This window comes from Geodermatophilus sp. URMC 65 (assembly GCF_053502545.1).
On the sequence record NZ_CP199954.1, the window covers coordinates 976,177 to 1,033,342 of the forward strand.

The window sequence follows — 57,166 nt, forward strand, 5'->3', positions numbered from 1 at the left end:
CGACGCTTGGGGATCACTCGCTGGAGGAGCGCGTCGTCGGATCCATGATTCCCACTATTTGGAAACTGTTGGCCATACTGTGGGATGTGATGAGGACCATAGCGGGCGTCAGCGGCTTCGACAAGGGTTGTTCCAGGCGCATGCCGTCGACGGGCGACCGACGGCATCCGCGCGCCGTTGCACGAGCGTGGTCCGGAGGGCCGGGTTCGGACCGTGCCACGGATGCGGGCGACTCGGGGTCCCACCAGGCCCGCGCAGCGCTCGGTGAGGATCTCGCTGTTCCCCGGGGGGACAGTCGACCGGGTCCGGCACTCCCCGGTGTCACAGGCCTGCGGGCCGACCCTTGACCGGGAACGACTGTGTCCGTCGCCGGTCTGCTGCCCCAGGGGTCGCTGGTCGCTCGAGGACCGGGGCAGCGCGGCGTGCGTGGCCGGTGAGCTCGGGATCTCCGCGCCACGTGCCGCCCCCTGGTCGGTGGCGTGCTACACCGACCCGAGGCGCAGCCTGGTACCGCCGACGAGGCGCGAAGCCGGCACGATCGCCGATGGCGATGACATCGTGAGATGCCTGCGCAGGTGGGCATCCACGACGATCCCGTCGTCGACCACCAGCGGCCACGGCCCGCTCGGCAGGAACTGGTCCCGACACCGATCAGCCCGATGTCGGGCGGTCGGTGGCTTCGGGGAGGTGACCGCGAGCCCGCGCGGCCACGGAGAATCCCGCCCCGATGCCCCTGACACCCAGCGCCGCAAACGGACCCGCAGCCGCCGGTTCGCAGGGACTCGTTGCGACCCGGACCCCGGCGTCTGACTCGGGATCGGCGGACCGCGCGGTCAGGGTCGGCTGCGCCCTCGCGCACGCCCAGTCGCGTCCTCCGGGACGCGCATGCTGTCGAGGACCGTCTCCTGTGTGGCCGCACGCGGGTACATGCCGGCGGGCGTCGCCCACCGGATCGACTCCCCGAACGCATCCGCCCGTCGTGAGTCGGCGAGCACCTGGTTCAGCCCGGACGCGCAGCTCGGTCCGCCGTGCCGAGCACCGCCTCCACCTGGTGGGCTTCGACGGCGTCGAGCTGCACAGCTCGACGCCGGTCGACGCGATGCTGCCGATCCCTGGCGCTCGGTCCGCAGCACGGGTGCTGCTCGCAGTGGAGGCCGCTGGGCTCCCACGACCTGAACGGGCGGTGGATCGACAGCCGATCACAGCGCACGGCGGCCTCAGTTGTCGCCGACACGCCACCGCGTGCGGCGCAACGCGTCATGGTCCGGCGACGGCGAGCCGGTCACACGCGGGCCTCGGGTCACCTCTTGGATGCCGCGGCGATGATCTCCTCTTGGTAGGGCGCGACGACCGTCGGGCTGATCCGGCAGTCGACGACGAAGACGCCGTCGCGCTCGGCGCGGACCCAGTCGGACAGGGAGTCCAGGTCCTCCAGCGTCCGCACGACGGCCGCCTCGGCGCCCAGGGCCCGGCCGAGGCCGGCGAAGTCGACCTCCGGGATGAGCATCGGCGCCACCTGCAGGCCCCGCCGCCCGTACAGGCTCACCTCGGCGTTGTATGCGGCGTCGTTCCAGACGACGACCACGCCGCGCCGGACCTCCCGGACGACGCTCTCCAGGTCGGCCAGGGCCATCAGGCCACCGCCGTCCCCGGTGGACAGGACGATGGTCGACTCCGGGCAGGAGCGGGCTGCACCGACAGCGCTCGGCAGCCCCAGACCGATCGTCTGGTACTCCGTACCGACCATCTGCATCCGGTGCGGCGCCGTCACCGGCCAGTAGGAGTTCGCCCAGCCGATGAAGTGCCCGCCGTCGGAGACCACGACCCGGTCCTCGGGCAGGATGTCGGCGAGCCGTGTGGCCACGCTGCGAGGGTCCAGCCGGCCGTCCGGCGCCGTCCCGTCGCCCGGGTGGCGGCGATGCAACCCGCGCCGTGTCAGCTCTGCCACCGCCTCGCGCCAGCCAGGGTCGCTGGCCCCCCCGGTGGGCAGGGCGTCCAGCACCGCCTGCGCGGCTTCTGCGACATCGCCCCGCACGTAGCGCGTCACCGCCGGGTGCGTCGGGTCCTTCTTCTCGTCGATCTGGATCACCCGCGCAGCCGAACCGAAGAGGTCGCCGAAGCGCGTCGTGAACTGGTTGAGGCCCGCTCCGACGACGAGGACCACATCCGCCTGCCCCACCAGCGCCATGGCCTCCTCGTGGCCGAAGCCCCCCGTGACGCCCACGTCGTGGCGAGCGTCCGGGAAGACGCCGCGCGCCGTGGCCGTGGAGCCCGTGACGGCGCCCACGGCCTCGGCGAGCTCACCGAGGACGCGGCCGGCACCGGTGAGGACGGCACCCCGCCCGGCGAGGATGAAGGGCCGCCGGGCGGATGCCAACTCCGCCGCGGCGAGCCCGACTGCGTCGGCGTCGATCGCGGGACGACGATCTGGGAGCTCGAGAGCCGGCCGCTCCCCCGGGTCCCCCACCTCCTGCGCTGCCACGTCGTAGGGGATGGCGACGATCACCGCGGTGCGCTCCGCCAGCGCATGCCGCACCGCCGCCGTGGTCACGGCGACGGCGTCGTGGCGGCCCACGGTGAAGGTGTCGACGCCGACGGCCGCAGCGATCATCCCCTGGTCGACGTCCCACGGACGTGGCCCCGTAGTCGGCTGATCCCCCACCACCAGCACGAGAGGGACCCGCGCCCGAGCCGCCTCGGCCAGCGCCGTGATGGTGTTGGTGAACCCCGCGCCGTAGGTGGTCGTGGCGGCGGCGACGCGACCGCTCGTGCGGAAGTACGCATCAGCTGCGGCGACGGTTCCGGCCTCGTGGCGAACGGCGGTGAATGCCACGCCCTCGGCGACGAGCGCGTCGATGAGGTACGCGTTCCCGTTCCCCATCAGGCCGAAGACGTCGGTGACGTGCGGGGCCAGGGCGTGGGCCACGTGCGCGGACACCGTGGACATAGGAGCTCCTCTTCAGTCGCGTTGTCGATGTGGTGAGAGCGACACGGGGGTCACCAGCCGGGACGGCGGGTGACCAGCAACCGATCAGGCCTTGGCGTGCCGCCGTGCGAGCTCCACGTACGACTCCGCGTTGGCCCGGACGTGTGCGAACTCCTCATCAGTCAGGTCCCGGCGCACCTTGCCCGGCACGCCGGCGACCAGGCTCCCGGGAGGGACGTCCGCGTTCTCCGTGACGAGCGCGCCGGCTGCGATCAGGGAGCCAGCCCCGATCCGAGCGCCGTTCAGCACGGTCGCGTTCATACCGACCAGCACGTCGTCCCCGACGGTGCAGCCGTGCAGCACGGCACCGTGGCCGACCGACACGCCGTCACCGACCGTGACGGGGAAGCCGGGGTCCGTGTGGACGACCGCGTTGTCCTGGATGTTGCTGCGCGCCCCGATGCGGATGGCGTCGCCGTCACCACGGAGGACGGCGCCGTACCAGACGCTGGACTCGGCGCCCAGAGCGACGTCTCCGATCGCGAAGGAGCCGGCTGCCATCCAGGCATCGGGGGCTGCGGTGGGGACGTCGTCGCCCAAGGGGACGTGCATGAGGTTCTCCTCAGCTCAGAGGGGGTGGGTGGACGGCGAGGACCGCGCGATCCACACCGGATGCGCTCGTCGCCCCGGTGGGACGTGCGACGGGGCGTGGTCAGGCGGTGCGCGCAGGCGTCCGGGGAAGCTGCTGTCCACCGGGTGCCTCGTAGACCTGCCACGAGGGTCCGGACCGGGGAAGCGAGCTCTCCAGCGGGTGGTCGACGACCGGAGCGACCAGGTCGCGGGCGATGCCGATCATCGCGTCCAGGTCGACGCCGGTCTCCACACCGAGCAGGGCGAGCATGTGGAGGAGGTCCTCGGTGGCTACGTTGCCGCTGGCGCCCGGCGCGAAGGGGCAGCCGCCGAGTCCGCCGACCGAGGAGTCGAAGTTCGTGATGCCGGCGGCGAGACCGGCCAGCACGTTGGCCAGAGCCAGGCCGCGCGTGTCGTGGAGGTGGAGGGCGAGGGTCACGTCGGGGAACTCCCGGGTCAACCGGGAGCACACCTCGTACACCCAGCCCGGGTCGGCCACGCCGACCGTGTCGCAGATGACGGCGCGGCGGACGCCCATCTCACGCAGGCTGCCCACGACCCAGGCGATCCGGTCGTAGCCGACCCGCCCCTCGAAGGGACACCCCAACGCCGTACCCAGGCCGGCAGCGAGCTCGATGCCGTGCTCGCCGGCCAGGTCGACCACCTCACGCAGCGAGGCCAGCGTCTCCGCCGTCGTCCGGTTGGCGTTGGCCAGGCTGTGCGCGTCGGTCGTGGACAGCATCAGGTCCCAGCAGTCGGCCCCGTGCCGGAGGGCGCGCTGCGCGCCACGGAGGTTGGGGATGAGGACCGTGTACCCGACACCCGGAGCGCGGGTGATCGACTCCATGACCTCGTCGGCGTCCGTCAGCTGCGGCACCGCGTCCGGGCGGACGAACGACGTGACCTGCATGCGGCGGATCCCGGTGCGGGCGAGGGCGTCGATGATGGCGACCTTGTCCGGGGTCGCGATGGTCTTCTTCTCCAGCTGGAAGCCGTCGCGCGGTCCGACCTCGTTGATCTCGACACGCGGCGGGAGGGCGAAGGGCAGCGACCCGGTCTGGCTGAGGTAGGCGGCCTTGTGGTCGGTCGTGAGTGCCATGTCAGATGACTCCTTCGGTGGCCAGGCGGTCGAGGTCGGTGGCGTCGAGTCCGAGTTCCCCGTAGACCTCGGCGTTGTGGTCCCCCATGGACGGACCCGTGGTCCGGACCTCGCCCGGGGTGGCGGAGAGCTTGGGGACGATCCCCGGCAGGCGCAGCGACCCCAGTTTCGGGTGCTGCACCTCGACCAGCATGTCCCGCGCCTGGACGTGCGGATCCGCGAAGACGTCGGCCATGTTGTTCACCCGGGAGACGGGCACGCCCTTGTCGTCGCAGACCCGCAGGATCTCCTCGGCGGTGTGCGTGGCGAACCACTCGGTGACGACCGCGTCGACCTCGGCACGGTTCTCCACGCGGAGCCGGTTGGTGCGGTACCGCGGGTCCGTGCTCATGTCCGTGCGCCCCATGACCTCGGCGAACCGGTCGAAGGTCCGGTCGGTGCTGGTGGACAGCACCAGCCACACCCCGTCGGCGGACTCGAACAGCCCCAGCGGAGCGGTGGCCGGCACCTCGTTGCCAGTCCGCTCGCGGATCTGCCCGAGGCGGTCGTACTCGGTGACCATGCCCTCGAGGAAACGGAGCATCGACTCGTACAGGGCGACGTCGACCTCCTGGCCCGAGCCGCCCTTCGCGTCGCGGTGGTACAGCGCCGCCACAGTGCCGAACGCGGCGAACGTCCCCGCCATGTAATCGACCAGGTTCATCGGCGGCAGCACCGGCGGGCGGTCCGGGAAGCCCGTGCTGTAGAGGTACCCACTGAAGGCCGTCGCGGGCGTCCCGAAACCAGCCATGCCCGCGTAGGGGCCGGTCTGGCCGTACCCACTGATCCGGGCCACGACGAGGTCGGGGTTGGCCTCTCGCAGTCGGTCCGCGGTCAGCCCCCACCGGTCCAGGGTCCCGGGGCGGAAGTTCTCCACCAGCACGTCGGTGGTCGCCAGCAGTCGGAGGAAGATCTGCTGCCCCTCGGGGTGGCGCAGATCGAGGGTGATGGCTCGCTTGTTGCGGGCCAGCGCGGCCCACAGCAGCCCTTCCTCACCGTCGGAGGGCGCCATGCCACGGGCGGGGTCGCCGGATCCCGGGAGTTCGACCTTGACGACGTCGGCGCCCATGTCGCCCAGCAGCGCTGCGGCGAAGGGCGCGGCGAACACGTTGCCGATGTCCAGGACGCGCACGCCGGCGAGCGGACCGAACGCCGTAGCCGGGGGCGCGGGATGAGTGGGGTCGGTCATGAGCCGGCCTTTCGGGGGACGGGCTGACGGACGGATGGAGCGAGAGAGTCGTTCATTATTTGGGAATTGACTCCCAAATGATGAGCACGCTCAGAACCCTAACTGCTGTCGGGCGCCCCAACAAGTGCCCCGTCGAAGTCGTCGTGACGAGGTCGACCCCGGCAACCGCCACGCCTCGCTCGGTAGGCGCCGCCGTCGCACACGGCCGTTCGCTGCCTGCACCCTCCGGCGGTCGTCGCACTGGTGGCAGAGTGTCATCGAGCGGGTGGGCTCGACTCGCACCACGGCGAGGGCGTGCTGTGGTCGGCCCGGCGGGCAGGGCTGACGTTGCGGTGCCGGTAGTCGGTGAAGCGCGCCCGCTCCGCAGCGAAGGTCACCAGCGCCTGCGCCCGATCGGTGAGCCGGACGCCCCTGGGCCACACCATGCGGACACCCACGCCTGGAACGGCTGGATCGATGTCGAGCGCCGCAAGGGGCAGACCCTCGTAGGAGCAATCGACGGCCGGGCGCTGCACGATGACGGAGTAGCCGAGGCCGCGGGCGACGAGGGACCGGGTGAGTTCGAAGTCGGTGGTGCGCTGCACGACGCGCGGCGCCACTCCGGCCTGCTCGAACACCCGGAGCGTGTGCATGGCAGCCGGGGGCAGGTCGAGCAGGATCAGCGGCTCGTCCGCCAACTCCGCGAGGGACACCGACGCCGCGTCGGCCAGCCGGTGGTCGGCAGGGAGCACGATGTAGGGCCGGACCGTGTACAGCAGCACCGACTCCAAGCCGTCCGGCAGGCCCATGTCATAGACGATCGCGAGGTCGAGACCCCCCGCCAGCAGCAACTCCGTGATCTCCGCCTGACTGCGGGCGACGACGTCCAGTTCCACCTTCGGGTGGTGCTCCGCCGTCCAACGCACCAGGAGCGGCAGGATCGTGGGCGAGATGGTCACGTAGCACCCGAGCGTCAGCGGGCCGGACAACTCGGTGCCGGCACTCGCCGTTGCCAGTCGCAGCTCCTCCGCGTCCCGCAGGAGGATGGCTGCCCGCTTCCTCAGGAAGACACCCGTGGGCGTCAGGCTGACGCCGTGGGCCTTGCGTCGCACGAGGAGCTGCGTGCGCAGGGCGCGCTCAAGCTCGGTGAGTGCCGAGGCGACCGCAGTCGGCGTGACCCGCAGCTTCGCGGCCGCGCCCGAGATGGATCCCGCCTCCGCCACGGCCACGAAGTAGTCCAGCTGGCGCAGCGTGTAGTCAGCCATCCCTATCCCACCCTTGGTTCGGTTACAGGCAAGAGTTATGAACTTTACCTGGGCTGGTGATCGCCGCCACAGTGGTCCCGCCGCGCAGGAACCGACGAAGGGGCTCCCGAGGATGACCGTGCAGGCCAGCGAAGTCCGGCCCGTCCCCACCGCTGACTGGGTGACCATCCCGGACCTGTACGACGACCCGTACCCGCTCTTCCAGCGACTACGGGCGGAGGCCCCGGTGCACTGGGTACCAGCGGTCAACCGCTACCTGGTGGTGGGCTACGAGGCCTGCCACGAGATCGAACTGGACGCGGAGCGCTTCACCGCGGACGAGTCCGGCTCGCTGATGAAGCGGGCGATGGGCCACAGCATGCTCCGCAAGGACGACCCGGAGCACGCGGCCGAACGCCAGTCCTACGGCGGCGTCCTGCGTCCTCGAGCGATCAAGGACCACTGGAACGCCGTCTTCGAGAAGAACGCCCGGATCTACCTGGACCAGTTCAAGGCGGCGGGGCCCGGCGCAGACGTGGTCTCCCAGTTCGCGGCTCCGTACGCGGCGGAGAACCTGCGGCTGATCCTCGGGTACTACAACGCCACCCAGGAGGACCTGCAGCGCTGGTCCCAGACCCTCATCGACGGCACGGGGAACTACGCCGACGACCCCGACGTCTGGGCGGCGGCGGAACGCTCCTCCGCCGAGGTCGACGCCGCGACCGACGAGATGCTCGCCCACCTCCGGGACAAGCCGGACCACACGCTGCTGTCCGGCTTGTCCCACATGCCCATGTCACTCGAGGCCCTGCGCGCCAACCTCAAGATGACCATCGGCGGTGGGCTGAACGAGCCACGCGACGCCGTGGCCACCACCCTGTGGGCGCTGCTGTCGCACCGGGACCAGCTCGACCAGGTGCTCGCCGACTCACGGTGGGCTGACGCGTTCGAGGAGTCGATCCGATGGGTGGCGCCCATCGGCATGTACCCGCGCGAGGCCACGCAGGACACGGTCCTCGACGGCATGGCCATCCCGAAGGGGGCGCGGCTGGGCGTGCACGTGGGCGCAGCCAACCGCGACCCGGCGCTGTTCACCGATCCCGAGAGCTACGACATCAACCGGCCGAAGGTGCCGCACCTCGCGTTCGGCGGCGGCAGCCACTTCTGCGCCGGCGCGTGGGTCGCCCGCGCCTCGGTCGTGGGTGTCGCGCTGCCCAAGCTCATCGCGGAACTCCCGGACCTGCGCCTCGACCCGGCCAACCCGGCGTCCATCCAGGGCTGGGTCTTCCGCGGCGTGACCCACCTCCCGGTCCTGTGGACCTGAACCCCCTGAGGAGACAGACATGCCCAAGGTGACCTTCCACCACGACGGCGGGAACGCCGACGTCCTCGACGTCGAGCCGGGCACCAGCCTCATGCGTGCTGCTGTCCGCAACGGCGTCCGCGGCATCGTCGGCGAGTGCGGCGGCCAGGCCATGTGCGCCACCTGCCACGTGTACGTCCGCGACCGCTACCTGGACGCGCTGCCGGACATCAGCGAGGACGAGGAGGAGATGCTGGACTGCACCACCGCCCCGCGGGACGCGGACCGCAGCCGGCTCGGGTGTCAGGTCGTCGTCGGGGCGGATCTCGACGCGATCGAGGTCGACGTCCCGGCCAGCCAGGTCTGAGGCGCCCCCGTGGAGAGCGTCGTCATCATCGGAGCGGGACATGCCGGGGTCCAGGTCGCCGAGTCGCTGCGGACCGGCGGCTTCGAGGGGGCGGTGACCCTCGTGGGGGATGAGGACGCTCTCCCGTACCAGCGCCCGCCGCTGTCCAAGGACTACCTGGCCCCCGGCCGCACCGCGGAGCCGCTGCCGCTACGCGGCGAGAAGTTCTACGCGGAGAACCGGATCGAGCTGCGTACCGGCCTGACGGCAACCGTCCTGGACCGTGCCCGCCGGACCGTCTTCCTCGATGACGGCGAGAGCCTGACCTACACCACGCTGGTGCTGGCCACCGGCGCGACCAACCGGACCCTCCCCGTCCCCGGCAGCGATCTTGCCGGCGTGCACGACCTCCGGACGCTGGCCGACGCCGAGAGGCTGCGCGCCGAAATGGGGAAGGCCCGTTCCGTCGCGGTGGTGGGTGCGGGGTTCATCGGGTTGGAGTTCGCCGCGGCAGCGCGGGCACACGGGCTCGCGGTCACCGTCCTGGAGGCCACCGACCGCCCGATGGGCCGCGCCCTGACCCCTCCGATGTCGGCGCACTTCGCCGACGCGCACCGGGAGATGGGCAGCGATCTCCGACTCGGGGAGGGACTGGCCGAGATCCACGGCCAGGACGGCCGCGTCACCGGCGTGAGCAGCGGTCCCGGAGCGGAGTACCCCGCCGACATCGTGCTGATCGGGGTCGGGGTCCGTCCCCGCGACGAGCTCGCCGTGGCCGCCGGTCTGGCGGTCAACAACGGGATCGTCGTGGACGGGCACCTGCGCACGTCCGATCCCGACGTCTACGCCATCGGCGACTGTGCCAGCTTCCCCGCCACGGAGGCGGGCGCCAGGCTGCGTCTGGAGTCGGTGCAGAACGCCACCGACCAGGGGCGGCACGTGGCACGCCAGATCCTGGGCTCGCCGTCGGCCGCGTACTGCGAGCTGCCGTGGTTCTGGAGCAACCAGGGGCCCCTTCGCCTGCAGATCGCCGGCTTGGCGCAGCCAGGGGACACCACCGTGGTCTCCGGGGACCGACCGGGTGGTCGCTTCTCCGTCCTGGCCTTCCGCGACGGCGCGCTGGTCGCCGTCGAGTCTCTGAACAAGCCCGCTGACCACATCGCCGCCCGGCGCGTGCTGTCCGCGGCTGTGACCCCGACGCCCGATCAGGTGGCCGACCCGTCGTTCACCCTCAAGGACTTCGCCAAGCAGCTGGTCCCGACACCGTGACCCAGTCAGGAGAGACCATGTCCGCAGCAACCGAGTCGCCGGCCGACGCCCCGACCGCCGACTGGGTCGACCCCGCCGTGATGATGCGGGACCCGTACGGCACCTACGCCCGGCTGCGTGAGCTGGGCCCCGTGGTGTGGGTACCGGTGATGGGCAGGTACCTCGTCACCTCGTTCGAGGGGTGCCGCGACGTCGAGGCGGACCAGGAGATCTACTCGGCGTCGGTCACCGGGGGGAGCGCGACCCTGGCCCGAGCGCTGGGCGGGCGACCCATGCTCCGCAAGGACGACCCGGAGCACGCGGTCGAGCGTCAGGCCGTCAACCCGACGATGCGTCCGAAGAACGTCCGCCAGACCTGGGCACCGGTCTTCGAGCGCAACGCCCGGAAGTACCTTGAGGTCCTGCGCGATGTCGGCCCGGACGAGGCCGACCTCAACCGGGACTACGCCGCACCGCTCGCCTCGCAGAACCTCGTCGACCTACTCGGGCTCCGGGGCACCAGCGTCGCCGACATGCAGCGGTGGTCGCACGCCTTCATCGCCGGGACGGGCAACCTGCACGACGACGAGGACATCTGGCGACGCTGCGACGTCGCACGGGAGGAGGTCGACGCGCTGCTCGAGGAGCTCGTCCCCTACTACCGCCAGCACCCGGACGGCTCCATGACCTCGGCGTTCGTCAACAGCGGCCTGCCGCACGAGGCCGTCGCGGCGAACGTGAAGCTGACGATCTCCGGCGGCATGAACGAGCCCCAGCACATGGTCACCGCCATCGTGTGGGCGCTGAGCCGCCACCAGGACCAGCGTGAGCGGGTCCTCGCCGACCCGGCATTGTGGCCGACCGTCTTCGACGAGGCGGTGCGGTGGGTCTCGCCCATCGGGATGTACCCCCGGGAGACCACGCGGGCCACCGTGCTGGCTGGTACCCAGTTGCCCGAGGGGGCGCCCATCGGCGTGGTCGTCGCCGCGGCGAACCGGGATCCGCAGGCCTTCCCGCGCCACGACGCCTTCGACATCGCGCGTCCCAAGCAACCGCACCTGGGCTTCGGCAGCGGCGTCCACCTGTGCGCCGGCCACTGGGCGGCCCGCATCTCCATCGGCGAGATCGCCGTCCCCCTCGCTTACCAGGGCTTCCCCGGTCTCCGGGCTGATCCGCGGCGCGAGGAGCAGTGGGACGGCTGGGTGTTCCGGGGGCTCACCTCCTTGCCGGTCACCTGGGGCCCGGCGTGACACGGCGGTCCTGAGACACCATCGGACGAGAGGGCCGGCGCGGTACGTCACCGGGACACACTCCGCCGGCCCGTCGCACGCCTGCCGCGGCCGCCGTCTCGGCCGTGCGGCTCCTCCGCGCCACCGGGCGTTCTTCGGCACTGCTGTGGGCGGAGCTCCGGTTCGCCACTCCACCCATCTGCTGTCAGGGAGACCGCCGTGTACCTGTCGAAGACCGAGGCCGCCGTCCTGCCCACCGCCCTGGCCGGAGGGGCCGTCCGGCCGCCTCCCGCGGCTGGACGGCGGCGGGTGTGGCCTCTGCTGGGGCCGGCGTTCGTCGCCGCGGTCGCCTACGTCGACCCCGGCAACTTCGCCACCAACTTCTCCGGCGGCGCCTCCTTCGGTTACACGCTGCTATGGGTGATCGTCGCGGCCAACCTCATGGCGATGCTCATCCAGAGCCTGACCGCCAAGCTCGGCCTGGCCACCGGCCGGGACCTGGCCACGCTGTGCCGCGAGAACCTGCCGCGGCCGGTCACCCGCGGGCTGTGGCTGCAGGCCGAGGCCGTCGCCATCGCCACCGACCTGGCCGAGATCGTCGGCGGCGCGGTCGCGCTGAACCTGCTGTTCGGTGTCCCGCTGCCCGTCGGCGGGCTGATCACCGCCGTCGTCGCCTTCGTGCTGCTGGCCGCGCAGTCCCGCGGGCACCGGCCCTTCGAGCGGGTCATCGCCGGGCTGCTGCTGGTCATCGGGCTGGGCTTCGGCTACACGCTGTTCAACTCCGGTGTGGACGCCGGCGGGCTGGCCAGCGGCATGGTCCCCTCCTTCTCCGGCTCGGAGAGCCTGCTCCTGGCCACCGGCATCCTCGGCGCGACCGTCATGCCGCACGTCATCTACGTGCACTCGGCGCTCACGCAAGGCCGTTACGGTGACGTGGTCACCGCCGGGCGCACCGCCGCCGGCCGCGGCCGGCTGCTGCGGGCCCAGCGGCTCGACGTCCTGGTGGCCATGGGCCTGGCCGGACTGGTCAACGCCGCGATGCTGGTGATCGCCGCCCAGCTGTTCACCGCCGACGACGGCATCGAGTCCCTGGAGAGCGTCCACGCCGGGCTCGGCGACCAACTGGGCACCGGGGCGGCGCTGGCCTTCGCCGTCGCCCTGCTCGCGTCGGGGTTCGCGTCGTCGTCGGTCGGTACCCACGCCGGTCAGGTGGTGATGGCCGGCTTCCTGCGCCGGCACATCCCGGTGCTGGCCCGTCGGCTGATCACCCTGGCGCCGGCGCTCGCGGTGCTCGTGCTGGGCGGCGACCCCACGACGGCCCTGGTCTGGTCGCAGGTGGTGCTGTCCTTCGGCATCCCCTTCGCCCTGGTGCCGCTGCTGTGGTTGACCTCCCGCCGGCAGGTCATGGGCGCCTGGGTCAACCGACCGCTCACCACGGCCATCGGCGCGGCGGTCGCGGCCCTGATCATCGTCCTCAACTGCTACCTGGTCGTGACGTCGCTGAGCTCCTGACCGGCGCGGACAGGCAACTGCCGGAGTGCCGCTGAGGCGTGCGCCGAGGCCCCCGAGACCCACATGAAGCAATCCCATGACCATGACTGAAGAGGAGTAGTTCGTGGCCTACGAGGTGAAGGGCGTCATCGCCCGCAGCAAGGGTGCTTCGGTCACCGTCGAGACGATCATCGTTCCCGACCCCGGCCCGGGGGAGGCGGTCGTGGACGTGCAGGCGTGCGGGGTCTGCCACACCGACCTGCACTACCGGGACGGCGGGATCAACGACGAGTTCCCGTTCCTGCTCGGCCACGAGGCCGCCGGGACCGTCTCCGCGGTCGGTGAGGGGGTCACCAACGTCGCGGTCGGCGACTACGTCATCCTGAACTGGCGGGCGGTGTGCGGTCAGTGCCGCGCCTGCGCCAAGGGCAAGCCCTGGTACTGCTTCGCCACGCACAACGCCGCGCAGAAGATGACGCTCGCCGACGGCACGGAGCTGTCCCCGGCGCTGGGCATCGGTGCGTTCACCGAGAAGACGCTGGTGCACTCGGGCCAGTGCACCAAGGTCGACCCGGCCGCTCCGGCCACGGCGGCGGGCCTGCTGGGCTGCGGCGTGATGGCCGGAGTGGGCGCCGCCATCAACACCGGTGGCGTCGGCCGTGGCGACAGCGTCGCCGTCTTCGGCTGCGGAGGCGTGGGGGATGCGGCGATCGCCGGGTCGAAGCTGGCCGGCGCCTCGACGATCATCGCCGTCGACATCGACGACACCAAACTCGAGTGGGCCAAGGGCATGGGCGCCACCCACACGGTGAACTCCAAGGAGACCGACGCCGTCGCCACGATCAAGGAGCTGACCGGCGGGTTCGGCGTGGACGTGGCCATCGACGCGGTGGGCCACCCGGCCGTCTACGAGCAGGCGTTCAACGCCCGGGACCTGGCCGGCACCGTCGTCCTCGTCGGCGTGCCCAACCCGACGATGCAGATCACGCTGCCGATGATCGAGGTCTTCGGCCGAGGCGGGGCCCTCAAGTCCTCCTGGTACGGCGACTGCCTGCCCAGCCGCGATTTCCCCATGCTGATCGCCCTGTACCTGCAGGGCCGGTTCGACCTGGACGCCTTCGTGTCCGAGACGATCGGCATCGGCGACGTCGAGGCCGCGTTCGAGAAGATGCACCACGGCGAGGTGCTGCGCTCGGTGGTCGTCTTCCCCTGATCGGGCACCACTCCTGGGCGTCGCAGCCAGCGCCGACGTCCTGCAGCTCGTGAAGTCCGGGCACGTCACTGATCACGCGCCCGGCGGGCACGTGATCAGTGACGTGCCCGCCGGGCCGCTCGGTGCCGCCGACCTCGAGAACGAGATCCACCGCGAGGCCGGGACGACGTCCCCGACGACGTCCGCACTCACCTACGCGAGGCCGTGCAGAACCCGCACGAACCGGACACCTCGCGGCCCTCGCCCGGGCGAGGGCCGAGTGCTCCCCGCGCCAGGCCGCCGTCCCGGTCACCGCAGCTCAGTGCGTCAGCTGCCACTTCAGCAGGGCCACCGCAGCGCCGACGACCGCCAGGACGAACCCCGCCAGGAACACCCGGGTCGAACTCCGCTCCCCCGACACCCACGCCACCACGGAGCCGAGCAGCGCCAGCCGGAGGTCGACCAGCGCAAGCGCCAGCACGAGCACCACGTCGGCGTCCAGCAGATCCGTCCACGCCAGCAGCAGCAGCGCAGCGGGCGCGCCGGCCGCCGTCGCGATGGGCAGGGCATCCCGGATCTCGTGCCGGACAGCGGCCCTGTCCAGCGATCGGTCCTCGCGGACCCGTAGTCCGACCGCCTCCCCCACCGTGTGCGCGACATAGGTCGAGACACCCACACCCAAGACGTAGAGCACGCCTGTGGGTCCCCGGAGCTCGTCGGGGTGCAGTGCGATCAACGCCGCCATCACCAGGACGTTGCCGTACACGTAGGCGGACACGCGGCTCGCGACGTCCTCGCGGGGCAGTTCCCCAGGGCCGCAACGCCGACGGGCGAGCCGGGGCAACCGGAGCCCGCTCACCGAGCCGGCTCGATGACTGATCGACGAGCCCACATGTCCGACGTCCCCCGTCCCGGCAGCCAGTCCCCCGACCTCCGCCAGGATCGCTGGTCATCGCCCCACCTGCATGCCCGCCCAGGCCAGCCGGGTCGACACACGACGCTCACCGTGCCCGGTCGGGTCAGGTCGCACCCGGCCGGTCCCGCTCCGGCGCACGACCAGCCCCTTGCCGGGGACCGGGGGGCTGACGCCCACCGCGGCTGCGGTGGGCTCTCGTTGATCCCCGGAGACGCGGCCGCCTAGAGCGCGGAGGTGGCGTGCGGGGTGGTCGCGGGGGCCGAACCGGTCAGGCGTCGCGGCGCGTCAGGGCGACGGCGGCCCCGGCCAGGGCCACGACGATCCAGGCGGCGAACACCAGCCCTCCGGTGCCGGCGCTGAGCAGCGACTCTGTCGGAACGGTGGTGGTGAACGCCGAACTGGCGTTGGACGGCAGGTACTTCAGCAGCCCGTCCCAGCCGTCGGGCAGGAGCGCGCCGGCGAACGTCGGCAGGACGAGGACACCGGCGAGCAGGGCGCTGATGGCACCCGCGGTGCTCCGCAGGATCACGCCGAGCGCGACACCGATCAGGCCCATGCCCACCAGGAAGGCAGCCGTGCCGAGGACGACCCGTGCGGTCTCCTCGTCACTCCACGACACGGTGGCGGCGCCGCCCGCGTCGAGCACGGCCGTACCCACCAGGCACGCCACGAAGACGCCCGCGAGGACGACCGGGACGACGGCCAGCAGGAAGGCGGCCACCTTGGCCCAGAGCACGGGCGGTCGCGCGGGCACCGCGGCGAGGTGGCTCCGGATGAGGCCGGAGGAGTACTCCCGGGCGCCGATCAGGACGCCGGCGAGGACGACGTCACGGTGACCTCCGGGGCGGCCAGCAGGCCGGCCAGCGCCGTGGCGGCCGGGGAGACGACTCGCCGTCCGCACCGATGCCAGCTGGCAAAACTGACGGCTACCGCGCCCGGGCACGTCGCCGAGCTGCGCCGGCTGGTGTTCGACCCATTGAGCAGGACTCAGGTGCGCCATCTCAACGAGATCGCCACTCGGGTGGGCGAGGTCGTCCAGCCCGACGGCTGCCTGCCGAGGCTGCCGGGGCTCGACACCCACTGAGTCGAAGCGCTCGACGGGGCGCGACGGACGGATTTCGACAGGGCTGTCGCCGCTTCAGCGCAGGGCAGGGACCGCCACGAGGTGGCGCGTCCCCGTCCGGCGCCTGTCCGCACCGTGGTCAGCGAACACCCACCGCAGAATGGTGAAGCGGACCAGTCCGACCATCCCCGTGACGACCGCGACCACGACGAGCTGCGCCGCCGCACCGCTGTCCGGTGCGAGTGCATCGAACCGAGCCAGGGCTGCTGAAGTTGCAACCATCCCGGCGAGCGCCAGCCCACCGCCCTCCCACTGCGCCCGCAGCCAGGACACCCGTCCGCCGGCGTGGAAGGTGAGCCGGCGGTGTAGCTCGTTGGCCAGCGCGGACGAGGCGATCGAGCCGGCGAGGTTGGCGGGCTGGCTGCCGACGTCGGCCAGCAGGACGAACAGCAGCCCGTAGAGGATGTTGGCCGCCCCGCCGACGCCGACGAAGCGGACGAACTGCGCCCAGCCGTCGTCCCGGCGCAGGCGGTCCCACAGCCGGGCGGTCGCCGCTGTTGCACGTCCGTCTCCCGCTCGTGTGCGGCGGCTGACTGTGTTCACGGCATTACCTCATCTACTTGCTGATGCCCACGAACGTAGGCGGCTTTTACTTGCTCCGTCAAGTGAATGCCGTCTAGGTGAGGGTGGTCACACGGTCCTGGGCCCCTCGGCAGATCTGAACTGCTCGGGTCGGCCATGACAGGCATGTCGAGGGGCCAGGAGGGTGTCGTCTGCACCCGTCGATCCTCGGGCGGATGTCCGGCGCGGCGCGTCGTCCCCACGCACCCATTGCGTCTCCTGCAGATGCAGTAGACCCGCGAGCTACTGCGGGGTGATGCCGGCGCGGACGGCGAACGCGACCAGCTGTGCCCGGTCCCGCGCCCCCACCTTGGCCATCGCGCGGTTGGCGTGGGTCTTGACGGTGAACGGGGAGAGGAAGAACTGCTCGGCGATCGAGGCGTTGTCGAAGCCGGACACGATGGCGGCGACCACCTCCCGCTCACGTGACGTCAGCTCGGCGAAACGGGCCACAAGCCCCGGGTCGGCAGTGACGGCCCGCTGCTGCACGACGTGGTCCACGACGGCGCTCACCGCCCCGGGCGACAGGGCACGCCTCCCGGAGGCGACCTCGAGGATGGCGCCGGTCAGTTCTGCAGGGCCGGCACCCTTGCTCAGGAAGCCGTCTGCGCCCGCGCGCAGCGCCTGCAGGACGTTCTCGTCCTGGTCGAACGTCGTCAGCACCAGGATCCGCAGTTCCTCCGAGGACCGCGTCAGCCGGATCCGGCGCGTGGCCTCCACGCCGTCGACACCCGGCATCCGGATGTCCATGAGGATGACGTCGACCTGCAGGCTTTCCAGGTCCCGCACCACCGCCAGGCCGTCGGCGGCCTCCGCCACCACCTCGAGGTCGGGGTGCGAGCCGACGATCGCGCGTAGCCCGGCCCGGATCATCTCCTGGTCGTCCACGAGCATCACCCGGATCACCGCAGGGCTCCCTCAGTCACGGGCAGCTCGGCACGGAGCCGGAAGTGGCCGTGGTCGCTGCTCACCTCCAGGCGGCCGCCGGCGGCCGCCGCGCGCTCCCGCATCCCGATGAGGCCCTGCCCCGTCCGGTCCAGGTCCGCGGCAGTCGGGTCGGCGTCGTTCGCCGTCTCGACAGTGACGGTCGGGCCGGAGACCTCGACGGTCAACGACACCTGTCCGCGGCTGTACCGCTGGGCGTTGGTGAGCGCCTCCTGCGTGATCCGGTAGGCAGCCGCGCTCACCTGCGGCGGCAGCTCGCGGGACAGGTCACCGACCACGGCGTCCACCTCCAGACCAGTAGCACGGACCTTGTCGACCAGGTCCGGGATGTCGCGGTGGCTCGCGACCGGACCGGTCGTCTCCCCGTCCCGGTCGGTGCGCAGCACCTGCAAGATCTCCTGCGTCTCGGCCAGCATCGACCTCACACTGCCCCGCGCCGCCTCCAGGTGGCCCCGGGCGGCGCCGGCGCCGTCGGGGAGCTGCACCTCCGCAGCACCCAGGTGCATCCCCACGACGGCGATCTCGTGGCCGAGCGTGTCGTGCAGGTCCCGGGCGATGCGCAGCCGCTCCTCGACGACGCTGCGCTGCACGGCCGCGTCCCGTCCGGCGATCGCCTCGTGCGTGCGCTCCTGGAGCGCCGACCAGTACTGCACCTGACCCCGGATGGCGCTCCCCGTCGCTGCGGCGGTGACGGCGGTGGCAGCGGCGACGTAGGCGATCGGGTTGTCGAGCCCAAAGCCCGCGCCGGCGAGCCCCAGGGCCAGGAAGTCCGCCACGCCCACGACCACGCCGGTGAGCAGACCGGACAGTCCGCGCAGGGCCAGCAGGAACGCCCCGAACATCGACACCTGCCACTGCACGATCGGATCCGCGCCGACGGCGTCCGCAGCGAGTGGGGCCGCGGCCAGCAGTGCCAGTCCGGCCAGGGGAACGCGGTAGCCCAGGCCGACACCGGCCGCGCTGACCAGCAGCGCGACGAGGCCACCGCCGGGGTGCTCGGTGAACGGCAGCGTGCCGGCCCCGGCGGCGAGCGCACCGCCGATCACGACGGGCGTGCTGATCTCCAGCAACCGGGGCCGTCGCATCCAGAACGGAGGCCGCGGCATCTCCGGCAGCTGGGCGGGTGACCCGGTCACGTCGCGATCCTCGCATCCGGCCGTCCGCGCCCTGATGAGGTGACCGCTCCAGCCGCCGACGGGTGGTCACTCTCGGCCGGCGTCCGGCCGAGGGGCAGCCGGACGGCGGCCACGAGGCCGCCCGCGGACGGTGCCGTCACACGCAGCGTCCCTGCCAGGGCCGCCACGAGCGGACGGGTACGGGAGAAGAGGTACGTGGGAACGGCGGCGGGTCCCGGGGGCTGTCCCGGCCCGAGGCCACTCACGACCAGCACGTCCAGGTGGTCGGGCGACCAGGTGAGCGACAACGACAGGTCCGCACCGGGCAGGTGCGCGGCCACCGTTTCCGACATCTCGCACGCGAGCTCCCGCAGCGCCGACCCCACGGCTGGGTCCAACGGCTGTTCGGGACCGGCGACGGAGATCCGCAGCGTGCCCCCTCCGGCCCGGAAGCCGGTCAGCAATTCGGGCAGCTCGGCGCCCTCCGTGTGCGTGGCCTCCTGCGGCCGTGTGCCGGTGAGGGCGTCCAGCGCGGCGCGGGTGTGGCGGGTGAGGTCGCGCAGCGCCCGACCGGCGGCGGACGGGTCGCGGGTGAGCAGGTACCCGGCGGCCCGGGCGCTGGCGTGTGCCATGGCCAAGTCGCGGGCCAGGCCATCGGCGGGGAGCAGGCGGGCACTCGTTGACCCCCGTCCACCGTCCTGGGCGGTCGGCTCTGCGGACATGGCACTCCGATCTGGTACGTCGTCGGCGAGTGGGCGGGCCGCCGGCCCGGTCGCGGGTGCGACCGGGCCGGCGGGTTCGAGAGCTGTACGCGTCAGCGCCGGGCGGCCAGCTCGAGGTCGCCGATCGCGGGCTCCAGGACGGCGGGGGCCGGCTCGCCCTCGATCGACACTCGCGGGGTGATCCGCTCGGCCCAGCGCGGGTACCACCAGTTGCGGGCGCCGAGGCGGTGCATGACCGCGGGCACCAGCACCATCCGGACCAGGAAGGCGTCGACGAGGACGGCGGCACCCATGGCCACGCCGAGCTCGGCGATGATCCGCTCGCCGGTGAACCCGAAGGCGGCGAAGACGCAGGCCATGATGGCCGCGGCGGTGGCGATGACCCGGCCCGTCTCGGACATGCCGACCCGCACGGCGCGGCGGTTGTCGCGGGTGTGGGTCCACTCCTCGTGCATCCGGCTGACCAGGAACACCTGGTAGTCCATCGACAGGCCGAAGACGATGCCGACGATGATGACTGCGACGAAGCCCTCGATCGGTGCGCCCGAGCCCACGCCGAACAGCTCCGAGGCCCAGCCGAACTGGAAGATCGCGGTGATCACGCCCAGGCCGGCGGCGATGGAAAGCAGGTTGGTGATGGCGCCGACCAGCGGGACGAGCACGCTGCGGAAGGCGATGGCCAGCAGCACGAAGCCCAGGATGGCGATGATTCCCAGGTAGATCGGCAGCTTGGAGGTCAGCGCCTCGGAGAAGTCGAGGCCGCTGGCGGTGCTGCCGCCGACGTAGACCTGCAGGTCGGTGCCCGATTCCGCGGCGGGCACGATGTCCTCGCGCAGGCTGTTGACCAGATCGGCGGTCTCCTCGGCCTGGGCGGTCGAGGACGGGGTCACGGTGATGACGCCGATGTCCTGGCCGGCGGCCAGCGGCGCGGCGCTGACCGCGGTGACGTCCTCGACCGAGGACAGCTCCCCGGCCAGATCGGTGAACGCGGCGCGGGAGGCGTCGTCGGGGGTCTCGGCGACCAGCAGCAGCTGGGCGGCGTAGCCCTCCCCGAAGCCGTCGGCCATGACCTGGTGGTACTGGTAGGTCACCGAATCGGTGGGGTCGCTGCTGTCATCGGCCGAACCCAATCGCATGTTGGCCACCGGCGCGGCCAGCAGGATGACCAGGCCGGCCGCGATGGCCCCGAGGACGACGGGACGGCGCTGCACGGCGATCGCCCAGCGGCTCCACAGCCCGCCGGTCGACTCGGCGACCACCTGCCCAGCGGCCACCGCGCGGCGGTGGCGGCGGGACAGCACCTTGGTGCCCAGCATGGCCAGCAGTGCGGGCAGCAGGGTGAGAGCGGCGGCGACGGTGAGCAGCACGGTGACCGCGGCACCCAGCGCCATGCCGGTGAGGATGCCGATGTTGAGGATGGTCAGTCCCAGCAGGGCGATCACGACAGTGGCGCCGGCGAACAGGACGGCCCGCCCGGAGGTGTTGACCGCCTGGGCGATGGACTCCCGCAGCGGCACGCCGGACAGCAGCGCCTTGCGGTGCCGGTTGACGATGAACAGCGCGTAGTCGATGCCCACGCCCAGACCGATCAGGGCCCCCATGGTCAGGGTGTTGGCGGGCAGGTCGACCACGTTGGAGCCCACCAGCACCACCAGCGCGGAGACGCCGACGCCGACGATGCCGGTGATGATCGGGAGCAGCGCTGCCCACAGCGACCTGAACACCAGCAGCAGGATTACCAATGCGGCCAGCACACCGGCGCCCTCGGCCGCGCCGCCGGCGCTGATCACCGGCTCGAACGCGGCACCGCCGGTCAGCGCCTCCAGCGACGCACTGTCCAGGGAGTCGACCAGACCGGTGATCGCCTCGACGTCGGCGTCCTTGGTCAGCGTCAGCGACGCGTAGGCGATGTCCCCGCCGCTGCTGATCTGGGCGGCGCCGGCCGCGTCGTAGGGGCTGACCACCGACTCCACACCCGGCACGTCTGCGATCTGGGCGAGGACGTCCTGCACCTGCGCGGCCACGGCCGGGTCGGTGACATCGCCGCCGTCGGTCTGCCAGACCACGTTCCCTGCAGTCGCGTCGTCCTTGTCGGGGTTCGCACCGACCTGGGCCAGCAGGCCGTAGGCGGTGCTCGACTCACTGCTGGGCACGTTCGTCGACTCGGTGAACGCCGTACCGAGACCACCCACCGCCCCGCCCAGGCCGACCAGCGCCAGCAACCACAGGGCGAGGACGACGAACCGCCGTCGCGCACACCATCGAGCAAGAGCAGACATGACAGGTCCTCCAGGACTCCGAGATCGGCAACTGCGGCAAGCCTGCGATCCCAGGCCACTCAGGTCGTCGTCCCGCCGAACCCATTGCGCGTACTGCGCTCGCAGTACGTCCCGTCGGCCTGCCCGCGGCACGCCTCCCCAGGCGGCCACCGCGCACGTGCAGCGCGCGGCCCCGACCGCCGGCGAGACCGGGTCGCCGGCCACCAGGTCGGCACGTTCGGCGACGGTGCGGTAGAGCACCTCAACGCGCTCGTCGGCGCGTACGTCGTGTGGAACGCCCTCCGCCAGGAGCCACACCCACGCGCTCGCGGCAGCTGTCGGATCGGCAGGCCGGGTCAGAGGCTCGACGCGCGTGGTCCTCGCACGATCCCGGTGACGGGTTGTGACTGCGCGTGCCGGTGCTCCACACGATGGTTGATCCAGTCGCGATCGAGCTCCGACCACTCACGGTCAAGACGTACTGCGGTCGCAGCACAGAAAGTCGGTCCCCAGGGACGAGTCGCCGCCCATCGATCCGACCACGATCGGTGCGTCTAGCGGCGATACACGCCGGAACCTGGAGGAGCGACGTGCCCGTGACCACTCTCGACAGCCGGCAGGAACCGACGCAGGACACGGAGGCCCCAGTCCTCGCGAATCTGGCGGACCTCGACCTGCTCGGCTCGGCACGGGGGGAGCTCAGGAGTTTCCTCCTGGAGTACCGGTTCGGGATAGAGGAGGTCCGGACGAAGATCAGCATCCTGCAGCAGGAGTTCCTCGCCCGGCACGACCACAACCCGATCGAGCACGTGAGCTCCCGGCTCAAGACACCCGCCTCCATCCTGGCGAAGGTGACCCGCAAGGGCGTCGGCCCTTCGCTCGGCGCCGTCCGCTCCACGATCACGGACATCGCCGGGCTGAGGGTGACCTGCAGCTTCGTGTCTGACGTCTACCGGATGGCCGAGATGCTCACCGGCCAACCCGACCTCACGGTCCTTCAGGTGCGGGACTACATCGCCCGACCCGAGCCCAACGGCTACCGAAGCCTGCACCTGCTCGTGTCGGTTCCGGTCTTCCTCTCCACGTCCGTGGTCGACGTGCCCGTCGAGATCCAGCTGCGGACCGTCGCCATGGACGCCTGGGCCAGCCTGGAGCGCAAGATCCACTACAAATACCAGGCCGACGTGCCCGATGACGTTACCCGCCCCTGCTCGAAGCTGCCGAGAGCACGAACTACGTGGACACGCTGATGGAAGGCCTGCACCACCGCGTGCACTCAACAGCGCCGATCGCGACCGAACGTCGGCAAGCGGTGACGTCTCCGAAAGTGGTGTAGCTGGTCGAAGGTCTTGAGCTCGTCGGGGAGGTGCTGGCGTGCGAGGGGCCACCGCGTAGATGTTCTGCGTGTTCCCTGCGTGTTCCCGCCAAGGTTCACTCAAAACGTGTCTTGGAACCGCCGTCATGGCTTGCGGCGCGGCGGTGGGGTGATGTGACGAGCTCCTGTAGGGCGGTGGCTCCTACACCGTCCAGCCCTGACCAGGAGCTCGAATGTCAGTCTCGCCGGTCTGCTCATGCCTGTCATGCCCGACCCACGCCGCTCTGGCAGGTCGACCAGCGGCCTGCGCGTTCTATCCGTCGTGGTCGCTCACCGATCCTCTGGGAGACACCGACGGCTAGCTGCTCCGACCCCCTCGAACGTAGCCGAAGCAGCTTCATTCTTCGGGTCGACCCGCTCCGCAGCGGCTCGTTGACGGCCGTCTGCGACGGGAAGGCGATCAATCGCTGAGGTCTTGGCGGCCGCGTCTTTGTCAGCAGGCCGTGGCGTGGGTGATCAGGTTGCCGCCCGGTTGTCGGCCTTCGGCGTGTCACCGAATGCGGCGGAGCTTCACCGTTGGCGGGCCTCACCCTCGTCGTGGTGCAGGCTGCCGGGGCAGCCACCCGCGCCGGGAGGACGGAGATCGACGTGACGGGACCTGTGCACCAGCGGTCGAAGGCGGCGCTGGACGCCGACATCCGCGCCCGGCGCCGCACCGCGCTGGTCATCAACGTCCGGTCCCGCCGGGGACGCCGTCACTTCACGACCGTGCACCGGCGGCTGCAGGCCACCGTGCAGCTGGTCGACGTGCGCCCGGTCGCCGACCCCCGGGGCCTGCCCGAGGCGCTCGCCGCCGCGGCCGACAGCGGCGCTGACCTCGTGGTGGTGGGCGGCGGCGACGGCACGCTGAGCGAGGCCGCGCACCAGCTCGCCCACCGCGACGTCTGCCTCGGCGTGGTTCCGCTCGGCACGACCAACAACTTCGCCCGCGGCCTCGGCCTGCCGCTGCGCCTGCCCGCCGCCCTGCGCGTGCTCACCGGCGGCAAGGTCGCCGACGTCGACCTCGGCCACGTGGCCGGGCAACACTTCGCCAACCTGACCAGCCTGGGGCTGTCGGTGCAGGTCGCCGAGCACGTTCCGCACCGGCTGAAGCGGGTGCTCGGCCGCGCTGCCTACCCGCTGACCGCGCTCGCCCTGCTGCCCGGCCACCGGCCCTTCACCGCGCGGCTGCGCATCGGCGACGAGGTCCACGAACTCGCCACCCACCAGCTCAACATCGCCAACGGCAGCCACCACGCCAGCCGGGCAATCGCCCCCGACACCGGCCTCGACGACCGCCAGCTGGTGGTGTACCGGCTCGGCGACGCCAACCGGCTCCGGCTGAGCCTGGCGACCGTCCGCCAGACGGTCATCGGGCCCCGCCGGCCGCTGGCCCGCACCCGGTTCCTCACGACCCGCGAGGTGTGGGTGGAGACCGACCCGCCCCTCGCGCTCGACGTCGACGGCGAAATCCGCGGACGCACGCCCGTGCGGATCACGCTCGAGGCCAACGCGCTGCGGGTGATGGTCGGCACGAGCTTCTCGGATTGCTGATCACTACTCTTCTCGTGATCATGGGCCTCCTGGGGCGAGGAGCGCCGACTCCTTCCGCGACGGGGCAGGGTGATTCGTCCGCACCACCGCCCGCGTGGGCTTCCTGCCCTGCGCGTCAGTGACCGCGCCGGGGCGATCGCTCGCGCCCTGCAGGCGCGGACGTGGGCCGAGCAGTTCTACGACCCGCCTGATGCGGTCGTCGAGGCCTCCGGCGGCTACCGAGAGAACCTGGGCGGCAGGGCGGAGACGGTGTCCCGTCAGGTGAACCTGCTACGGCGACGTTCGGACGAGCCGGGCGTTAAAGATCGTCTCACTTTGACCTCGGCGTGGCTGCCGTAGGACGTGGCCGGTCCTGAGCAGGCTGGCCTGGGTGATCGAGGAGCTCGTGCCCGACGGGCTGTGGGAGCGGATCGCTCCGCTGCTGCCGCCGCCCAAGCCCCGTCGCCACCGCTATCCGGGCCGCCGGCCGATCGACGACCGGACCGCACTGGCCGGCGTCGTCTTCGTGCTCAAGACCGGCATCACCTGGAACCAGCTGCCCACGTCCCTGGTCGGGTGCTCCGGTGTGACCTGCTGGCGGCGGCTGCGGGACTGGACCGAGGCCGGCGTCTGGCCGGCGCTGCACGAGCTGCTGCTCGCCGAGCTGCGCGCCGCCGGTGAGTTGGACCTGGACCGGTGCGCGGTCGACGGCTCCCACGTGCGAGCCCTCAAAGGGGGGACCAGGTCGGCCCGTCGCCGGTCGACCGTGGCCGCCCCGGCTCCAAGCACCACCTGATCGTCGACGCCGGCGGCATTCCGCTGGCGGTGACCCTGACCGGCGGCAACCGCAACGACGTCACCCAGCTGATCCCGCTGGTCGAGGCGGTGCCGCCGATCCGGGGCCGGCGCGGGCGCCCGCGTCGTCGACCGCGCGAGCTGTTCGCCGACCGCGGCTACGACCACGACATCTACCGCCACCGGCTGCGCGCTCGCGGCATCACGCCACGGATCGCCCGCCGCGGCGTCGCCCACGGCTCCGGCCTGGGCAAGCAGCGCTGGGTGGTTGAACGAAGCTTCGCCTGGCTGCACGCGTTCAAGCGGCTGCGCACCCGGTATAAACGCCGCGCCGACATCCACCTGGGGCTGCTTCAGCTGGCCTGCGCCCTGATCTGTTACCGCCGGCTTCGGTCGTTCTGAAACGCGTTGTTAGTCGCCGGGTCCCGTAGGAGATCGCTATCGGGACGGCGGGTGTGCTCGCGTCACTTGACTCGAGGACCGGAGCGGGGCGATATCGCGATCATCATCTTGAGCGCGGCCGAGCTGGCGCTGGGCCATTCGGGGCACCCGAGCTCCCGGAGCGTGTCGGCCTGCCAGCGGTTGTCTTTCTGTCAGCCGAACGGCCGCCCCATCGACGCCCGCCGGGACTGGCTCGACTGGAAGGCGCTGCTCAAGGCGGCCGAGGTCCGCGACGCCCGAGTGCACGACGCTCGCCACACGGCCGCCACACTCCTCCTGCAGCAGGGCGTCCCCGCGAGAGTGGTGATGGAGGTGCTCGGCCACTCGCAGATCAGCCTGACCTTGGGCACTTACTCACACGTGGTGCCCGAGCTGGCCGAGGAGGCCGCTCAGCGGATGGGGGACGCCCCGTGGAGCTGATGGCACACACTTTGGCACACAGCTAAAGCCGCAGAAGGCGCCACGACTAGTAAAGATGCAGGTAGAAACTGCTCCCCCGATTGGACTCGAACCAATAACCCTGCGATTTGATCTCGGTCTTGTTTGCTGGCGTTGGCCGACGTCGAACCCGCAGCTCAAAGGCAGAACCAGTCGAGGGCTGAATCCAGTCAACTACGGCTGTCAACGGCAGTATTGGATGAGTAAAGATGCATGGGTGGGCAGCTTGGCGGCATCACCAGGACAGGTTGAGGAAGTTGCCCAGCGACCCGACTCCGATGCTGGCAACGCGCAGGGCGACCACCGGTCCCCACCTGCGTAGTAGATGTATAGAAGGAGTGTTGTACTCATGTTCAGTGCAACACCCAGGGACTTGCCGTAGACCTCCCTTAGGTCCCTTCCGTACGGCCACTCAAGTTGACACCTGATGTGGCTGCGACGTAACGCGCGATCTCCGACTGGTCCGGCTTGGGCCCATCGAGGTAGGCCAGCGCAGCCCGACACACCTCGACGGTCGCCTGCGACACCGGAGTCGACAACTCGAGGGCCGACGCGAGGTCCACTGCGGTGCCTATGTCTTTCACCGCGAGCGGAAGCGCGAAGCCGACGTCGTACCGGCCATCGAGAACCGCTGACTCGATCTTGACCTCGGTGGACTGATTGCGTCCGGTGGACCGGTTGATGACGTCCAGCATCACCCGCGGGTCCAACCCGAACTTGGCACCGACCGTGAGCACCTCGAGTGCACCGACGAGCCCTATGGCCGACAGGAGGTTGTTGAGCGCCTTTAGCGCGTGCGCCGAACCCACCGCGCCCGTGTGGGTCACGGTGCTGCCGACCGTCTCGAGCAGCGGACGAGCGCGCTCGACGTCCGCGGGGCGGCCGCCCACCATGATCGTGAGTTCGCCGGCGGCCGCCTTTCGCGGCCCCCCCGAGACAGGCGCGTCGACCATGTCGACGCCCGCGCGGGCCAACCGATCCGCCAATGCGGTGGTGCGTGAGGGGACCGATGACCCCATGTCGATCACCAGGGTGCTCGGCTTGAGCGCTGCGGCCAACGAGGCGGGATCACGGGGATCGCCGAGCACCGACTCGACGACGTCGCTGTCGGGCAGCATCAGGATGACGACATCTGCCCCTGCGACCTGGCCGATGTCGTCCAGCGGACGGATGCCGTCGGCGGCGACGGCGCGGACCGCATCGGGATTGCTGTCGAAGGCCGAGACGTCGGCCACCCGGGTGATGTGTTGGGCCATCCGCGACCCCATGACCCCGAGTCCGACGAGGGCGACTGTGGTCACTTCTCCCTCTCATGCAGCGGCACGTTGAGCAGGCAGGGCGAACCTTGAGTCGGTCAGTCCCCACCGCCCGCGCCGCCGTCGTGGGCCGTCACGCGGGGCTCGAGGCCGTCAGCGCCCACCACCTCCGCCCAGGCCTCGAAGCCGGCCTGGAAGGCGACGACACCGGCCTCGGGAAGGCTGATCTCGATGGCCTCGAGGATCTCGCCGGGGGTTACCCCCAGATCGAGAGCGACGCGGATGTGGCTCTGGATGTGCGCCTTGCTGGCGCGCATGACGGTGAGACTGACAATGAAGATCAGCTCCTTGGTCTCGCGGGCCAGCGTGCGCTGGTCGAGGTATGCCGCGGACACCAGCTGGTTGGCAGCCCGGAGGACGGGGAAGTCCTGCTTGGCCATCAACTTGTGGTACTGCAGCACGTAGCCGCGCTTGCGGGCCATGTCGTCGATGTACTGCTGGGCCTCGTCGAGAGTCGTCATGTTCGCTGTGTTCCTCTGGTGGTGGATGCCGACCGGGGTGCCAACCAGCTGTGGTCCGGACCCTGGAGGGGTCCGACGGGTCGCCGCCGAGGCACCGGCGGCGACCCGGGCCGGGCTAGGCGAAGGCCGGGACCACGTGCTCGATGAAGAGGGCCAGGGACTTCCTCTTCTCCTCGTGCGGCAGGCTGTTGTCGCACCAGAAGCTGAACTCGTCCACGCCCAGCTCCTGGTAGTAGCGGATCCGCTCGATAACCTCCTGCGGCGTTCCGATCATCGCGGTCTTGTGCAGGGACTCCGGCTCGAACTCCGGGCGGCCCTCGAACTTCGACTCCGGGCTGGGGTCGAGGAAGCCGTTGACGGGCGTGGTCTTGTTGCCGAACCACGCGTCGAAGGTCCGGTAGAACTTGGAGATGGCCTCGGCGGCCGGCCGCCAGCCGTCCGGCTCGTCCGCGGCGTGGACGTGGGTGTGGCGCAGCACCATGAGCTGCGGGCGATGCACCTCCGGGTTGTTGGCCAGGGCCGTCTCGAACTTCCTCGTCAGGTCGAGGACCTCCTCGTCCCCCTTCATCAGCGGGGTGACCATGACGTTGCACCCGTGCTTGACGGCGAAGTTGTGGGAGTCGGGGTCCCGCGCCGCGATCCACATCGGGGGTGCGGGCTGCTGGACCGGCTTCGGCACGCTGGTCGAGGTGGGGAACTGCCAGATCTCGCCGTCGTGGGCGTAGTCGCCCTGCCACAGCTGCTGGACCGCCGGGACGAGCTCGCGCAGGTGGGTGCCTCCGCTGGAGGCGGGGATGCCCCCAGCCATCCGGTCGAACTCGAACTGGTAGGCGCCTCGTGCCAGGCCGACCTCCATCCGGCCGTTGCTGATGACGTCGAGCAGTGCGCACTCGCCAGCGACCCGGATGGGGTTCCAGAACGGGGCGATGATCGTGCCCGCGCCCAGCCGGATCGTCGAGGTCCTCGCCGCGAGGTAGGCGAGCTGCGGCATGGGGTTCGGGGAGATCGTGTACTCCATGGAGTGGTGCTCGCCGATCCACACCGTGCTGAAGCCGCCGGCCTCGGCCATCAGCGTCAGCTCGGTCAGGTCCTCAAACAGCTGCCGGTGACTGACCTGCTCGTCCCAGCGCTCCATGTGCACGAACAGTGAGAACTTCACGACGACTCCTCGTCTTCGGTGGGATGCCGGCCGGACGGCGCGCTCCCGCGCTCCGGTCGGTTGGTCAGGGGGCGTTCAGGTCGCCGACTGAGTCGGCTGGCGTGCGTCCATCTCGCTGAGGGTCACGTCCCCGGTGGCCCAGTGGTCGCGCGGGACCTCCCGCACGATGACCCGGATGTGGTCGGACCGGGCGTCGACCGTCCTTGCCACGGCCTCGTGCACCTCGTGGATCATGGCGCGGATCTGGTCCGGGCTCCGACCGGCGCCCAGCGTCACCTCGATCAGGGGCACGGTCAGCTCCGCATGATGAACGGGTCGGCCACCGGCTCCTCGCTGGTGTTGACCCAGACGCTCTTCAGGCGGGTGTACTCCCGGATCGTCTCCATGCCGTGCTCGACTCCGACGCCGCTGTTCTTGAACCCCTGGCGCGGTGACATCGGGGACATGGCCCGGTAGGTGTTGACCCAGATCGTCCCGGCCTCGAGGCGTGCCGCCATCCGGTGGGCCCGCCCGAGATCGGAGGTCCAGACGCCGGCGGCGAGGCCGTACTCGGTGTCGTTGGCCAGGCGGACGACCTCGTCCTCGCTGTCGAACGGCATGATCGCCGCCACCGGGCCGAAGATTTCCTCGCGGACGACGCGCATGGAGTTGTCCACGTCGACCAGCACGGTGGGCTCGTAGAAGTAGCCGCCGAGGCCGCCGTCGGTGGGGCGCCCGCCGGTCAGCACCCGAGCGCCTTCGCTGCGGCCCAGGTCCACGTATCCGGCCACCTTGTCCCGCTGGTCGGCGAAGGCCAGCGGGCCGAGCTCGGTGGTGTCCTCGAGCGGGTCGCCGATGCGGATGCTGCGCGCCCGCTCGGTGACGCGCTCGAGCAGTTCGTCGTAGACCGCCTTGTGCGCGAAGACCCGGCTGCCGGCGATGCAGGTCTGGCCCGCGGCGGCGAAGATGCCCGCCACGACGCCCATGGCCGCGTTGGCGACGTTGGCGTCGGCGAAGACGATGTTGGGCGACTTCCCACCGAGCTCGAGGGTGGAGCCGATGAAGCGGGCGGCCGTGCTCGCGGCGATCCTCGCCCCCGTGCCGGTGCTGCCGGTGAAGGATATCTTGGCCAGCGCGGGGTGGTCGACCAGCGCCTGCCCGGCCTCGGGGCCGAAGCCGGTCACGATGTTGACCGTGCCCGGGGGGAATCCCGCGAGGTCGACCAGTTCGGCCAGCTTGAGCACGGTGGCCGAGGTGTACTCCGAGGGCTTGATCACGACGGTGTTGCCCGCGCACAGCGCCGGGGCCAGCTTGCTCGTCGTGAGGGTCATCGGCGAGTTCCACGGGGTGATGGCTCCCACGACACCCAGCGGCTCCCGCGTCGTGTAGTTCAGGATCCGGCGATCCGAGGTGGGGATGACGTCGCCCTGAATCTTGTCCGCCAGTCCGGCGTAGTAGAAGTAGTACTCCGGCAGCGTCGCCATCTGCGCCCGCATCTCGCGCAGCAGCTTGCCGTTGTCCTCGGTCTCCATCCGGGCCAGCTCGTCGGCGTGCTCACCGATCAGGTCCCCGAGACGGCGCAGGAGGCGGCCTCGCTTGGTCTGACTGAGGTCCCGCCACCGCGGGTCCTCGAACGCCGCCTGGGCGGCCTGGACCGCCCGGGACACGTCGGCGGCGTCGCCTCGGGCCGCGGTGTACAGCGGCGTGCGGGTGGCGGGGTTGGTGCTCTCGAAGTACTCACCGGCCGACGGCGCCACCCACTCGCCGCCGATGTAGTGCTCGTACTGCTTGAGGTCAGACATGAGCCCTCTCTCCCAGGAACGTGGTCAGACAGGTGACGAGGTCCTGCGGCCGCTGGACCGGCAGCATGTGACGTGCGCCGGGGACGACGACCGCCCGGCAGTTCGGCATCGCGGCGGCCAGCCGGTGGGTCATCTCCGGGGTGGAGCCCGGGTCGTCCTGACCGGTGACCGCGAGCGCCGGAACCGTGATCCGCGGCAGCTCGAGGGCGATCTCCGCGTCGGCCGTGGCGAACACCCGGTAGCAGTTCAGGTAGGACGGGACGTCGTTGGCCAGCAACGTCGCCTCGGTCCGGCGCACCAGCTCCGGATCCACACCGGTCCCCTCGTACCAACGCTGCAGCGACGCCGCCACGCTGGCGGGGAAGTCCGCGGCGGCCGTGGCCAGGCGGCTGAGGACCGCCGCCCGCTCATCCTCTGTGCGCCGGCACACCGAACTCACCGAGGTGAGCGTGGCCACGAGGTCGGGCCGGTGCCGCGCCAGGTGTTGGGCCACCAGCGCGCCCAGGGAGAACCCGACCAGGTGCGACCCCGGCTCCACCGATCCGGCGACCGCCTCGGCGAGGTCACCGAGCGTGATGCCATCCGGAGCCGGGCCCCGACCGCCGTGCCCGGGCAGGTCCAGGGCCAGCACCTCGAAGTCCTCTTGGAGCAGGGTCGCGACCGGCGTCCACATGGAGTGGTCGAGGCCCACTCCGTGCAGCAGGACCAGTCTGGGCTTCGCCATGACAGCGGCTCACTGCTCGGTCGACAGAGCGGCCAGCCGTTGCTGCGGTCGCCCCTGGGCGGCGGCAGCAAGGGCGATCACCAGCTCGCCCGGGTGCGGCGCATCGGCGACGCGGACCTCGATCGTCTGGTGGTGTGACCGGATGGTGGCGTCGGTGACGTGCTTCAGCGGGATGTCGAAGGCAACTCCGGCGGGGCCCCGCTTCTCGACGGCGGGCAGCAGCGTCGTCGCGTTGGCCGCCTTCCGGAAGTGGTCCCCGAACTTGAGGGTGTGGATGAGCGCGGACCCGTGCTCGATCTCCCCGTCGAGCCCGACGACCGCGGCCTTGCCGTAGGCCTCGGCCGGGGCACCCAGTGCCTCCAGCACCTGAGGCGCCAGCAGGGCGCCCAGATCAGATGCATTCGCCTCGATACCGGGCTGGAGGTCCTCGACGAACCCCTGGCTGGCCCAGGGGTTGTCGATCACGGCGGCGACGACGGCCACGCGCGCGACGGGGAAGACCTCACGGCCGCCCTCGGTGCGGATCTCCTCGACGATGGTCACGATCTTGCGAACGCTCACGACTGGTACCTCTCCAAGTTCTCGGCGGTGATGACGGGGTCGGTGGTGCGGTCCCCGATGCGGGCGTGCGGGCGGGGGCCGGTGGAGGCTGCGGCGATGACGACGATCTCGTCCGCTCGCGGGGCGTCGGAGACGCGCGCGGTGATGGTCTGGTAGTGGCTGCGCGTCGCCGGGAGCGTCTTGTGCCACATGGGGACGACGAGCGTCTCCCCTGCCTCGGCGCGGGTGTCGGCGAAGCAGATGATCGACTCGCCGCCCAGGAAGTCACGCATCAGGTTGCCGAAGTAGGGCGTGTGGATGAGCGCTCCGGCATGCTCGATCTCGCCGGCGGTGCCCACGATGGCCGCCTTACCGAACGCCTCGATCCGGTCAATGCCACCCAGGGCCTCGATCAGCCTGTCGGTCAGCAGCCTGGCCAGTACGGGCGCGACGACCGCGACCTCGGGCGTGAGATCGGTCGTCGGGTCGGTGTCGACCCACGGATTGGCGAGGACGGCGGCCGCGGTGGCGCGCTCACTGCTGCGGGTCGGCTCCCGGCCGCCCTCTGACAAGAGAGTCTCGCGGTACAGCACCACCTTTCGGATGCCGACGTGAACCGGACTCGTCACCCGGGCATCTCGCGCCTCTGCGATCCGGTCCGCAGGGACGGGACGGCGATCGGTGTGTTGATGGCCACGGTTCGTGTTGGCGGTCATCACTCCACCGCCATCTGCTTCTTGCATGCCACAGACGGTAGATCCGGCGCGGTGATGGCGTCAAGAGTTGCCTCTTCTCAGACCCGTAGCGGTCCGCCACCGAGCCTGAGCACTCGGTTGACGTGGCCGGTTTATAGGGGCCTGAGCAGCGCAAAGAGAAAGAGCGACCCCGCTTGCGGCTCGCGCTGGACCTCGGATTCCCACCTCGACGGACGAAGGCCGTTGACATGCCAATGTGATGCCCTTAACGTGCTCTGGCATACAAGGAGCGGCTGGCAAGGGCCGTTCTGAACCGAGCGAGTGTCGTTTCAGCCCCCAAGGAGCCCCATGTCCAGTCACCTCGGGCAGCGTGTGCCCCAGGACGCGAACACGCCCGCGCCGGCACCGGACCTCTCCACGTTGCCGGTCGACGGCCAACCCGACCCCACCGACAAGGGAAGGCTCGGGTCGGTCTTCTGGACGTCGGTCGGCATCTCCGCGGTCTTCGTGGCGTGGGGGGCCCTGTTCACCGAGAACCTGGCGACGGTCACCACGTCGTCCCTCAACTGGCTGACTTCCACCTTCGGGTGGGCCTACCTCGTGGTGACGCTGTGCCTGCTCGTGTTCCTGGTCTTCCTGGCCTTCAGCCCTGCCGGTGACATCCGACTGGGCAAGGACACCGACCGCCCGGAGTTCTCCACGCTGACCTGGTTCGCGATGATCCTCAGCGCGGTGATGGGCATCGGCCTGATCTCCTACGGCGTTGCGGAGCCGATCTCCCACTTCGCCACACCACCGCACGACCTCGCGGAACCGGGGACCCCGGAGGCCGCCATCCGCGCGATGCAGTACGCCTACTTCGACTGGGGTCTGCAGGCCTGGGCGATCTTCGCGATCTTCGGCCTGGCCATCGCGTACAGCACCTACCGCAAGGGCCGCCGCACGCTGGTGAGCCAGCTGTTCGTGCCGCTGCTCGGCGAGCGGGTCAACGGCCCCGTGGGCAAGGCGATCGACATCCTCGCGGTGTTCGCCACGCTCTTCGGCACCACCACGTCCCTGGGGCTCGGTGCGCTCCAGGTGAACAACGGCCTCAGCTCACTGTTCGGCGTCCCGGTGACCTCGGTCACCCAGGTCCTGATCATCGCCGCGGTCACCGCGATCTTCACCCTCTCGGCCGTGACCGGGGTCAGCAAGGGCATCAAGTACCTCAGCCAGGGCAGCGCGGGGCTCGCCATAGCCCTGTTCGTGTTCATCCTGGTGGTCGGTCCCGCGGCCTTCGTCGCCAACCTCTACATCGAGTCCGTCGGCACCTACCTGTCGGACTTCTTCCGGATGAGCCTGCAGGGCACCGCCTTCGGCGGGCTTGAGTGGATGCAGTGGTGGACCTACTTCATGATGGCCTGGTGGGTGTCCTGGGGCGCCTTCGTCGGCGTCTTCCTGGCCCGCATCTCCCGCGGCCGCACCATCCGCGGATTCATCACCGGTGTCCTCGTGGTCCCCAGCATCGTGTTCTTCACCTGGTTCACCGTCTTCGGCGGCACGGCCATCCACGTCGACATGTTCCAGGGCGGCACGATCGCCGAACAGACCGCGGCGGACATCAACAGCGCCTTCTTCGCGACCTTGCAGAACTTCCCGCTGGCCACGGTCACGTCGGTCGTCGCGATCATCCTCGTCGTGATGTTCTTCGTGTCCGGAGCGGACGCCAACACCTACGTCCTGAGCATGTTGACCTCGGGCGGATCCCTGAACCCCCGGCGCCCCGTGCTCATCCTGTGGGGATCGCTCACCGGTGCCACCGCGATCGTCCTGATGCTGGGAGGCGGCCTCAGCGCCCTGCAGAACACGGTCATCGTGACCTCAGCACCCTTCCTGGTCATCATCGCCGGCCTGGCGGTGGCGTTCTGGCGGGAACTCACGAACGACCGACGTGCAGCCGCGGCGGCGATCGTCGCGGCCACGGGACCTGTTCCCCCTCCTCGGCCGGTCGCGCAGACGGAGCAGCTCTCCGAGGAGACCTCCGACGGCTCGGCCGCCGAGCGGCAGCCCACCGACCGATCCGCTCCGTGACCCCTCCGCCCATTCCCACACATCCCAGACAGGAGACCCCCATGTCCACCGCCGACGAGCGTCGAAAGCTGATCACGGACGCCTGGGCCGCCGCCTGGGACCACGGTGACGTGGACGCACTGGACGCGGTGCTCAGTCCCGACTACCGCCGGCGCGCCGATGCCGCCGACGAGGGGCAGGACCTCGCCGAGTTCAAGGCGTCCATCATCGCCACCCGCTCGGCCTTCCCGGACCTGATCACCACCATCGACGAGATCCTCGTCGACGGCGACCGTGTCGCGCTGCGCTGGCACAGCAGCGGGCGTCACGACGGCCCGTTCCTCGGGGTGCCGCCGACACACCGTCAGGTCACGGTGGGCGGCGCGACGTTCGCCCGCTATCAGGACGACCGGGTCGTCGAGGAGTTCGTCACCTGGGACCCCCGTGCCCTGCTGTCCGCGCTCGGCATCATCAGCGTCGGGCAGGACGGCTGACGAGTACGTCGACCAACGAAGGAGACCACCCATGACCGGCACGCCCGCCACACTCGCCCCCGACCTGATGAAGCAGGTGAACCGACAGTTCGTCACCGGTGTCACCGTGGTGACCACGATGGACGGGGACGCCCCGAGGGGCCTGGCCGTCAACGCCTTCGCCAGCGTCTCGCTCGAACCGCCGACGGTGATGGTCTGCGTCCAGCGCACGTCCTCGACGCACGACTGCCTGTTCCGGGCTGACCACCTGGCCATCAACATCCTCTCGACCGATCAGCTCGACGTCGTGAAGCGCTTCGCGACGAAGTCGACCGACAAGTTCGCCGAGCTCGACTGGCGACCCGGACCGTTCGGCAGCCCCTACATCGACCGCAGCAGCGCGCAGATGGAGGTGCAGATCCGCGAGCGCCTGCAGGCCAGCACTCACACAGTGTTCATCTGCCGTGTGGTGGAGGCCCAGGTGAGTGACCGTAGCCCCATGGTGTACAGCGCCGGGCAGTTCTTCGACAGCGGAGCGCTGACCCCACTGGGGTGACGACGACACCCACCGAGGAAAGTGGATCCATGACTCAGGGGCTGACGGGAAACGGCAACGGCCTGAATATGCAGGGCCGGGTCATCGCCGAGATGCGTCGGCGCATCATCAGCGGAGAGATCGGAGCCGACGTCAACCTCTCGGAGCTGACGCTCGCCGAGGAGTTCGGCGTCAGTCGCACCCCCGTCCGCGAGGCGCTCAAGCAGCTGCAGACCGAGGGCCTGGTCGAGATCCGTCCGCGCGTGGGGACCTTTGTGACCACGCCTTCCCGTCGCGAGATCACCGAGCTGTTCGAGATGAAGGAACTGCTCGAGGGCGCTGCCGCACGCCTTCTAGCCCAGCGCGGTCGCGTGCCCGAACTCGACCGTCTGGAAGAGAACCTCCGCGAGGAGGACGACGCAGTGGCGCAGGACGACAGAGTTCGCTACGCCGAGCTCGTGCAGGAGTTCCACGACCTCCTCATCACCGGCTCGGACAATCGCAAGCTCGAGGCCCACTACCGGATCCTCATGAACCAGCTCGCCTACTCGCGCCTGGTCACCACGTCGCTGAGCCAGCCCGGTCGTCCTGCACAGTCCGACCAGGAGCACCACCGGGTGGTCGAACTGATCACCGCCAAGGACGGCGACAGCGCGGAGAGGGTCATGCGCGAGCACGTCCGTGCGAGTCGACAGGCGGTGCTCGCCGGTCTGCCGATCTCACGGTAAGCCGCCAGCGCGACCACGGTTGCGGGCGCACCAGCGCCGTCGCCCCATGACGACCTGATCCGCGAGTCGGAGCAGGCCGGTCGACCCATCCGCCGAGTCGGTATCCGACCCGAGTACACACCCCGGCCCACCCGCGATCTGCGAGCGCCCGGGCAGCCGGCCCGACGCGCCCCGTCACCGGCCGCTCTGACCCCCTGGAGGACAGCCATGTACCCATCACTTGACGACACACCGCGGAGGTCGACGTGGACACCGTGACGACGCCTGCACCAGTGGCATCGGTGACACCCGGCTCGTGGGTGTGTGGCGAGCCGGTCGGCGGGTCGGACTCATTCCCGGTGCGCAACCCCTACTCGGGGGACGTCGTCGCCACCGTCTCGCACGCCACGGCCGAGGACGTCGAGCGCGCCGTGGCCGCGGCGTGGGCGGTCCGCCGCGAGCTGGCCGCCCTGCCCGCGTTCCGCCGTGCCGACGCCCTCCGGCACATCGCCGCCCGCATGCTCGACCGCATCGACGAGTTCGCCTCGACCATCACCGTGGAGAGCGGCAAGCCGATCCGGTGGGCCCGGACCGAGGTGGAACGGGCGGCGGTGACCTTTCGCTGGGCCGCCGAGGAGGCCGTGCGCTGGTCGGGAGAGCTGCAGCGGCTCGACACGGACCCCGCGTCGACCGGGCGGATCGCACTCGTGCGCCGCGTCCCCCGTGGGCCGGTGCTGGGCATCACCCCGTTCAACTTCCCGCTGAATCTCGTGGCGCACAAGGTGGCCCCGGCGTTGGCGGTCGGTGCACCGATCGTCCTGAAGCCGGCGCCGAAGACGCCGTTGAGCGCGCTGCTCCTCGCCGAGCTGGTCGGTGAGTGCGACCTGCCCGCAGGAGCGTTCGCGGTGTTGACCGTTCCCAACGAGGAAGCGCCCAAACTGGTGGCCGACCCCCGGCTCCCCGTCGTCTCGTTCACCGGATCTGTGCCGGTGGGGTGGAGCATCCGGGACTCGGTGCCCCGCAAGCACGTGGCGCTCGAGCTGGGCGGCAACGCCGCGGTGCTGGTCTGCCCGGACTGGGCCGGCGAGGACGAGCTGGCCGCCGCCGCGCGGCGCGTGGCGCTGTGCGCCAACTACCAGGGCGGACAGTCGTGCATCGCGGTGCAGCGGGTGTTCGTCGACCGGTCGCTGTACCCGCGGTTCGTCGAGCTGCTGGTCGACGCCGTCGGTGAGCTCGCGGTCGGGGATCCGTGGGCCGAGGCCACCGACGTCGGTCCGCTCATCGACGAGGCCGCTGCCAACCGGGTTGCGTCCTGGGTCGAGGACGCGGTGCAGGCCGGCGCCCAGGTGCTGACCGGAGGCTCCCGATCCGGCAACGTCCTCGCGCCGACCGTCCTCGCCGACGTCGCGCCCGAGTCGGCGGTGGCCTGCGACGAGGTGTTCGGCCCGGTCCTGGTGGTCGCCCCGGTCGACGGGGTCGACGACGGGCTCCGCCGCGTCGACGACTCACGGTTCGGACTGCAGGCGGGGGTGTTCACCCGCGACATCAGCGTCGCCTTCCGCGCCCACCGCGAGCTCGAGGTCGGAGGCGTGATCGTGGGGGACGTGCCCACCTTCCGCGCCGAGCAGATGCCCTACGGCGGGGTCAAGGACTCGGGGATCGGACGGGAGGGCGTCCGGTCGGCCATGGAGGACTACACCGAACCGCGGGTGATGGTCCTCGCCGGCGTGGCGCTGTGACCGCCGATGCCGGACTGCGCCCCGTCCCGACGCGACGGCATGTCCGCCACGGCGGGGATGCGGCTGTGCTGACACGCCGGATTTCCAGGGAGGGCCGTGTGCCGGTCGGCGCCGGCCCGTTCGAGCGGGTACGCGCGGCACTGTCCGAACTCGCCGCGGGACGGCCGGCCGTCGTCGTCGACGACGAGGGGCGGGGTGACCTCGTCGTCGCCTCGGAGCTCGCCACCCCGGAGCTGATGTCGTTCATGGTCCGGCACACCTCGGGCTTCGTCTGCGTCGCCGTCACCGAGGACGACGCCGACCGCCTCGACCTCCCGCTCATGATCCGGACCAGCCAGGACCGTGCTGGTGCGGCACAGTGCGTGGCGGTCGACGCCCGCGTCGGGGTGGGCACCGGCATCTCGGCGGTGGACAGGGCGAGGACTATCCGGCTGCTGGCCGCCCCGGAGACCGAGCCTGCGGACCTGACGCGACCGGGCCACGTCGTGCCTCTCCGGGTGCGGTCGGACGGCGTGCTCGGCCACCGTGGACACGCGGAGGCAGCGGTCGACCTCGCGGGGCTCGCCGGCCTGAGACCCTCGAGCGCGCTGTGCCAGCTCGTCAGCACGACCGACCCGAGGGGCATGGCCCACGGTCCGGAGGTCGAGCTGTTCGCCCGTGAGCACGGCCTGCGGCTGGTCGCCATCGGCGACCTCGTGGCGTACCGCATGCGGTTCGAGCAGCTGGTCGAGCGGAGCGCGGAGGCCATCATGCCGCTGGCCGCCGGCCGGTTCACCGCCGTGGGCTACCGCAGCCGCGTCGACGGCAGTGAGCACCTGGCGCTGGTGCACGGGGAGATCGGCGACGGCGAGGACGTCCTCGTGCGCGTACACCGGGAGTGCCTCACCGGTGACATCCTCGGCTCTGCACGCTGTGGCTGTGGCGGACGCCTCCAGTCGGCCCTGACCAGCGTCGCCGACGAGGGCCGAGGCATCGTCGTCTATCTCCGGAGGGGTCAGGAGGAGGCTGGCCTCATCCCCGAGCTCGTCGCGGAACCTCACCAGGAAGCCGATGACCAGCTCTCAGTCACGATCGACGACGGGGGCCACGATCACGGCATCGGTCGACAGATCCTGCGTGACCTGGGGGTCCACAGCACTCGGCTCGACAGAGAGCTCCTCGAACACCGGTGTGCCACAGCGCACGGTTGACGGTCGGCCGGCGTGGTCAGCCTGACCACGCCGGCCGGTCCCGGCAGGACGGTGGCGGAACCCTTGCTGGGGAACGCGCTCCGCTGTCCGCCGCGCAGAGGTGCCCGCAACCTGAACCGGCCGCCCGCGCCGCGTCGATGCGTGCCGTCCCGCTCCGCGGCTGCCGCCTCTGACAGTGAGCCGACGACACCGTCGACGGACGCTGGCTGGTCGACCCGAGGCAAATACGTCGACCACCAACCGGGACGCGTCCTCGGGTCGTTGGCGACGGTCGACTGATGTGCAGAGTCCACCACAAGAGCCACCGGCGATGTCCGTGATGCTCGTCTGTGGGTAGACCGATGCCCGTCATGTCACCGACCTCGTGGCGATCATGGTGTTGACGTCACTCGGTCCCGGTGCGGCCTTCCTCTCCTGACCCTCGGTGCGGTCGCCGGCAGGACGCCGCCGACGCGGACACAGCGCTGGCGCTCCCCAACTTCGCGCAGCAGTTTTGCAGCGCCCTCGGGCTACCCGTCCCTTTCTCAGCCGCTCACCGGCCCGTCCCGAGGCGAGTCCAAGCCGTAAATTTGTGGCCGACGTTGACGCTGCCTCCCCACATGGACAGCTGCGCGATCAGTCGACGCGGAACCCCAACTTGAGGGTGACCTGGAAATGGGCAACGTCGCCGTCGACCACATGACCACGAATTTCCTGCGTCTCGAACCACTCGATGTTGTGGACGGTCTGCGCCGCCTTGCGGATGGCGGTCCGGATCGCGTCGTCGACGCTCGTCTGGCTGCTCCCGACGATCTCACTCAACCGATACACGTGATCGCTCATGAGACTCCTCAGCTCTCGCCCCGGCGTCGCCGGGACAGTGGGTCATCAGGCAGCCGGCCACACCGGTGCGGAACCAGGACGACCCGGGCCCGCAGCACAGTAGGGGGCTGAGTCTTGCGTCATCAAGACCCTCCCCCAACCTGTCGTCTTGCCTGTGCGATGACCACCGACGTCTGCGTCGGTGCTGAGCAACTCCCCTTTCGAAGAGCTCGCCGCCGCTCACGGCGTCTCCAACCGCGACGATGCTGGGCGGGACCCTCACCGCTCCGTGCGCGCCAGCACTCCGGTCGGCGGCGCCTGGCTCAGCTGCCCACGGCGGCGGACCCACCGGTGCTGTTCCCCCCGAAGGGTCTCCTGCGCGATCCGAACAACACCCGCGGTGATCTGCGCCATGCACTGGACCGCGCCGGCTTCCCCCGGGCCGCGTCGCACACCTTCCGCCCCATCCGTGGCCACCCGGCTCGATGACGCCGGCCTGTCCGCCCGCCAATCGCCGACCACCTCGGGCACAGCCGGCCCAGCCTGACCCAGGACGTCTACCTCGGCCGCGGCACCGCCAACCCCCTGACCGCGGCAGCCCTCCAGCGGAGCCTCTGATCTTCCTGGCCGGGCGCTGCCCGCAACCTCATGAGGGCCTGCGGCCCTGTGGAGTTGACCCGCTTCGGTGGACACCCTGAGCTTGGGCTTCGAGCCCGAGGAAGGGGTCCTGATGGGCCGACCGAGCAAGTACTCACCGGAGTTCCGGGAGCAGGCCGTGGAGCTGGTCCGGGCGACCGGCAAGACGGTCGCTGAGATCGCTCGTGACCTGCAGATGAACGACACGACGCTGGGCAACTGGGTGAGAGCCGACCGCGCCGAGCGAGGTGAGCCCGACAGCAGCGGGCTGCTGCCGTTGACCGCCGAGGAACGCGCCGAGCTGACCCGGCTGCGCCGGGAGAACGCCAGGCTCAAGAGCGAGCGTGAGATCTTGAAGAAAGCGGCGGCCTTCTTCGTGACGGAGTCGACGAGGTGACGCGGTTCGCCTTCATCGACCAGGAGAAGGCCCACCACGACGTCGCCGCGCTGTGCCGACTGCTGCAGGTCAGCCGCTCGTGCTTCTACGCCTGGCTGTCCCGCCCGCCCTCGCCGCGGGCACTGGCCGATGAGGTGCTGACCGTGCAGATCCGCACCGCCTTCGACGACAACCGCCGCGTCTACGGCGCGCCACGGATCCACGCCGAGCTCGCCGACGCCGGCGTGCGCGTCGGACGCAAACGCGTCGCCCGGCTGATGCGCGCGGCCGGGATCATCGGCTGCCACCGCCGCAAATGGTCGTTCTCGATCCCCCGGGCCGGCCCTCAGGCTGCTCCCGCCCCGGACCGGGTCGACCGCCACTTCGTCGCGACGGCGCCCAACCAACACCGCGCAACCTGGCCGTCCCTGACGAACGGAGGCCGGTCGTCAGGCGTCCGGTCGGGTCACTCGTTGACGTCGGCGATGCCGTTGCCGTTGAGGTCGGAGCCCGGCCCGAAGCACTCCTCGACGGTCGCGGTGCCGTCGGAGCAGCGGACCTCGAGGTCGGAAGAGACGTAGCCGTCGTCCTTCTCGACATCAGGGGCACTCCCGCCGTTGTTCTCCGGGTTGACGCACCCCAGCTCCTCGTCGAAGTACCAGCCGCCGGGACAGCCGCCCTCGGCGTCGATGACCGCCTGCGCCGCGGCCGCCTCCTCGGCGGCCCGCTGTGCCGCGGCTGCCGCTGCCGCCTCGGCAGCCTGCTGTGCCGCAATCGCCGCCGCCTGCTCCGCCACGGCCGCCTCTTCGGCGGCCTGCTGTACCGCAGCGGCTGCTGCCGCCGCGTTCTCGGCGGCGACTCGCGCCGCCACCCGGACGGCGGGCCGGTCGACTGCAGCCGGCATGTCCTCCAGCGCGACGCGGCCCGCATCCCCGACCTCGGCCCTCGACTCGGACGGGGCGACCGACGAAGAGTCGGTGCTGCAGCCGGCGAGCAGGGCCACGGTCAGCACGGCGAGAGCAGGCAGGTGTGAACGCGTCAGGTAGTACCCCCCGTGAGCGCGCCCGGTTTTCCGTCGACGGTGGCGCGGCGAGGAGCCTGACACGGCGGTCCGACGGAATCGAGACCATTTGGTCCTGGCCGCCAGTTCGAGTGGTGCAGCTTCTCAGCCTCCGGCGCACCGTCATGGTGGGCCAGCACGTCTGTCCCGATGGGCGCCGCGGGAGATGGCACGCCGGGGGGCCTGCGACAGCATCGCCGCATAACGGTCAGGCCTGGCCGACGGCCTACGCCGCACGCAACAACCCCGAGCGCAAGGCCCGTCACCGCATCCGCGAACCGCAGGCCCTCGGCTACTCGGTCATCCTCAACCCCGCGGCCTGACCCAGGCTCGGAGGATTTTGGGATTAGCCGCCTTCGCGGACGGTCCCCAGCCATCGCGGCTGACGCGCGCATAGCCGGACTTCACACCTGCCTTTCACTCCTGGCCTTGATCCCCTCGGCCTCGGCGGTCAGGTAGCGATCGGTGAGGCGGCGGTAGAACCGTCCCATCACCGCGCCCACGGGCCCGGCCTGCTCCACCGCCAGCGTCACGCGCGTGCCGCCGGTGCCGAGTTCCTCGAGCAGGTGCCGAGCGGTGGTGCGGACGCCCGGGCCGGTGGCCACCCAGGTGAACGAGCGGCTCGGCTCGAGCTCGGTCACCACGTACTCGGTCGGGGGGATCCGGGGCTGCTCCACCCGGGCCCGGGACCCGACGGCGAGCGGCCCGTCCTCGAGGCGGCGCACCGAGGTCACCGTCGGCGCCCACTCCGGCCACCGCTCGACTTCGCGCAGCACCTCCCAGACCCGCTCGACCGGGGCCTCGACGTCGATCCTGATGCTCTGCTCCACCGGGCCATCCTGCTCCCGGTGGCTACTGGAGATGGACCAAGATCATGTGCCACACACCTCATGCATCCAGGGCCGGACACTTGTCTACCGCCGCGGAGTTGACACAACGGCCGGTGCTTTTCGACCTCGACGCGGGTGGCGGCGCCCCCAGCTCGACCGCCGTGACCTGGCCCAACCGGCTCACTACGGCGAACGGACACCGTGGCAAGCCCGACCGAGAGCTTCCGGCGTCCGTGTCCGGCTCCCTTCGTCTCACCAGGCGGCTGACGTCCGGCCCCATTGACGCGGAGGGGGCAAGGGCAGCATTGATGCCGAGCGCCGCGGGCCGCCTCAGCATCTACGGCGGCCACCTCGACGCTCCTGCATGACTTGGGTATGGGAAGCCGCACCCAGTAGCGACGCATCTTCGCGGTAGACAGCGGCAGGCAGTGGGCTGTCGGGAGGAGCAACTGGAGAGCTACTGCAGCCGAACTGGAGACTGCCTTCCTACGGTCCGCGGCCGTGATGTCGCTGCACAAGTTGACCGCCGGACGACGGTGGCGATGTGCACGACCAGGTCGACCGCGGAGGCACAGGACCGGTAGGCGTGCTCGGGGGTCACCGCCGCTCGGCCGCGCATGCACAGGTTCGCGAGGCGCTCGAAGGCGTGCCGGGCCGAGCGGGCGTGCAGGGTGCAGGCCGAGCCGCCCTCGCCGGCCTCCATCACCTCGATCAGCGGCCAGGCCTCCTCGCCGCGGACCTCGCCCAGCCACACCCGGGACACGTTCATCACCAGCGACTGCTCGACCAGCTCGGTCAGCGTCACCTCACCCAGGCGGCGGCCGTCCGGGCCGCGCTCCCCGGTGCCCTCGCGGGCCTCGAACGGCACCACCCGGGGATGGCGGTCGGGCAGCTCGTGCAGCAGCAGCTCGAAGTGCTTCTCGATCGTGGCCAGGTTCTCGCTCACCGGCAGCTCGTTGGCCAGCGCCCGCAGCAGCAGCGTCTTGCCCGCACCCTGCGCGCCGGTGACGACAATGTTCTTGCGTGCCCGCACCGCCGCGCGCAGGAACTCCGCCAGCGGCCGGTCGATCGCGCGAAGCCCGATCAGGTCGTCGAGGTCGACGTTGCGGATGCGGTGCCGGCGGATCACCAGCTGCGGTCGGGGCACCGTCTCGATCACTGCCGCCAGCCGGGACCCGTCGGGCAGGCGCATGGTCAGCAGCGGGCTGGCCGTGGTCAGGGTCCGCTCGGCGCGGCCCAGCCGGGCGGCGATGTGCTGCAGCTGGCGGACCAGGTCCTCATCCGAATCGGCGATCGGGTCGACCCGGACGTCGCGACCGTCGGCGTAGCCGATCCACACGTTGTCGTGCCCGTGCGCCTCGATGTTCTCCACGGCCGGGTCGTCGACGTAGGGCTGCAGCCGGCCCAGGCCGAACTGGGCGGCGAACACCGCCTCGGCGATCGTCCGCTCGTCCTCAGGCGATGGCACGGCCTGCCCGGCGCGCATTCGCTGCCGCACCAGCTCGTCGATGCCGACGGCAATCAGGGTGCGGGCCAGCTCCTGTTGCGCTCCGGCGCTCAGGGTCGGGCGGCGCTTGAGCTCCTCGGCCAGCGCCGTCGCCGCCGTCGCGTGCAGTCGGCGGACCAGCACCCAGTCCACCGGCGCCGGAGACTCGAATCCTTCCCGAGGACCGCCGCTCACCGTGTGGCCGGTCGCGTGCTCAGCGGCCACGGCCGCCCCCGACGGTCGTGGCCGACGCCGCCGGCGTCGTCGGCGGGGTCAGCCGGGCCTGCTGCGCAGCAGCATGGTCGGCCAGGCGAGCCGCCGTGGACCGGGCAGCCCGCAGCAGAGCCGACTGGCCGAACAGTCGGCCGGCCGGTGCGCCGTCGCTGAGCCCCGCTGCCGCCTTGGCGTCCCGCGGCAGCGCGCCGATGATTGGGACGCCCAGCGCCTCGCCGATCTCCTTCTCGCCGTAGGGCTCCCCGGGCGCCACGACGAGCGCCGTCACCGCTGCAGCGCCCTGGGCCGACCCGGTCCCTTCCCGGCGCTGATCGGCGACGGCCAGCGCCGCCGCCCGCACGGCCCGCAGCGTCGACCCGCTCACCACGACCACGGCGGCGGCCCGCCGTGTGACGGCGGCCGGGAAGTGCTCAGCTCGCAGCCGCCCGCAGTCGGCCAGCACGTCGACGGCGCCGTGCTCCACCGATGCCAGTGCGGCGGCCAGCCGCTCCCAGTCGACGTGGCGGGCGACGGCGGGATCGCCGAGGCCGGGCAGCAGCCGCACCCGGCCCGCCTCGTCCAGCCGCAGGAGGTGGTCATCCAGATGCCCAGCCGGCCCGCCGCGCCGCGCGGCCAGCGCGAGCTCGGCCAGCCCGCCGGCGGCCGTATCCGCCCGCCCGTAGCCGGCCAGCACGTCGCCGCCGGCCGGGTCGAGCTCGGCCACCACCACCGGCCGCGGCCAGGACAGCGCGAGCGCCAGCGCGCTGGTGGTCACCCCGGGGGCGCCCTTGGCCGAGCACAGCGCGATCAACACGGTGGCCGTCCTCGTCTACTCGCCGGCCACGACGACGATGGCAATCAGACCCGCCGCCGCGCGGGCCGCGACGTCCGGCCCGTCGGCGGCGTCGACGAGCACGTCGACCACACGCAGGCCGTCGGTGCCCGGCGACCCGGACCGCACCACCGTGGCCGGCACCGTGCGCGGCGTCCCCACCGCGGCCGGCGCTCCCGACCCGCCGCTGCCGGCCACCGGGACCAGCAGCACGTCGTCCCCGGGCCGCAGCGGCGTCGTGGGGAGCTGGACCGCGGACACCCCGACGCCGACCAGCTGCTGACCGGCAGGCGGAAGCGGCTGCTCGGTCAGCGCTTCGCGGGTGAGCAACGATCCCGGCGTCAGCGTGCTCGCGGCGACCAGGCCGATCACCTGATCTCGTTCGGCGTACGGGATGGGCGCGAGCGCCGGATCGACAGACACACGCGCCTCCACCAGGTCGGCGGCGGTGACCGTCTGCCCCCAGGGCACCTCACGCGCGACCGCGATCACCGGGGACGTCTGGCCCAGCGACGTGGCCAGGTAGGCGGCACCCAGCGCGCCGAGCACCACCATGGCCAACGCCAGCGCCAGCAACGCCGGACGACGACGGCGGCGCGGTGGCGGCAACGCCGGCGCCCGGGACGCCTCGTTCACCGCCGCGGCCGGACCCGGCGCCTTGGTGGTCGGAGGCTGCGTACGCGTCATCGGCTAGCACCGTCCTGGTTGAGGACGTGCAGCTCGCCGACGACCAACTCCGCTGACGACGACAGCTCCAGCGTCTCCGTGCCGGACAGGCCGCCACCGGACCAGGTGATGGTCCACGTACTCGTCGCCGTGATCGGCCACGCGCCGCCGGGCGCGTGCCTGGTCGACGCCTGCGCATAGACGTGGCCGCAGTCTGGTGACTCTCCATCGGCCCCGGGCGTATACGGCGTCCCGGCGCCACAGACCACCGTGGTGCCATCCCCCATGTCCCAGCTGATGCGGCTTACCTGACCGACGGCGGTGACCGTCACACCGCCGGCCGACACCGATTGCCGGGTCGGCCCTAGGGTTTCCCGCTCGGAGTCCGTCCACATCCACACCGGCACACCGGCACACCGACCAGCCCACTGCTCGATCCGGGGGGCGGTGCCATTCGGATCACCGGAGCGCGCATCTCGAGTGACGCGATGGCCTGCTCGGCGAGCACACGGGGATCCACGGGCGGGCCCGCGGGAGGTGCGGAGCCGTTCGGTACGAAGACGAGCAACGCGGTCACGCCCAAGCCGTCTGGCCGTGGGCAGGTCTGTGCGTACATCTTGCCGTCGTTAGGAGACCGCCCCTCCCACAGCGCGCTGTTCGGAGCTGGCTGCGGCTGAGCCACCGTGTACGTGCAGGGGTCCAGAGGTGCGTCACCGCGACTGCGCTGTTCTGCGCTGACCTGCCGAGCCGCGTCGCCGCTGGCGCCGACGTCGCGAGCTTGACCGCCGCCGGCTGACGTGGATACCCACAGCAGGCAAGCTCCGGTACGGGAGTTGACCTTCGAGCACTGGACCGGAGGATCGGCTGCAGCGAGACCAGGGGGCATTACGGCGCTCAGCACGCATGCTGCGGCCAGCACGGAGAACAGGCTCAGGGAACGTGTCAGCATGGCCGGTCCGTCAGGGGCTCGAGCGTGGTCACCAGCCAGGGCTGCCTAGGCTCAGCCACGAACTGGACGACCGTGATGTCCCAGAGGTAGCGAGGCGGAGTTCCGGGCGGTACGACCCCACCGGTCCCGGCGTCGATTGTCTGGGCGCTCTGGCTGTCGTAGCAGCCGGTCATCTTCACCGTGGGAGCAGCCGGTGCGGTGAGGTCGACGCCCACGACCTGCAAGTCGACCGCGGAGTCACCCTCCTGCCGGAGCCCGAGGGTGGCGTAGTCCCGCACCGCCTGGACGGTGAGCAGCGCAGCCGGGTCGGCCGCGAACTGGCGGATCTCGGGTTCCCAGTCCCGGGCGTTCGGCTCCCGACTTGCCGCATCGCTGATCCGAAGCAGGCCCTCAAAGGCCTGGGCGGCGGCCTCGGCTGCTTCGTCCTCCGGCGTCGGGGCCTCTGACGTCACAGTTGGTCGCGTCGTGGTTGGTGTCGCCTGAGGCGGTAGATCGTTCTGAGCACTGCATCCGGCGACCCACAGGAGCGCCCCTAGCGCAAGGACGCCACTCGCCCACCGCCGGTCGCTCAACGTGACCGCACTCCGAGCAGCAACCAGCCGGCATCTTGCCGCGCCTCCGTCCTGCCCGAGTCGGGCGCCAGGAGGGCGTTCGTCGACCCGGCAGGTACTGCTGGGTAGAGCACGGTCGTGCGGACCATGGGCACCTCTCCGGTCAAGAGTGGCGGGAAATTACCACCACACGCCCTCGGAGAGACAAGCCCTTCCTCCAGTAAATCTCCAGCTCAGCTGCCGAAGGACGCCAAGGCCGCGTGGTCGCTGCGGGAACGACGGACGGCAGCCTCCACCCGAGGAACGTCCACACCCAGGACCTCGGCTATGGCGGTGATCAGTCTGGCTGGGGGATCCGCGCCAGGACGGCCGTCCTCAAGGCGCACGTACGTCATGACGGAGAGACCCGGAGCGGTCACCTCGTTCGTGGCGCGTCCGGCCGCCAGGCGGAGAGCTGCCAAGGGTGGGTCGTCGGGATCCACGTCGAGAAGATGCAACGGGTCGAGGCCCAGCGCGGCCGCCAGCCGGGGGACGAAGCGAGGTCGCGGACGCTCGAGTCCCGTCTCCCAGACCCGGATGCGCGCCGGGCTGGAAAGCTCCAGTTTCGTGGCCAGTTCTTCCCTGCTCAGCCCCATGGCCTCACGGGCAGCCTGCAGGCGGTCGCCCCGAAGCAGCGGCCGCGCCACGGCAGCCCCCCATCACCCGATCGGTGGACATCTGCCCGTGGCGCTGGACCCTAGCGCCCACGGGCGGCCACCCCGGCGCTTCGTCCCCCCAGTGCGAATCATCTGCGCACTCAGGAGGAGGGCACATGAGCGAATCGACGACCGTGTGTCAGCCGTGAGAGCTGTAGGCCAGGGACCGGAGATGAACAGGAGGACGGCGTGCTAGGGCCCCTGTCTCGACGCTCTTGCCGACCCATCGGCGGCGCAGCGGGTGGCATTCCGCGTCAACGGTCGGTGGCCAGGACTCCAGTGTCGGTGAGGTACTCGGCAACCTCGTGCACTCCGCGGTTGGTGTCCATGCTGACCCGGACGAGCAGGGCGAACGCCTGCGTGGCGGTGATCTTGTAACGCTCCATGAGGATGCCCTTGGCCTGGCCGATCACGTCCCGGCTGGCCAGCGCGGTGTTCAGGTGGGTCACCTTCTGCGCTTGGGCGACCGCGACGGCGGCGTGGCTGGCGAACAGCAGCCCGACGCGCTCGGACTCGTCGGTGAACGCCCCGGGCCGCCGGGCCAACAGGTTCAGCGTCCCGAGGTCGTCGCCTGCGACGAACAACTGAAAGCACATCATGCTGGCAACGCCCAACTCCGGGATCCGGCGCGCCAACTCCGGCCAGCGCCGTTCCGAGGGGAGGTCGTCGACGCGGATGGTCTCGTGCTCGTACATGGCGTCCATGCAGGGCCCCTGCCGGGTCTCCTCCTGCAAGTCGTCGAACCGCCTGGGCAGCTCGCCGGTGGCCACCGCCGAGACCACCCGACGCCGACCCTGCGTCAAGCTGATCGAGGCCTCCTCCGCGCCGGGCACCATGGCCACCGCCGTGGAGACGATGACCTCCATGACGGCGGCGGCGTCGCCCTGGCGCTGCATGTCCCCGCGCCAGGTCGGCCAAGCGCTGCGACAGGTCATCGGGCACGACGGCGCCACCGGTGGCGTGCGCAGAGGGCCGGCCGCGACGCTGCGAGGGCTCGGCGGTCTGCTCATTCACTGCCGCACTGTGGCTCAATCAGGTTGAGCGCAACAGGTCAACACCAGGCGGCCCCGCGTGCCTCCGATTCGATACGCGGGGCCTGACCCACCACCGCGCCCAGGCACGGCTGTGGGCTGCGACCAGCGCAGCACACCCGTCGGCGCAACGCCCGATGGCAGTTCGTCCCCGCTTCAGCAAGGTCACCACCGCAACTACCCCACCCCGAGATCCGGCGGCGCTGCCTGCGGACGGCAACGTCGTAGGTCGAGCGGTTCGTGCCGGGACCCGCGACGTAAATCAGGGGTTTGTCATGGCGTGCTCTTAGGCTCGGTGAGCTAACACGCCTTTGATCTGCGGTTTTGCTCCCCCGATTGGACTCGAACCAATAACCCTGCGATTAACAGTCGCATGCTCTGCCAATTGAGCTACGGGGGATCGGCGGGCGGGCCCGCATGCAGGGACGAGGTTACCCCACGCCGTCCGTGCAGCTGTGCAGGGCCCTCTGCGTCGCGCGCCACACCGGAACACGACTACCGTGATCGTCCGGTCCCCCTCGTCTCACCTGGAGGTTCTCCATGGCGAAGCTGTCCTTCCTCGTCGGCTTCGGTGCCGGGTACGTGCTCGGCGCGAAGGCAGGCACGGAACGCTACGAGCAGATCCGCCGGGCGTGGGAGCAGGCCAAGGACAACCCGCAGCTGCAGGGGCTGGCCGGCATGGCGCAGGCCCGAGCCGATGGCGTGCTCAACTCGGCCCGTGCCCGGGTCGGCCTCGGCAGCTCCAGCGACCGCTCGACGGCGTCTCGCCCGGGCTCGGTCCCGCGGGCCCGCACCGCCCCTGGCACCACCCCGGCGTCGGACACGCCGCTGCCGCCGCCGGACACCTCCGGCGGGCTCTGAGGCCCGGGCGGCGCGGTAGGCCCCCTGCCGGGGCGGTCGCGGCCGGCTTCAGTCCGGCTGGTCGGCCGCGACCGCCTCGGCCAGCTTCTGCCGGGCGACCTCGCGCGCGGTGGGGTCGTTGCGGTCGGCGTCGTCGTCGAAGACGACGGTCCACTCCCGCTCCGCCTGACCGGGCAGCCGCCGGGCGACGAGCACGACCCCTCCCCCGCCGGGCAGCGGGGCACGCCGGCTGGCGACGACCGTCTGGTCCACCCGCCGGCGGACGACGGGCGGCAGGCCCCCCGCGTCGGCCAGCGCGTGCCGCTCCACCGGCAGCCGCGCCTGCACCCCGGGCTCGACCTCGGTCAGCGGCGTCACCTCGAAGCGACCGCCGCCGTCGCCGGTGGCCGTCCACCGCGCGGTGCCGACCTCGTGCCACGGCAGGACGCCGACCTCGCCGGCCTGCGGCAGCGCCAGGTCGGCCGGCACCCGGCGCAGCCCGCGGGACGTCGCGACCAGCCAGCCCTCGTCGCGCACGAGCGTCCCCCAGGCCAGCAACTGCTCATCGGGGTCGGACGAGGCCAGCACCACCGCGCGGACGAGTTCCGGCGGCCGGGTGAACCGCTGACGCACGCGGTCGAGCAGGTTCACGCGCCCAGCCCACCCATCGCGCGCTTGCGCAGCGAGATCGCCTGCTGCTCCAGCGCCATGAGCTGGCCGAACGCCTTCATGTACTCGTCGCCGGCCTCGACCGGGTTCATCCGCTGCAGCCGGCCCTTGAGCGCGGCCACCTGGCGGACGGTGTGCATCTCCTCCAGCCGGGCCAGCACCGCGTTGACGTAGCCGGCGTCGGCCTCGCCGACCGAGCGCACCGGCTCGACGGCCAGCGCGGTCAGCAGCGCGGTCGCGCTCTCCCGGGTGCAGTGGGCGGCGACCTCGTCCAGCCAGGCCGGGCCGGTGACGCGGGTGGCGGCCGCTCCGCCGGCCCCTGCGACAGCGGCGGCGACGGCCGCGTAGTCGGGGTCGGTGTAGGCCTCGACCGGGATGGCGTCGAACGACGGGCCGGCCAGCTCCGGCGCCTGCAGCGCGGCCTTGAGCGCTTCGCGCTCGACCTCGACCGCGACGTCGTCCGGGCTCTTCCTCGGCGTCCGCGGCCGGCCGCGCGCGGGTTGGCCGCCGCCGTCCCCGGTGAGCCGGCGGACCCGCTCCTGGACCTCGGTCTCGTCGGTGTTGCCGATCATCCCGGCCAGCTGGCGGGCGTAGGCCGGGCGCAGCGCGTGGTCCTTGATCTGGGCGACCAGCGGCACGGTCTTCTCCAGCGCGGCCACCCGGCCCTCGACGGTGTCGAGGTCGTAGCCGGCCAGCGTGGTCTTCAGGACGAACGCGATCAGCGGCGTCCGGCGGCCCACCAGGTCGCGGACGGCGGCGTCGCCGTGCGCCTGCCGCAGCTCGCACGGGTCGCGGCCGTCGGGCTCCACGGCGACGAAGGTCTGGCCGACGAAGCGCTGGTCCTCGGCGAAGGTCTTCATCGCCGCGGCCTGCCCGGCGGCGTCGCCGTCGAAGGTGTAGATGACCTCGCCGCGGAACTCGTCCTGGTCCATGAGGAGCCGGCGGAGCACGCCGATGTGCTCGGGGCCGAACGCGGTGCCGCAGGAGGCGACGGCGGTGGTGACGCCGGCCAGGTGGCAGGCCATGACGTCGGTGTAGCCCTCGACGACGACGGCCTGGTGCCGGCGGGCGATGTCCCGCTTGGCCCGGTCGATGCCGTAGAGCACGCTGCTCTTCTTGTAGAGCGGCGTCTCCGGGGTGTTGAGGTACTTGGGGCCCTGGTCGTCGTCCATCAGCTTGCGGGCGCCGAAGCCGATGACGTCGCCGGTGATGTCCTTGATCGGCCAGACCAGCCGGCGGTGGAAGCGGTCGATGAGCGTGCCGCGGCTGGACTCCTTGGCCAGCCCCGCCGTCACCAGCTCCTGCTGCGTGAAGCCGTTGCCGCGCAGGTGGCGGGTCAGCGTGTCCCAGCCGCCGGGGGCGAAGCCGCAGCCGAAGTCCAGCGCCACCTGCCGGTCGAAGCCGCGGTCGGCGAGGAACTGCCGGGCCGGCGCGGCCTCCGGGCTGCCCAGCTGCTCGGCGTAGAAGGCCGCCGCCGCCGTGTTGGCCGCGACCAACCGGGCCCGCTGCCCGGCCTGCGAGCGGTCCGGGGCGCCGGTGGGCCGGCCGCCGTCGTCCTCGTAGTGCAGCTCGACGCCGGCCCGCCCGGCCAGCAGCTCGACCGCCTCGGTGAACGACAGGTGGTCCATCTCCTGCACGAAGCGGATGACGTCACCGCCCACGCCGCAGCCGAAGCAGTGGTAGAGCCCGCGGCTGGGCGTGACGTGGAAGGACGGCGACTTCTCGTCGTGGAACGGGCAGAGCCCCTTGAGGCTGCCGCCGCCGGCCCGCTTGAGCTGCAGGTGGTCGCCGATGACCTCGTCGATCCGCGACCGCTCGCGGACCAGGGCGATGTCCGCCGCTCGGATGCGTCCCCGGCCGGCCATGAGCCCCCTCCGTCGTGCTGCTGCCGGGACGCCCGTGCGCGCCCCGCACCGATCATCCACCGTCGGGAGGACGGGAGCGGCGGACTCCCCGGGCGGCGCACCCGTTCCCCACCTGCTGCCGCCGGGGCAGCGAGGCCGGATCGGTGGGCTACAGCCCCGCGACCACCCGCGCGTGCTCCAGGAGACGCCGCTCGACGCTCTCGGGGGTCTCCGCACCGGTGAGGACGAGGATGCCGAAACCGTCCTCGAGGGCCACGAACCCGCGGGCGAGGTCGGCCGCGTCGCCGGTCAGGCGGAGCTCGCCGGAGCGGGCGCCGTCGGCCAGCACGCCCTCGTAGAGCGCGGCCTGGCGGTCGAAGAACTCGCCGTACAGGGCGGCGCCGCGGGGGTGGCGGACGACGACCGGCATCAGCTCGTAGAGGACCTGGCTGGCACCGGCGGGCTCCCCGGGGTACGGGACCCCCGAGGCGATGCAGGCGCGCAGCCGGTCGCGGACACCGCCGGCGCGGGCGACCCGCTCCTCGCGGCCGTCGCAGTAGTGCCCAGTGCCCTGCCCGAAGACCTCGGTCAGCAGCTCCTCCACGTCGGCGTAGTAGTAGAGGACCGACCCGGGGGTCAGCCCCGCCTGCTCGGCGACGTCCTTCAACCGCAGCCCGGCCACGCCGCGGTCGAGCAGCGCGCGGGAGGCGGCCTCGATCAGCTCGGCGCGGCGGAGCGTCTGGTTCTTCACGCGGGCCACACCCGGGATCCTGCCAGCGGTCGAGCCGGGACTTGACAGCCGTCACATCATTCCTTGACTCTTCTTCAAGGAATCCGGGACGGCGAGGACGCGACCGGACCACCACCCCCGAGGAGCGACATGTCCCGACCCCTCCCGCTCGCGCTCGTCCAGGCGGCCGGCCGCGAGCCCGGTGACCTCAAGGGCTTCGCCGAGCACGTCGAGCAGGTGGCCCGCACGTACCCGCAGTCGCGCCTGCTGGTCTACCCCGAGCTGCACCTGGCCGGGGACGACCTCGACCCCCGCCGGACCGAGCAGCAGGTCGCCGACTCCGCCGAGCCGCTGGACGGCCCCCGGCACGAGTTCCTCGCCCAGCTCGCGGGCGACCTGGGGGTCTGGCTGGTCCCCGGCAGCGTCAGCGAGCTGGGCGAGGACGGGCGGATCTACAACACCGCGCTCGTCTACTCCCCCGAGGGCCGGCGGGCCGCCGCGTACCGCAAGATCTTCCCCTGGCGACCGTACGAGACCTGCAGCTCCGGCCGCGAGTTCGTCGTGTTCGAGATGCCCGGCCACGGCCGGGTCGGGCTGTCGGTCTGCTACGACGCCTGGTTCCCCGAGCACACCCGCCAGCTGGCCTGGCTGGGGGCCGAACTGGTGCTGAACCTGGTGAAGACCCCGACCGCTGACCGCGCCCAGGAGACGGTCATCGCGCGGGCCAACGCGATCGTCAACCAGGTGTTCGTGGCGAGCGTGAACGCCGGGACGCCGTCCGGCCTGGGCCGCAGTCTGCTGGTCGACCCCGAGGGTCGTGTCCGGGTGGAGGCGGTCAGCGAGCTGCCCTCCGTCCTGACCGACGTGATCGACCTCGACGCCGTGACGACCGTCCGCCGCTTCGGCACCGCCGGCCTCAACCGCGTGTGGGACCAGTACCAGCACGGCCACGACGAGGGTCCCGTGCCGCTGCCCGTGTACGGCGGCCGGATCGACCCCGCGACCTGGCGCGGCAGCACCTCCGCCTGACCCCCTCGACTCCCCCGCCGCACCGGTCCGACCGGGCGGCGCGGTCGGACCTGACCACTCATCCCCGGGAGCCCGTCATGCCCCCTGCCCAGCCCTCCCTCGTGCCCCAGCTGCGCCTGCCCTCGGTGGTGCTCTTCGGCGTGGCCTACATGGCACCGATGGTCGTGCTGACGACCTTCGGCATCGTCGCCGCCGCCAGCGCCGGGACGACGCCGACGGCGTACGTCCTCGCGACGGTCGCGATGCTGTTCACCGCCCTGAGCTACGGGAAGATGGCCCGCACCTTCCCGGTCTCGGGCTCGGCCTACACGTACGTGCGCAAGCTCGTCGACTCCCGGGCCGGCTTCCTGGTCGGGTGGGCGATCCTGCTCGACTACTTCTTCCTGCCGATGGTCATCTGGCTCATCGGCGCGTCCTTCCTGCAGGCCCAGTTCCCCTCCGTGCCGTTCTGGATCTGGGTGGTCGGGCAGATCCTCGTGACCACCGGGATCAACGTGCTCGGGGTCCGGCTGGCCGACGTCGCCAACTACCTGCTGATGGCCTTCACCATGCTCGTCCTGGTGGCGTTCGTCGTGCTCTCCCTGCAGCACGGGGACGGCGGATCGGCCACGGCCCCGCTGTGGAACTCGGCGACGACGATCGGCGGCATCGCCTCCGGCGCGGCGATCGCCGCCTACTCCTTCCTCGGCTTCGACGCGGTCACCACGCTCACCGAGGAGACCCACGACCCGACCCGGACCATCCCCCGCGCGATCGTGCTGACCGCGCTGACCGGTGGCCTCATCTTCATCGCGGTCGGCTACGTGACCCAGCTGGTGCACCCGGGCGGCACCTTCGCCGACGAGTCCTCGGCCGCCTTCGACATCGCCACCAGGATCGGCGGCGACCTGTTCGCCTCGCTGCTGGTCGCCGGCGTCGTCATCGGCGGCATCGCCTCGGGGCTGGCCGCGCAGTCCAGCGTCAGCCGGCTGATGTACGCCATGGGCCGCGACGGCGTGCTGCCGCGGCGGGTGTTCGGCTATCTGCACCCGCGGTTCCGCACCCCGGTGGTGAACCTGGCGCTCAGCGGCGTGGTCGGCCTGCTGGCCCTGGAGTTCTCGCTGTCGACCTCGACGTCGTTCATCAACTTCGGCGCGTTCACCGCGTTCACGATGGTCAACGTCTGCGTGCTGTCCCACTTCCTGCGGCAGCGGCGGGCCGGCGAGTCGCTCGACCCGCTGACGTTCGTCGTCGTCCCCCTGGTCGGGGCCGCGGTCAACGTGTGGCTGCTGACCCGGTTGGACGGCCACGCGCTGTGGCTCGGCCTGTCGTGGCTGGGGCTCGGCGTCGTCTGGCTGCTGGTGCTCACCCGTGGCCTGCGCGTGGCGCCGCCCGAGCTGCGCCTGGAGGAGGCGCCCAGGGCCGAGGTGCCCGTGTGAGGCGCTGACGACCGACGAGCGGGGGCCGGCCCGGCTGGGCGGGCCCCCGCTCGTGCCTCAGCCAGCTCACGCCGCGGCGGCCTGCGCGCGCCGGTCGACCACGAGCTGCACCCACAGCAGGAAGACCTGGGCGTGCAGGGGCAGCGGGACGTCGGCGCTCAGGGTCTGCCGCGGGGACCAGCCACCCGTGCTCCCGCCGACGGCCACCTGCCGGCCGCCGTCGGTGTAGCGCAGGCTGCTGCGCCAGAACGACGCCCGCGCCGCCTGGAGCACCAGCCCCTCGAGGTCGACGTCCCACGTGCCGCGCCACCACGACGTCCGGCGGGCGCGAAGCCGCGCCGCCCCCGCCGGGTCGGCCGGCCACCGGCCGACCAGCTCCCGCCCGTCCTTCGCGAGCACCCACTCGCGGTCCTCGACGACGGCCGTGGCCGCCTCCTTCCAGTGGGCGATCCGCAGCGTGGCGACGACGACACCGTCGCGCAGCACCGGGCGCACGCCCTTCCCGACGCCGGCGCCACCGGTCCTGCCCAGCTCGAGCACGTGCCTCACCCGATCCCCGGGGCGCCGGCGATGCTCTCGCCGGTCGCGCGGTAGAGCAGGTAGGCAGCCGTCTCGCGGAGGATGTAGCGGAACTGCGTCGTGCGGGTCTGCACCGCCGGGCCCTGCCGGGTCGGCGAGCTGTCGGCGGTGATGCCGGCGTCCTCGGCCATCCGCTCGGCGCGCATCGCGTGCCACGGGTCGGTCACCAGCACCGCCGAGTCCCAGCCGCGCTCGTCGAACGCGGTGCCGACGGCCCGCATGCTCTCCAGCGTGTCGACGCCCTCCTCGACGGCCAGCAGCGCGTCCTCCGGCACGCCGGCCTCGGTCAGGTAGGCGCGCCCGGACGCCGCCTCGGTGAACTGGTCGCCGTCGGCCTTGCCGCCGACGGTCACCACCACCGGCGCGACGCCGGCCTCGTAGAGCTGCAGCGCGTGCTCCAGCCGCGCCTCGAAGATGGACGACGGGACGCCGTTGTACTGCGCCGA

General features: G+C 71.4%; 57 protein-coding genes and 1 tRNA gene (1 of these 58 cut by a window edge). 22 read left to right on the top strand and 36 right to left on the bottom strand.

Features of this window, described 5'->3' with window-relative positions; translation table 11 throughout:
• Positions 1-1,300 precede the first annotated feature (1,300 nt).
• The 5 genes from ACWIX7_RS04495 to ACWIX7_RS04515 form a co-directional block, all read right to left on the bottom strand.
• A complete protein-coding gene (locus ACWIX7_RS04495; protein ID WP_448620372.1) occupies positions 1,301-2,947 on the bottom strand; it encodes a thiamine pyrophosphate-binding protein in 1,647 nt (548 codons plus the stop codon).
• An 84-nt stretch (positions 2,948-3,031) separates the two neighbouring features.
• Positions 3,032-3,538, bottom strand: coding sequence for a gamma carbonic anhydrase family protein (locus ACWIX7_RS04500; protein ID WP_446765929.1), 507 nt, complete (start codon positions 3,536-3,538; stop codon positions 3,032-3,034).
• A gap of 100 nt (positions 3,539-3,638) precedes the next feature.
• Positions 3,639-4,655, bottom strand: coding sequence for a hydroxymethylglutaryl-CoA lyase (locus tag ACWIX7_RS04505; RefSeq protein WP_446765928.1), 1,017 nt, complete (start codon positions 4,653-4,655; stop codon positions 3,639-3,641).
• A 1-nt stretch (position 4,656) separates the two neighbouring features.
• Entirely contained in the window at positions 4,657-5,883 is a 1,227-nt protein-coding gene (locus tag ACWIX7_RS04510) for a CaiB/BaiF CoA transferase family protein (RefSeq protein ID WP_446765927.1), read from the bottom strand.
• A gap of 254 nt (positions 5,884-6,137) precedes the next feature.
• Complete coding sequence (locus ACWIX7_RS04515) at positions 6,138-7,295, bottom strand: LysR family transcriptional regulator (RefSeq protein ID WP_448620373.1); 1,158 nt, start codon at positions 7,293-7,295, stop codon at positions 6,138-6,140.
• Between ACWIX7_RS04515 and ACWIX7_RS04520 the strand changes: the two genes are divergently transcribed.
• The 6 genes from ACWIX7_RS04520 (at position 7,288) to ACWIX7_RS04545 (ending at position 13,936) form a co-directional block, all read left to right on the top strand.
• Positions 7,288-8,430: a cytochrome P450 gene (locus tag ACWIX7_RS04520; protein ID WP_448620374.1), complete on the top strand. Its 1,143-nt coding sequence runs from the start codon at positions 7,288-7,290 to the stop codon at positions 8,428-8,430. The two genes, ACWIX7_RS04515 and ACWIX7_RS04520, sit on opposite strands and share 8 nt — an antisense overlap.
• 19 nt (positions 8,431-8,449) lie before the next feature.
• Entirely contained in the window at positions 8,450-8,776 is a 327-nt protein-coding gene (locus ACWIX7_RS04525; protein WP_448620375.1) for a 2Fe-2S iron-sulfur cluster-binding protein, read from the top strand.
• 9 nt (positions 8,777-8,785) lie between these two features.
• Positions 8,786-10,024 carry an NAD(P)/FAD-dependent oxidoreductase gene (locus tag ACWIX7_RS04530; protein ID WP_448620376.1) on the top strand — a complete coding sequence of 413 codons (1,239 nt, stop codon included), beginning with the start codon at positions 8,786-8,788 and terminating at the stop codon, positions 10,022-10,024.
• Positions 10,025-10,041: 17 nt separating this feature from the next.
• The gene (locus tag ACWIX7_RS04535) at positions 10,042-11,253 is read left to right on the top strand and encodes a cytochrome P450 (RefSeq protein ID WP_448620377.1); all 1,212 of its coding nucleotides are present in this window, start codon (positions 10,042-10,044) and stop codon (positions 11,251-11,253) included.
• A 198-nt stretch (positions 11,254-11,451) separates the two neighbouring features.
• Positions 11,452-12,744: an Nramp family divalent metal transporter gene (locus tag ACWIX7_RS04540; protein ID WP_448620378.1), complete on the top strand. Its 1,293-nt coding sequence runs from the start codon at positions 11,452-11,454 to the stop codon at positions 12,742-12,744.
• A gap of 103 nt (positions 12,745-12,847) precedes the next feature.
• The gene (locus ACWIX7_RS04545) at positions 12,848-13,936 is read left to right on the top strand and encodes an S-(hydroxymethyl)mycothiol dehydrogenase (protein ID WP_448620379.1); all 1,089 of its coding nucleotides are present in this window, start codon (positions 12,848-12,850) and stop codon (positions 13,934-13,936) included.
• 298 nt (positions 13,937-14,234) lie between these two features.
• Here the strand turns inward: ACWIX7_RS04545 and ACWIX7_RS04550 are convergent, their stop codons facing one another.
• Together ACWIX7_RS04550 and ACWIX7_RS04555 are read right to left on the bottom strand one after the other, a co-directional pair.
• Positions 14,235-14,693: a hypothetical protein gene (locus ACWIX7_RS04550; protein WP_446765919.1), complete on the bottom strand. Its 459-nt coding sequence runs from the start codon at positions 14,691-14,693 to the stop codon at positions 14,235-14,237.
• Positions 14,694-15,099: 406 nt separating this feature from the next.
• Entirely contained in the window at positions 15,100-15,585 is a 486-nt protein-coding gene (locus ACWIX7_RS04555; protein ID WP_448620380.1) for a hypothetical protein, read from the bottom strand.
• A 9-nt stretch (positions 15,586-15,594) separates the two neighbouring features.
• Here ACWIX7_RS04555 and ACWIX7_RS04560 point away from each other — a divergent pair, with 9 nt between their 5' ends.
• Entirely contained in the window at positions 15,595-15,915 is a 321-nt protein-coding gene (locus ACWIX7_RS04560) for a hypothetical protein (protein WP_448620381.1), read from the top strand.
• A gap of 54 nt (positions 15,916-15,969) precedes the next feature.
• Here the strand turns inward: ACWIX7_RS04560 and ACWIX7_RS04565 are convergent, their stop codons facing one another.
• The 5 genes from ACWIX7_RS04565 to ACWIX7_RS04585 form a co-directional block, all read right to left on the bottom strand.
• On the bottom strand, positions 15,970-16,497 hold the full coding sequence (locus tag ACWIX7_RS04565; RefSeq protein WP_446765918.1) for a GtrA family protein: 528 nt from the start codon (positions 16,495-16,497) through the stop codon (positions 15,970-15,972).
• Positions 16,498-16,758: 261 nt separating this feature from the next.
• On the bottom strand, positions 16,759-17,421 hold the full coding sequence (locus tag ACWIX7_RS04570) for a response regulator (RefSeq protein WP_446765917.1): 663 nt from the start codon (positions 17,419-17,421) through the stop codon (positions 16,759-16,761).
• Entirely contained in the window at positions 17,418-18,596 is a 1,179-nt protein-coding gene (locus tag ACWIX7_RS04575) for a sensor histidine kinase (protein ID WP_446765916.1), read from the bottom strand. Before ACWIX7_RS04575 ends, ACWIX7_RS04570 begins: the two co-directional genes overlap by 4 nt.
• Positions 18,593-19,207, bottom strand: coding sequence for a hypothetical protein (locus tag ACWIX7_RS04580; RefSeq protein ID WP_446765915.1), 615 nt, complete (start codon positions 19,205-19,207; stop codon positions 18,593-18,595). The genes ACWIX7_RS04575 and ACWIX7_RS04580 overlap by 4 nt, the downstream gene beginning before the upstream one ends.
• Positions 19,208-19,389: 182 nt before the next feature.
• On the bottom strand, positions 19,390-21,576 hold the full coding sequence (locus ACWIX7_RS04585) for an MMPL family transporter (protein WP_446765914.1): 2,187 nt from the start codon (positions 21,574-21,576) through the stop codon (positions 19,390-19,392).
• 575 nt (positions 21,577-22,151) lie between these two features.
• On the opposite strand from ACWIX7_RS04585, the gene ACWIX7_RS04590 reads away from it, so the two are divergent.
• From ACWIX7_RS04590 to ACWIX7_RS04605, 4 genes are all read left to right on the top strand, one after another.
• Complete coding sequence (locus tag ACWIX7_RS04590) at positions 22,152-22,805, top strand: GTP pyrophosphokinase (protein ID WP_448620382.1); 654 nt, start codon at positions 22,152-22,154, stop codon at positions 22,803-22,805.
• A gap of 713 nt (positions 22,806-23,518) precedes the next feature.
• Entirely contained in the window at positions 23,519-24,463 is a 945-nt protein-coding gene (locus tag ACWIX7_RS04595) for a diacylglycerol/lipid kinase family protein (protein ID WP_448620383.1), read from the top strand.
• 370 nt (positions 24,464-24,833) lie between these two features.
• Positions 24,834-25,639, top strand: a protein-coding gene (locus tag ACWIX7_RS04600) for an IS5 family transposase (protein WP_448620384.1) whose coding sequence is annotated in 2 segments (ribosomal slippage) — positions 24,834-25,173 and positions 25,173-25,639 — 807 coding nt in all. Because the reading frame shifts where the segments join, the coding sequence is not laid out codon by codon here.
• A 108-nt stretch (positions 25,640-25,747) separates the two neighbouring features.
• A complete protein-coding gene (locus ACWIX7_RS04605) occupies positions 25,748-26,098 on the top strand; it encodes a tyrosine-type recombinase/integrase (RefSeq protein WP_448620385.1) in 351 nt (116 codons plus the stop codon).
• A 407-nt stretch (positions 26,099-26,505) separates the two neighbouring features.
• On the opposite strand, the gene ACWIX7_RS04610 is transcribed toward ACWIX7_RS04605, so the two are convergent.
• From ACWIX7_RS04610 to ACWIX7_RS04645, 8 genes are all read right to left on the bottom strand, one after another.
• Entirely contained in the window at positions 26,506-27,417 is a 912-nt protein-coding gene (locus ACWIX7_RS04610; RefSeq protein ID WP_448620386.1) for an NAD(P)-dependent oxidoreductase, read from the bottom strand.
• 53 nt (positions 27,418-27,470) lie between these two features.
• Positions 27,471-27,893, bottom strand: coding sequence for a carboxymuconolactone decarboxylase family protein (locus tag ACWIX7_RS04615; RefSeq protein WP_448620387.1), 423 nt, complete (start codon positions 27,891-27,893; stop codon positions 27,471-27,473).
• A gap of 115 nt (positions 27,894-28,008) precedes the next feature.
• Positions 28,009-29,052: an LLM class flavin-dependent oxidoreductase gene (locus ACWIX7_RS04620; protein ID WP_448620388.1), complete on the bottom strand. Its 1,044-nt coding sequence runs from the start codon at positions 29,050-29,052 to the stop codon at positions 28,009-28,011.
• 75 nt (positions 29,053-29,127) lie between these two features.
• The gene (locus ACWIX7_RS04625) at positions 29,128-29,343 is read right to left on the bottom strand and encodes a tautomerase family protein (RefSeq protein ID WP_448620389.1); all 216 of its coding nucleotides are present in this window, start codon (positions 29,341-29,343) and stop codon (positions 29,128-29,130) included.
• A 2-nt stretch (positions 29,344-29,345) separates the two neighbouring features.
• A complete protein-coding gene (locus ACWIX7_RS04630; protein ID WP_448620390.1) occupies positions 29,346-30,833 on the bottom strand; it encodes an aldehyde dehydrogenase in 1,488 nt (495 codons plus the stop codon).
• On the bottom strand, positions 30,826-31,557 hold the full coding sequence (locus ACWIX7_RS04635; RefSeq protein WP_448620391.1) for an alpha/beta fold hydrolase: 732 nt from the start codon (positions 31,555-31,557) through the stop codon (positions 30,826-30,828). Before ACWIX7_RS04635 ends, ACWIX7_RS04630 begins: the two co-directional genes overlap by 8 nt.
• A gap of 9 nt (positions 31,558-31,566) precedes the next feature.
• Positions 31,567-32,118 carry an amino acid synthesis family protein gene (locus ACWIX7_RS04640; protein ID WP_448620392.1) on the bottom strand — a complete coding sequence of 184 codons (552 nt, stop codon included), beginning with the start codon at positions 32,116-32,118 and terminating at the stop codon, positions 31,567-31,569.
• Positions 32,115-32,840 carry an amino acid synthesis family protein gene (locus tag ACWIX7_RS04645; protein WP_448620393.1) on the bottom strand — a complete coding sequence of 242 codons (726 nt, stop codon included), beginning with the start codon at positions 32,838-32,840 and terminating at the stop codon, positions 32,115-32,117. The genes ACWIX7_RS04640 and ACWIX7_RS04645 overlap by 4 nt, the downstream gene beginning before the upstream one ends.
• A gap of 300 nt (positions 32,841-33,140) precedes the next feature.
• Here ACWIX7_RS04645 and ACWIX7_RS04650 point away from each other — a divergent pair, with 300 nt between their 5' ends.
• The 6 genes from ACWIX7_RS04650 (at position 33,141) to ACWIX7_RS04675 (ending at position 39,485) form a co-directional block, all read left to right on the top strand.
• The gene (locus ACWIX7_RS04650; RefSeq protein WP_448620394.1) at positions 33,141-34,862 is read left to right on the top strand and encodes a BCCT family transporter; all 1,722 of its coding nucleotides are present in this window, start codon (positions 33,141-33,143) and stop codon (positions 34,860-34,862) included.
• A 41-nt stretch (positions 34,863-34,903) separates the two neighbouring features.
• Positions 34,904-35,335 carry an ester cyclase gene (locus ACWIX7_RS04655; RefSeq protein ID WP_448620395.1) on the top strand — a complete coding sequence of 144 codons (432 nt, stop codon included), beginning with the start codon at positions 34,904-34,906 and terminating at the stop codon, positions 35,333-35,335.
• Positions 35,336-35,366: 31 nt separating this feature from the next.
• Positions 35,367-35,870, top strand: coding sequence for a flavin reductase family protein (locus ACWIX7_RS04660; RefSeq protein ID WP_448620396.1), 504 nt, complete (start codon positions 35,367-35,369; stop codon positions 35,868-35,870).
• Positions 35,867-36,577: a GntR family transcriptional regulator gene (locus tag ACWIX7_RS04665; protein ID WP_448620397.1), complete on the top strand. Its 711-nt coding sequence runs from the start codon at positions 35,867-35,869 to the stop codon at positions 36,575-36,577. Before ACWIX7_RS04660 ends, ACWIX7_RS04665 begins: the two co-directional genes overlap by 4 nt.
• Before the next feature lie 338 nt (positions 36,578-36,915).
• The gene (locus ACWIX7_RS04670; protein WP_448620398.1) at positions 36,916-38,295 is read left to right on the top strand and encodes an aldehyde dehydrogenase family protein; all 1,380 of its coding nucleotides are present in this window, start codon (positions 36,916-36,918) and stop codon (positions 38,293-38,295) included.
• Between the two features lie 98 nt (positions 38,296-38,393).
• Positions 38,394-39,485 carry a 3,4-dihydroxy-2-butanone-4-phosphate synthase gene (locus ACWIX7_RS04675; RefSeq protein WP_448620399.1) on the top strand — a complete coding sequence of 364 codons (1,092 nt, stop codon included), beginning with the start codon at positions 38,394-38,396 and terminating at the stop codon, positions 39,483-39,485.
• Positions 39,486-40,100: 615 nt separating this feature from the next.
• Here the strand turns inward: ACWIX7_RS04675 and ACWIX7_RS04680 are convergent.
• On the bottom strand, positions 40,101-40,307 hold the full coding sequence (locus ACWIX7_RS04680; protein ID WP_448620400.1) for a dodecin: 207 nt from the start codon (positions 40,305-40,307) through the stop codon (positions 40,101-40,103).
• 664 nt (positions 40,308-40,971) lie between these two features.
• Here ACWIX7_RS04680 and ACWIX7_RS04685 point away from each other — a divergent pair.
• Both ACWIX7_RS04685 and ACWIX7_RS04690 read left to right on the top strand, forming a co-directional pair.
• Complete coding sequence (locus ACWIX7_RS04685; protein WP_448620401.1) at positions 40,972-41,319, top strand: transposase; 348 nt, start codon at positions 40,972-40,974, stop codon at positions 41,317-41,319.
• Entirely contained in the window at positions 41,316-41,879 is a 564-nt protein-coding gene (locus tag ACWIX7_RS04690) for an IS3 family transposase (protein ID WP_448620402.1), read from the top strand. The genes ACWIX7_RS04685 and ACWIX7_RS04690 overlap by 4 nt, the downstream gene beginning before the upstream one ends.
• Here ACWIX7_RS04690 and ACWIX7_RS04695 read toward each other — a convergent pair.
• The 10 genes from ACWIX7_RS04695 to ACWIX7_RS04740 form a co-directional block, all read right to left on the bottom strand.
• A complete protein-coding gene (locus ACWIX7_RS04695) occupies positions 41,765-42,310 on the bottom strand; it encodes a hypothetical protein (RefSeq protein ID WP_448620403.1) in 546 nt (181 codons plus the stop codon). The genes ACWIX7_RS04690 and ACWIX7_RS04695 overlap by 115 nt on opposite strands.
• A gap of 452 nt (positions 42,311-42,762) precedes the next feature.
• Positions 42,763-43,188, bottom strand: a complete 426-nt coding sequence (locus tag ACWIX7_RS04700; protein WP_448620404.1) for an SRPBCC family protein — start codon at positions 43,186-43,188, stop codon at positions 42,763-42,765.
• A 457-nt stretch (positions 43,189-43,645) separates the two neighbouring features.
• Positions 43,646-44,818 (bottom strand): CpaF family protein, encoded by a 1,173-nt coding sequence (locus ACWIX7_RS04705; protein ID WP_448620405.1) that lies wholly within the window; start codon positions 44,816-44,818, stop codon positions 43,646-43,648.
• Positions 44,819-44,888: 70 nt separating this feature from the next.
• Positions 44,889-45,701, bottom strand: coding sequence for a hypothetical protein (locus ACWIX7_RS04710; RefSeq protein ID WP_448620406.1), 813 nt, complete (start codon positions 45,699-45,701; stop codon positions 44,889-44,891).
• 15 nt (positions 45,702-45,716) lie between these two features.
• Positions 45,717-46,406: an SAF domain-containing protein gene (locus ACWIX7_RS04715; RefSeq protein ID WP_448620407.1), complete on the bottom strand. Its 690-nt coding sequence runs from the start codon at positions 46,404-46,406 to the stop codon at positions 45,717-45,719.
• The gene (locus tag ACWIX7_RS04720) at positions 46,403-46,792 is read right to left on the bottom strand and encodes a hypothetical protein (protein WP_448620408.1); all 390 of its coding nucleotides are present in this window, start codon (positions 46,790-46,792) and stop codon (positions 46,403-46,405) included. The genes ACWIX7_RS04715 and ACWIX7_RS04720 overlap by 4 nt, the downstream gene beginning before the upstream one ends.
• Positions 46,793-47,327: 535 nt before the next feature.
• On the bottom strand, positions 47,328-47,786 hold the full coding sequence (locus ACWIX7_RS04725; protein ID WP_448620409.1) for a hypothetical protein: 459 nt from the start codon (positions 47,784-47,786) through the stop codon (positions 47,328-47,330).
• Positions 47,787-48,118: 332 nt separating this feature from the next.
• Positions 48,119-48,571 (bottom strand): helix-turn-helix domain-containing protein, encoded by a 453-nt coding sequence (locus ACWIX7_RS04730; RefSeq protein WP_448620410.1) that lies wholly within the window; start codon positions 48,569-48,571, stop codon positions 48,119-48,121.
• A 263-nt stretch (positions 48,572-48,834) separates the two neighbouring features.
• The gene (locus ACWIX7_RS04735; RefSeq protein WP_448620411.1) at positions 48,835-49,515 is read right to left on the bottom strand and encodes a GAF and ANTAR domain-containing protein; all 681 of its coding nucleotides are present in this window, start codon (positions 49,513-49,515) and stop codon (positions 48,835-48,837) included.
• 423 nt (positions 49,516-49,938) lie between these two features.
• Positions 49,939-50,011, bottom strand: a tRNA-Asn gene (locus tag ACWIX7_RS04740).
• Positions 50,012-50,151: 140 nt separating this feature from the next.
• Between ACWIX7_RS04740 and ACWIX7_RS04745 the strand changes: the two genes are divergently transcribed.
• Entirely contained in the window at positions 50,152-50,472 is a 321-nt protein-coding gene (locus ACWIX7_RS04745; RefSeq protein ID WP_448620412.1) for a hypothetical protein, read from the top strand.
• Between the two features lie 48 nt (positions 50,473-50,520).
• On the opposite strand, the gene ACWIX7_RS04750 is transcribed toward ACWIX7_RS04745, so the two are convergent.
• The 3 genes from ACWIX7_RS04750 to ACWIX7_RS04760 form a co-directional block, all read right to left on the bottom strand.
• Positions 50,521-51,102, bottom strand: a complete 582-nt coding sequence (locus ACWIX7_RS04750; RefSeq protein ID WP_448620413.1) for a hypothetical protein — start codon at positions 51,100-51,102, stop codon at positions 50,521-50,523.
• Positions 51,099-52,985 carry a DNA primase gene (dnaG, locus tag ACWIX7_RS04755; protein WP_448620414.1) on the bottom strand — a complete coding sequence of 629 codons (1,887 nt, stop codon included), beginning with the start codon at positions 52,983-52,985 and terminating at the stop codon, positions 51,099-51,101. Before dnaG ends, ACWIX7_RS04750 begins: the two co-directional genes overlap by 4 nt.
• Before the next feature lie 148 nt (positions 52,986-53,133).
• Complete coding sequence (locus ACWIX7_RS04760; RefSeq protein ID WP_448620415.1) at positions 53,134-53,724, bottom strand: TetR/AcrR family transcriptional regulator; 591 nt, start codon at positions 53,722-53,724, stop codon at positions 53,134-53,136.
• 120 nt (positions 53,725-53,844) lie between these two features.
• On the opposite strand from ACWIX7_RS04760, the gene ACWIX7_RS04765 reads away from it, so the two are divergent.
• Together ACWIX7_RS04765 and ACWIX7_RS04770 are read left to right on the top strand one after the other, a co-directional pair.
• Positions 53,845-54,723 carry a carbon-nitrogen hydrolase family protein gene (locus ACWIX7_RS04765; RefSeq protein ID WP_448620416.1) on the top strand — a complete coding sequence of 293 codons (879 nt, stop codon included), beginning with the start codon at positions 53,845-53,847 and terminating at the stop codon, positions 54,721-54,723.
• Positions 54,724-54,800: 77 nt separating this feature from the next.
• On the top strand, positions 54,801-56,141 hold the full coding sequence (locus ACWIX7_RS04770; RefSeq protein ID WP_448620417.1) for an APC family permease: 1,341 nt from the start codon (positions 54,801-54,803) through the stop codon (positions 56,139-56,141).
• Between the two features lie 66 nt (positions 56,142-56,207).
• On the opposite strand, the gene ACWIX7_RS04775 is transcribed toward ACWIX7_RS04770, so the two are convergent.
• On the bottom strand, positions 56,208-56,690 hold the full coding sequence (locus ACWIX7_RS04775; protein WP_448620418.1) for a hypothetical protein: 483 nt from the start codon (positions 56,688-56,690) through the stop codon (positions 56,208-56,210).
• Positions 56,687-57,166 carry the 3' portion of a YdcF family protein gene (locus ACWIX7_RS04780; RefSeq protein ID WP_448620419.1) on the bottom strand. The gene runs 150 nt beyond the window's last position, so 480 of the gene's 630 nt are visible here — the last part of the coding sequence; its start codon lies beyond the right edge, outside the window; its stop codon occupies positions 56,687-56,689. The genes ACWIX7_RS04775 and ACWIX7_RS04780 overlap by 4 nt, the downstream gene beginning before the upstream one ends.

What these genes read in the sequence shown, in the direction of transcription:
- ACWIX7_RS04660 (WP_448620396.1), top strand. Translation starts at nt 35,367, where the DNA reads ATGACCGGCACGCCCGCCACACTCGCCCCCGACCTGATGAAGCAGGTG.
- ACWIX7_RS04635 (WP_448620391.1), bottom strand. Translation starts at nt 31,557, where the DNA reads ATGGCGAAGCCCAGACTGGTCCTGCTGCACGGAGTGGGCCTCGACCAC.
- ACWIX7_RS04525 (WP_448620375.1), top strand. Translation starts at nt 8,450, where the DNA reads ATGCCCAAGGTGACCTTCCACCACGACGGCGGGAACGCCGACGTCCTC.
- ACWIX7_RS04770 (WP_448620417.1), top strand. Translation starts at nt 54,801, where the DNA reads ATGCCCCCTGCCCAGCCCTCCCTCGTGCCCCAGCTGCGCCTGCCCTCG.
- dnaG (WP_448620414.1), bottom strand. Translation starts at nt 52,985, where the DNA reads ATGGCCGGCCGGGGACGCATCCGAGCGGCGGACATCGCCCTGGTCCGC.
- ACWIX7_RS04500 (WP_446765929.1), bottom strand. Translation starts at nt 3,538, where the DNA reads ATGCACGTCCCCTTGGGCGACGACGTCCCCACCGCAGCCCCCGATGCC.
- ACWIX7_RS04715 (WP_448620407.1), bottom strand. Translation starts at nt 46,406, where the DNA reads ATGACGCGTACGCAGCCTCCGACCACCAAGGCGCCGGGTCCGGCCGCG.
- ACWIX7_RS04630 (WP_448620390.1), bottom strand. Translation starts at nt 30,833, where the DNA reads ATGTCTGACCTCAAGCAGTACGAGCACTACATCGGCGGCGAGTGGGTG.
- ACWIX7_RS04650 (WP_448620394.1), top strand. Translation starts at nt 33,141, where the DNA reads ATGTCCAGTCACCTCGGGCAGCGTGTGCCCCAGGACGCGAACACGCCC.
- ACWIX7_RS04535 (WP_448620377.1), top strand. Translation starts at nt 10,042, where the DNA reads ATGTCCGCAGCAACCGAGTCGCCGGCCGACGCCCCGACCGCCGACTGG.
- ACWIX7_RS04505 (WP_446765928.1), bottom strand. Translation starts at nt 4,655, where the DNA reads ATGGCACTCACGACCGACCACAAGGCCGCCTACCTCAGCCAGACCGGG.
- ACWIX7_RS04745 (WP_448620412.1), top strand. Translation starts at nt 50,152, where the DNA reads ATGGCGAAGCTGTCCTTCCTCGTCGGCTTCGGTGCCGGGTACGTGCTC.
- ACWIX7_RS04510 (WP_446765927.1), bottom strand. Translation starts at nt 5,883, where the DNA reads ATGACCGACCCCACTCATCCCGCGCCCCCGGCTACGGCGTTCGGTCCG.
- ACWIX7_RS04765 (WP_448620416.1), top strand. Translation starts at nt 53,845, where the DNA reads ATGTCCCGACCCCTCCCGCTCGCGCTCGTCCAGGCGGCCGGCCGCGAG.
- ACWIX7_RS04645 (WP_448620393.1), bottom strand. Translation starts at nt 32,840, where the DNA reads ATGCAAGAAGCAGATGGCGGTGGAGTGATGACCGCCAACACGAACCGT.
- ACWIX7_RS04615 (WP_448620387.1), bottom strand. Translation starts at nt 27,893, where the DNA reads ATGACGACTCTCGACGAGGCCCAGCAGTACATCGACGACATGGCCCGC.
- ACWIX7_RS04585 (WP_446765914.1), bottom strand. Translation starts at nt 21,576, where the DNA reads ATGTCTGCTCTTGCTCGATGGTGTGCGCGACGGCGGTTCGTCGTCCTC.
- ACWIX7_RS04515 (WP_448620373.1), bottom strand. Translation starts at nt 7,295, where the DNA reads ATGGTCACCCAGTCAGCGGTGGGGACGGGCCGGACTTCGCTGGCCTGC.
- ACWIX7_RS04495 (WP_448620372.1), bottom strand. Translation starts at nt 2,947, where the DNA reads ATGTCCACGGTGTCCGCGCACGTGGCCCACGCCCTGGCCCCGCACGTC.
- ACWIX7_RS04655 (WP_448620395.1), top strand. Translation starts at nt 34,904, where the DNA reads ATGTCCACCGCCGACGAGCGTCGAAAGCTGATCACGGACGCCTGGGCC.
- ACWIX7_RS04735 (WP_448620411.1), bottom strand. Translation starts at nt 49,515, where the DNA reads ATGACCTGTCGCAGCGCTTGGCCGACCTGGCGCGGGGACATGCAGCGC.
- ACWIX7_RS04580 (WP_446765915.1), bottom strand. Translation starts at nt 19,207, where the DNA reads ATGGCACACGCCAGCGCCCGGGCCGCCGGGTACCTGCTCACCCGCGAC.
- ACWIX7_RS04680 (WP_448620400.1), bottom strand. Translation starts at nt 40,307, where the DNA reads ATGAGCGATCACGTGTATCGGTTGAGTGAGATCGTCGGGAGCAGCCAG.